53 protein-coding genes and 6 pseudogenes (2 of these 59 cut by a window edge) are annotated in these 57,671 nt (G+C 66.5%); 29 read left to right on the top strand and 30 right to left on the bottom strand.

What is annotated here, in order from left to right:
- Window positions 1–574: the 5' portion of an ABC transporter ATP-binding protein gene (locus tag JWS14_RS39470; protein WP_241031600.1), read on the bottom strand. The gene continues 101 nt to the left of window position 1, outside the view; only the first 574 of its 675 coding nucleotides appear in the window; it begins with the start codon at window positions 572–574; its stop codon lies beyond the left edge, outside the window.
- Window positions 571–1,161 (bottom strand): hypothetical protein, encoded by a 591-nt coding sequence (locus tag JWS14_RS39465; RefSeq protein ID WP_206015638.1) that lies wholly within the window; start codon window positions 1,159–1,161, stop codon window positions 571–573. The genes JWS14_RS39470 and JWS14_RS39465 overlap by 4 nt, the downstream gene beginning before the upstream one ends.
- A gap of 255 nt (window positions 1,162–1,416) precedes the next feature.
- On the opposite strand from JWS14_RS39465, the gene JWS14_RS39460 reads away from it, so the two are divergent.
- Window positions 1,417–2,673 carry a COG4705 family protein gene (locus tag JWS14_RS39460; protein WP_206015637.1) on the top strand — a complete coding sequence of 419 codons (1,257 nt, stop codon included), beginning with the start codon at window positions 1,417–1,419 and terminating at the stop codon, window positions 2,671–2,673.
- Window positions 2,674–2,905: 232 nt separating this feature from the next.
- Here the strand turns inward: JWS14_RS39460 and JWS14_RS39455 are convergent, their stop codons facing one another.
- Entirely contained in the window at window positions 2,906–3,097 is a 192-nt protein-coding gene (locus JWS14_RS39455; protein ID WP_206015635.1) for a hypothetical protein, read from the bottom strand.
- Entirely contained in the window at window positions 3,094–3,276 is a 183-nt protein-coding gene (locus tag JWS14_RS39450) for a hypothetical protein (protein ID WP_206015633.1), read from the bottom strand. Before JWS14_RS39450 ends, JWS14_RS39455 begins: the two co-directional genes overlap by 4 nt.
- Before the next feature lie 1,396 nt (window positions 3,277–4,672).
- Between JWS14_RS39450 and JWS14_RS39445 the strand changes: the two genes are divergently transcribed.
- Complete coding sequence (locus JWS14_RS39445) at window positions 4,673–5,281, top strand: Rv1733c family protein (RefSeq protein ID WP_206016284.1); 609 nt, start codon at window positions 4,673–4,675, stop codon at window positions 5,279–5,281.
- Window positions 5,282–5,711: 430 nt separating this feature from the next.
- Here the strand turns inward: JWS14_RS39445 and JWS14_RS39440 are convergent, their stop codons facing one another.
- Window positions 5,712–6,257, bottom strand: a complete 546-nt coding sequence (locus JWS14_RS39440) for a hypothetical protein (RefSeq protein ID WP_206015632.1) — start codon at window positions 6,255–6,257, stop codon at window positions 5,712–5,714.
- Window positions 6,258–6,266: 9 nt separating this feature from the next.
- The gene (locus JWS14_RS39435; protein WP_206015631.1) at window positions 6,267–6,497 is read right to left on the bottom strand and encodes a hypothetical protein; all 231 of its coding nucleotides are present in this window, start codon (window positions 6,495–6,497) and stop codon (window positions 6,267–6,269) included.
- A 372-nt stretch (window positions 6,498–6,869) separates the two neighbouring features.
- On the opposite strand from JWS14_RS39435, the gene JWS14_RS39430 reads away from it, so the two are divergent.
- The gene (locus JWS14_RS39430) at window positions 6,870–7,463 is read left to right on the top strand and encodes a hypothetical protein (RefSeq protein ID WP_206015629.1); all 594 of its coding nucleotides are present in this window, start codon (window positions 6,870–6,872) and stop codon (window positions 7,461–7,463) included.
- 344 nt (window positions 7,464–7,807) lie between these two features.
- Here the strand turns inward: JWS14_RS39430 and JWS14_RS39425 are convergent, their stop codons facing one another.
- Together JWS14_RS39425 and JWS14_RS39420 are read right to left on the bottom strand one after the other, a co-directional pair.
- The gene (locus JWS14_RS39425) at window positions 7,808–8,164 is read right to left on the bottom strand and encodes a DUF732 domain-containing protein (RefSeq protein ID WP_206015628.1); all 357 of its coding nucleotides are present in this window, start codon (window positions 8,162–8,164) and stop codon (window positions 7,808–7,810) included.
- A gap of 495 nt (window positions 8,165–8,659) precedes the next feature.
- The gene (locus JWS14_RS39420) at window positions 8,660–10,129 is read right to left on the bottom strand and encodes a sensor histidine kinase (protein ID WP_241031599.1); all 1,470 of its coding nucleotides are present in this window, start codon (window positions 10,127–10,129) and stop codon (window positions 8,660–8,662) included.
- On the opposite strand from JWS14_RS39420, the gene JWS14_RS39415 reads away from it, so the two are divergent.
- A complete protein-coding gene (locus JWS14_RS39415; protein ID WP_206016316.1) occupies window positions 10,113–10,298 on the top strand; it encodes a hypothetical protein in 186 nt (61 codons plus the stop codon). The genes JWS14_RS39420 and JWS14_RS39415 overlap by 17 nt on opposite strands.
- Window positions 10,299–10,693: 395 nt before the next feature.
- On the opposite strand, the gene JWS14_RS39410 is transcribed toward JWS14_RS39415, so the two are convergent.
- The 6 genes from JWS14_RS39410 to JWS14_RS39385 form a co-directional block, all read right to left on the bottom strand.
- Window positions 10,694–11,866, bottom strand: a complete 1,173-nt coding sequence (locus JWS14_RS39410; protein WP_206015627.1) for a cation:proton antiporter — start codon at window positions 11,864–11,866, stop codon at window positions 10,694–10,696.
- Window positions 11,867–11,875: 9 nt separating this feature from the next.
- On the bottom strand, window positions 11,876–12,262 hold the full coding sequence (locus JWS14_RS39405; RefSeq protein ID WP_206015626.1) for a hypothetical protein: 387 nt from the start codon (window positions 12,260–12,262) through the stop codon (window positions 11,876–11,878).
- A gap of 811 nt (window positions 12,263–13,073) precedes the next feature.
- Window positions 13,074–14,471 (bottom strand): IS1380 family transposase, encoded by a 1,398-nt coding sequence (locus JWS14_RS39400; protein ID WP_206015625.1) that lies wholly within the window; start codon window positions 14,469–14,471, stop codon window positions 13,074–13,076.
- A 238-nt stretch (window positions 14,472–14,709) separates the two neighbouring features.
- Entirely contained in the window at window positions 14,710–15,087 is a 378-nt protein-coding gene (locus JWS14_RS39395; RefSeq protein WP_206016282.1) for a phage holin family protein, read from the bottom strand.
- Between the two features lie 555 nt (window positions 15,088–15,642).
- Window positions 15,643–16,383, bottom strand: coding sequence for a polysaccharide deacetylase family protein (locus JWS14_RS39390; protein WP_206015624.1), 741 nt, complete (start codon window positions 16,381–16,383; stop codon window positions 15,643–15,645).
- Window positions 16,384–17,669: 1,286 nt separating this feature from the next.
- Complete coding sequence (locus tag JWS14_RS39385) at window positions 17,670–18,356, bottom strand: DUF998 domain-containing protein (protein WP_206015623.1); 687 nt, start codon at window positions 18,354–18,356, stop codon at window positions 17,670–17,672.
- Between the two features lie 227 nt (window positions 18,357–18,583).
- On the opposite strand from JWS14_RS39385, the gene JWS14_RS39380 reads away from it, so the two are divergent.
- A complete protein-coding gene (locus JWS14_RS39380; protein WP_206015622.1) occupies window positions 18,584–19,303 on the top strand; it encodes a rhomboid-like protein in 720 nt (239 codons plus the stop codon).
- A 31-nt stretch (window positions 19,304–19,334) separates the two neighbouring features.
- On the opposite strand, the pseudogene JWS14_RS50450 reads toward JWS14_RS39380, so the two are convergent.
- Window positions 19,335–19,505 (bottom strand): annotated as a pseudogene (locus JWS14_RS50450) (DNA-binding response regulator); the annotation flags it as partial.
- 1,521 nt (window positions 19,506–21,026) lie between these two features.
- Here JWS14_RS50450 and JWS14_RS39375 point away from each other — a divergent pair.
- The 3 genes from JWS14_RS39375 to JWS14_RS39365 all read left to right on the top strand — a co-directional run bounded on the left by JWS14_RS39375 (window position 21,027) and on the right by JWS14_RS39365 (window position 23,974).
- A complete protein-coding gene (locus tag JWS14_RS39375; RefSeq protein ID WP_206015621.1) occupies window positions 21,027–21,245 on the top strand; it encodes an NfeD family protein in 219 nt (72 codons plus the stop codon).
- A 44-nt stretch (window positions 21,246–21,289) separates the two neighbouring features.
- On the top strand, window positions 21,290–22,426 hold the full coding sequence (locus JWS14_RS39370) for an SPFH domain-containing protein (protein WP_206015620.1): 1,137 nt from the start codon (window positions 21,290–21,292) through the stop codon (window positions 22,424–22,426).
- Between the two features lie 624 nt (window positions 22,427–23,050).
- Window positions 23,051–23,974, top strand: coding sequence for a HAMP domain-containing protein (locus tag JWS14_RS39365; protein WP_206015619.1), 924 nt, complete (start codon window positions 23,051–23,053; stop codon window positions 23,972–23,974).
- A 437-nt stretch (window positions 23,975–24,411) separates the two neighbouring features.
- On the opposite strand, the gene JWS14_RS39360 is transcribed toward JWS14_RS39365, so the two are convergent.
- From JWS14_RS39360 to JWS14_RS39350, 3 genes are read right to left on the bottom strand one after another with little or no spacing between them, the layout of a single operon-like run.
- Window positions 24,412–25,728, bottom strand: coding sequence for a sensor histidine kinase (locus JWS14_RS39360; RefSeq protein ID WP_206015618.1), 1,317 nt, complete (start codon window positions 25,726–25,728; stop codon window positions 24,412–24,414).
- Window positions 25,725–26,405: a response regulator transcription factor gene (locus JWS14_RS39355; protein ID WP_275957908.1), complete on the bottom strand. Its 681-nt coding sequence runs from the start codon at window positions 26,403–26,405 to the stop codon at window positions 25,725–25,727. The genes JWS14_RS39360 and JWS14_RS39355 overlap by 4 nt, the downstream gene beginning before the upstream one ends.
- 54 nt (window positions 26,406–26,459) lie before the next feature.
- The gene (locus JWS14_RS39350; RefSeq protein ID WP_206015616.1) at window positions 26,460–26,822 is read right to left on the bottom strand and encodes a hemophore-related protein; all 363 of its coding nucleotides are present in this window, start codon (window positions 26,820–26,822) and stop codon (window positions 26,460–26,462) included.
- 766 nt (window positions 26,823–27,588) lie between these two features.
- On the opposite strand from JWS14_RS39350, the gene JWS14_RS39345 reads away from it, so the two are divergent.
- Window positions 27,589–29,211: an LCP family protein gene (locus tag JWS14_RS39345; protein ID WP_241031597.1), complete on the top strand. Its 1,623-nt coding sequence runs from the start codon at window positions 27,589–27,591 to the stop codon at window positions 29,209–29,211.
- Window positions 29,212–29,645: 434 nt separating this feature from the next.
- On the opposite strand, the gene JWS14_RS39340 is transcribed toward JWS14_RS39345, so the two are convergent.
- A complete protein-coding gene (locus tag JWS14_RS39340; protein WP_206015615.1) occupies window positions 29,646–30,332 on the bottom strand; it encodes a rhomboid-like protein in 687 nt (228 codons plus the stop codon).
- Window positions 30,333–30,616: 284 nt separating this feature from the next.
- The gene (locus JWS14_RS39335) at window positions 30,617–31,531 is read right to left on the bottom strand and encodes an undecaprenyl-diphosphate phosphatase (protein ID WP_206015614.1); all 915 of its coding nucleotides are present in this window, start codon (window positions 31,529–31,531) and stop codon (window positions 30,617–30,619) included.
- A 1,066-nt stretch (window positions 31,532–32,597) separates the two neighbouring features.
- Here JWS14_RS39335 and JWS14_RS39330 point away from each other — a divergent pair.
- A pseudogene (locus JWS14_RS39330) lies at window positions 32,598–33,294 on the top strand (MspA family porin).
- Window positions 33,295–34,336: 1,042 nt separating this feature from the next.
- On the opposite strand, the gene JWS14_RS39325 reads toward JWS14_RS39330, so the two are convergent.
- Entirely contained in the window at window positions 34,337–34,546 is a 210-nt protein-coding gene (locus tag JWS14_RS39325; RefSeq protein ID WP_206015613.1) for a hypothetical protein, read from the bottom strand.
- Window positions 34,547–34,553: 7 nt separating this feature from the next.
- Here JWS14_RS39325 and JWS14_RS39320 point away from each other — a divergent pair, with 7 nt between their 5' ends.
- The 3 genes from JWS14_RS39320 to JWS14_RS39310 all read left to right on the top strand — a co-directional run bounded on the left by JWS14_RS39320 (window position 34,554) and on the right by JWS14_RS39310 (window position 36,544).
- Window positions 34,554–35,012, top strand: coding sequence for a hypothetical protein (locus JWS14_RS39320; protein ID WP_206015612.1), 459 nt, complete (start codon window positions 34,554–34,556; stop codon window positions 35,010–35,012).
- A gap of 188 nt (window positions 35,013–35,200) precedes the next feature.
- A complete protein-coding gene (locus tag JWS14_RS39315; protein WP_206016280.1) occupies window positions 35,201–35,476 on the top strand; it encodes a DUF1259 domain-containing protein in 276 nt (91 codons plus the stop codon).
- Between the two features lie 24 nt (window positions 35,477–35,500).
- Window positions 35,501–36,544 carry a YncE family protein gene (locus tag JWS14_RS39310; RefSeq protein WP_206015611.1) on the top strand — a complete coding sequence of 348 codons (1,044 nt, stop codon included), beginning with the start codon at window positions 35,501–35,503 and terminating at the stop codon, window positions 36,542–36,544.
- A gap of 259 nt (window positions 36,545–36,803) precedes the next feature.
- Here JWS14_RS39310 and JWS14_RS39305 read toward each other — a convergent pair.
- The 4 genes and pseudogenes from JWS14_RS39305 to JWS14_RS39290 all read right to left on the bottom strand — a co-directional run bounded on the left by JWS14_RS39305 (window position 36,804) and on the right by JWS14_RS39290 (window position 39,669).
- Window positions 36,804–37,620: pseudogene (locus tag JWS14_RS39305) on the bottom strand (polysaccharide deacetylase family protein).
- A gap of 763 nt (window positions 37,621–38,383) precedes the next feature.
- A complete protein-coding gene (locus JWS14_RS39300) occupies window positions 38,384–38,653 on the bottom strand; it encodes a hypothetical protein (protein WP_206015610.1) in 270 nt (89 codons plus the stop codon).
- A gap of 326 nt (window positions 38,654–38,979) precedes the next feature.
- A pseudogene (locus JWS14_RS39295) lies at window positions 38,980–39,405 on the bottom strand (tachylectin-related carbohydrate-binding protein); the annotation flags it as partial.
- 15 nt (window positions 39,406–39,420) lie between these two features.
- On the bottom strand, window positions 39,421–39,669 hold the full coding sequence (locus tag JWS14_RS39290) for a tachylectin-related carbohydrate-binding protein (RefSeq protein ID WP_206015608.1): 249 nt from the start codon (window positions 39,667–39,669) through the stop codon (window positions 39,421–39,423).
- 595 nt (window positions 39,670–40,264) lie between these two features.
- Between JWS14_RS39290 and JWS14_RS39285 the strand changes: the two genes are divergently transcribed.
- The 7 genes from JWS14_RS39285 (at window position 40,265) to JWS14_RS39255 (ending at window position 44,387) form a co-directional block, all read left to right on the top strand.
- Window positions 40,265–40,588 carry a hypothetical protein gene (locus tag JWS14_RS39285; protein ID WP_206015607.1) on the top strand — a complete coding sequence of 108 codons (324 nt, stop codon included), beginning with the start codon at window positions 40,265–40,267 and terminating at the stop codon, window positions 40,586–40,588.
- 106 nt (window positions 40,589–40,694) lie between these two features.
- On the top strand, window positions 40,695–40,907 hold the full coding sequence (locus tag JWS14_RS39280) for a glyoxalase (RefSeq protein WP_206015606.1): 213 nt from the start codon (window positions 40,695–40,697) through the stop codon (window positions 40,905–40,907).
- A 62-nt stretch (window positions 40,908–40,969) separates the two neighbouring features.
- Window positions 40,970–41,437 (top strand): hypothetical protein, encoded by a 468-nt coding sequence (locus JWS14_RS39275; RefSeq protein ID WP_206015605.1) that lies wholly within the window; start codon window positions 40,970–40,972, stop codon window positions 41,435–41,437.
- 176 nt (window positions 41,438–41,613) lie between these two features.
- Window positions 41,614–41,937 carry a transposase gene (locus JWS14_RS39270; protein ID WP_072951788.1) on the top strand — a complete coding sequence of 108 codons (324 nt, stop codon included), beginning with the start codon at window positions 41,614–41,616 and terminating at the stop codon, window positions 41,935–41,937.
- Window positions 41,937–42,392, top strand: a complete 456-nt coding sequence (locus JWS14_RS39265) for an IS3 family transposase (RefSeq protein WP_206015570.1) — start codon at window positions 41,937–41,939, stop codon at window positions 42,390–42,392. Before JWS14_RS39270 ends, JWS14_RS39265 begins: the two co-directional genes overlap by 1 nt.
- 284 nt (window positions 42,393–42,676) lie before the next feature.
- Window positions 42,677–43,900: an IS110 family RNA-guided transposase gene (locus JWS14_RS39260; RefSeq protein ID WP_206015571.1), complete on the top strand. Its 1,224-nt coding sequence runs from the start codon at window positions 42,677–42,679 to the stop codon at window positions 43,898–43,900.
- A 46-nt stretch (window positions 43,901–43,946) separates the two neighbouring features.
- A complete protein-coding gene (locus JWS14_RS39255) occupies window positions 43,947–44,387 on the top strand; it encodes a DDE-type integrase/transposase/recombinase (protein ID WP_206015572.1) in 441 nt (146 codons plus the stop codon).
- A gap of 44 nt (window positions 44,388–44,431) precedes the next feature.
- On the opposite strand, the gene JWS14_RS39250 is transcribed toward JWS14_RS39255, so the two are convergent.
- Window positions 44,432–44,857, bottom strand: coding sequence for a hypothetical protein (locus JWS14_RS39250; protein ID WP_241031595.1), 426 nt, complete (start codon window positions 44,855–44,857; stop codon window positions 44,432–44,434).
- Between the two features lie 266 nt (window positions 44,858–45,123).
- Window positions 45,124–45,384 carry a three-helix bundle dimerization domain-containing protein gene (locus JWS14_RS39245; protein WP_206015603.1) on the bottom strand — a complete coding sequence of 87 codons (261 nt, stop codon included), beginning with the start codon at window positions 45,382–45,384 and terminating at the stop codon, window positions 45,124–45,126.
- Between the two features lie 435 nt (window positions 45,385–45,819).
- On the opposite strand from JWS14_RS39245, the gene JWS14_RS39240 reads away from it, so the two are divergent.
- Window positions 45,820–46,470, top strand: a complete 651-nt coding sequence (locus JWS14_RS39240) for a pyridoxamine 5'-phosphate oxidase family protein (protein WP_206015602.1) — start codon at window positions 45,820–45,822, stop codon at window positions 46,468–46,470.
- A 140-nt stretch (window positions 46,471–46,610) separates the two neighbouring features.
- Window positions 46,611–47,477: a cyclopropane mycolic acid synthase family methyltransferase gene (locus tag JWS14_RS39235; RefSeq protein WP_206015601.1), complete on the top strand. Its 867-nt coding sequence runs from the start codon at window positions 46,611–46,613 to the stop codon at window positions 47,475–47,477.
- A 63-nt stretch (window positions 47,478–47,540) separates the two neighbouring features.
- Here JWS14_RS39235 and JWS14_RS39230 read toward each other — a convergent pair whose 3' ends face one another.
- The 3 genes from JWS14_RS39230 to JWS14_RS39220 all read right to left on the bottom strand — a co-directional run bounded on the left by JWS14_RS39230 (window position 47,541) and on the right by JWS14_RS39220 (window position 49,581).
- Window positions 47,541–47,906 carry a PAS domain-containing protein gene (locus JWS14_RS39230; RefSeq protein ID WP_206015600.1) on the bottom strand — a complete coding sequence of 122 codons (366 nt, stop codon included), beginning with the start codon at window positions 47,904–47,906 and terminating at the stop codon, window positions 47,541–47,543.
- Window positions 47,907–48,486: 580 nt separating this feature from the next.
- Window positions 48,487–49,134 (bottom strand): phosphate signaling complex protein PhoU, encoded by a 648-nt coding sequence (gene phoU, locus JWS14_RS39225; RefSeq protein ID WP_206016279.1) that lies wholly within the window; start codon window positions 49,132–49,134, stop codon window positions 48,487–48,489.
- 78 nt (window positions 49,135–49,212) lie between these two features.
- On the bottom strand, window positions 49,213–49,581 hold the full coding sequence (locus tag JWS14_RS39220; protein ID WP_387494004.1) for a WhiB family transcriptional regulator: 369 nt from the start codon (window positions 49,579–49,581) through the stop codon (window positions 49,213–49,215).
- Window positions 49,582–50,424: 843 nt separating this feature from the next.
- Between JWS14_RS39220 and JWS14_RS39215 the strand changes: the two are divergent.
- The 7 genes and pseudogenes from JWS14_RS39215 to JWS14_RS39190 all read left to right on the top strand — a co-directional run.
- Window positions 50,425–52,442, top strand: a pseudogene (locus JWS14_RS39215) (APC family permease).
- Between the two features lie 526 nt (window positions 52,443–52,968).
- Window positions 52,969–53,373 (top strand): DUF5319 family protein, encoded by a 405-nt coding sequence (locus JWS14_RS39210; RefSeq protein ID WP_206015599.1) that lies wholly within the window; start codon window positions 52,969–52,971, stop codon window positions 53,371–53,373.
- An 81-nt stretch (window positions 53,374–53,454) separates the two neighbouring features.
- On the top strand, window positions 53,455–53,664 hold the full coding sequence (locus JWS14_RS39205; RefSeq protein ID WP_206015598.1) for a hypothetical protein: 210 nt from the start codon (window positions 53,455–53,457) through the stop codon (window positions 53,662–53,664).
- Between the two features lie 98 nt (window positions 53,665–53,762).
- Window positions 53,763–54,524: a cysteine--tRNA ligase gene (locus tag JWS14_RS39200; protein WP_206015597.1), complete on the top strand. Its 762-nt coding sequence runs from the start codon at window positions 53,763–53,765 to the stop codon at window positions 54,522–54,524.
- 686 nt (window positions 54,525–55,210) lie between these two features.
- Complete coding sequence (locus tag JWS14_RS39195; protein ID WP_206015596.1) at window positions 55,211–55,819, top strand: hypothetical protein; 609 nt, start codon at window positions 55,211–55,213, stop codon at window positions 55,817–55,819.
- Window positions 55,820–55,921: 102 nt separating this feature from the next.
- Window positions 55,922–56,248: pseudogene (locus JWS14_RS50445) on the top strand (hypothetical protein); the annotation flags it as partial.
- Between the two features lie 1,107 nt (window positions 56,249–57,355).
- Window positions 57,356–57,671 carry the 5' end (the start) of a ScbR family autoregulator-binding transcription factor gene (locus tag JWS14_RS39190; protein WP_206015595.1) on the top strand. 332 nt of this gene lie beyond the right edge of the window, so 316 of the gene's 648 nt are visible here — the first part of the coding sequence; the start codon lies at window positions 57,356–57,358; the stop codon falls past the right edge of the window.

The raw sequence follows: 57,671 nt of genomic DNA, 5'->3' as shown, positions 1-57,671 counted from the left end.
ACGCCCGCAGGAGTTCGAGCACCGCATGTTCGGACGCGGGATCGAGCTCCCCGGTCGGTTCGTCGGCGAGGACCACGGCGGGATCGTTCGCCAGGGCAACCGCCAGCCCGGCACGGGCCGTCTCGCCCCCGGACAGCGAGGACGGATACGAATCGGGCACCGCTGCGAGCCGGAGCCGCGACAGCAGATCAGGCACCGGCACCCGGCGGACCGGAGCAACCAGTCGGCGTACCAGGCGCACGTTCTGGGCTACGGTCAGGTGCTCGAACAGGTTGTCCTGCTGAAACAGCACCCCGATGTGGTCGGCGCGGAGCCGGGCACGGACGGTCTCGGGTCGATGGCTGAGCGCTTCGCCGTGCACGCGCACCATCCCGCCGTCGGGCTCGTCCAGGCCCGCCAGACACGCCAGCAGCGTGGACTTACCAGATCCCGAGGGGCCCGCCACGGCGACCATCTCACCCCCGCGAACCCCCAGCGACACTCCGCGCAGCGCCAGCGTCTCCTCGCCGGCGGCGCGGTAGAACCGGTAGAGCTCCACGGCGGTGATCACCCCAACCCCGGGGTCGGCGGTCACGAGGTCCACCGGAAGGAATCGGTGACCGTGCGCCACGGATCGACGTTGTCCGCCCCGACCGGAGCCGACATCGTCAAGGTCACCAGCTGGCCGTCGCGGAAGAACTCGTACCGCTCCACCTCATCCGTGACGGACTTCCCCGAGACGGGATTGGTCGGCCCGGCGATCCGGTAGGTCGCCTCCACCGCAGTGCCGGCCGGCCGGGTCACCGACGTCACGGTGCCCGCCACATATCCGGCGGCAGAAGCGAACTGCTGATCGACGTCCTGGTGCACCGCGGTCTCGGACGGGGCCGTCGCCGCGAACCGTGAATCGACGGTAATCGCGTTCAATTTGTCGGTGAACGTCACCGCCGGCCCCGCCGCCGTCATCGCCCACCCCTCGGGCACCGTGACCGCGAACCCGGGAAACGGGGTCACCTCGACAAAGGCCTGATCGTCCGGAATATCGCCCGGCGCAGCCACATCCGGTCCGGGAGTGGCAGGGCCGCCCGCACCCGAGCAGCCGGTCACCAGGGTCGCCGTGACAACAAAGAGGGCGGCACCCACCGACAGCGTGGCCACGCAACGATCTCGTGCGCTGATCATCGATGCCTCCCATCTGCGGTGCATCCACCCATCAGGGTGCGCGGACGATGCTGTGGACACGCTGAGAACCATCCACCGACGTCCCACCCAGTGGCAGCAGGCTGAGCAGCTGTGGAACCCGCCAGGCGCGATGTGTCGGGCATGTCAACCTGCGCCGACAGCACGACGGCGTTGCCGTGCTCGTCCCCCTTTCGTCCGGTCGCCGTCACCGACTCTCAGCGTGCCTTCAGCAAGATCCCCCTACGGTCAGGGGTCATGACCGAGTCAACGAAGTCTGCTTCCGCCACGACCCGGCGCGTGATGCTGAGCAAGGTCCCCGAGATCACGGTGTGGTTCTGGATCATCAAGATCCTGTGCACCACCGTGGGTGAGAGCTTCGCCGACTGGATCAACATGACCTTGGGACTGGGTCTGAACACCACCGCGCTCATCTTCACGGTCGTCCTCGTCGCGGTGCTGGGATGGCAGCTGCGCCTGAACCGGTACGTGCCGTTCGTCTACTGGCTGGCGGTCGTCGTGCTCAGCGTGACCGGCACCCTCTACACCGACATCCTCACCGATTCCCTGGGCGTCCCGCTCGCGGTGAGCACCAGCGCCTTCGCGGCGGTCCTGGCCATCGTCTTCGGTGTGTGGTTCGCCCGCGAGCGGACCCTGTCGATCCACAGCATCGTCACCACGCCGCGAGAGGTGTTCTACTGGCTCGCCGTACTGGTCACCTTCGCCCTGGGCACAGCAATCGGTGACTGGGTACTCGAGCTCACCGGCTGGGGACCCGGCATCTCGGTGCTCCTGCCGGCCGGGTTGATCGTCTTGATCGCGATCGGCTGGCGACTCGGCGCGAACGCCGTGCTCTCCTTCTGGCTGGCGTACATCCTGACTCGCCCGCTGGGTGCGAACCTCGGCGACTGGCTCGCGTCCCCGTCCACCGATCACGGACTCGGCTGGGGTACCGCGCTGACCAGCGTGGTCTTCCTTCTCGCGATCCTCGCCACCGTCGTGTACCTCACCCTCACCCGCAGCGACGTCATCGAAGAGAACGAACGGACCTTCACCGCGACCGTGACCACCACACCGGGCCGCGAGCGGCTCATGCTCGGGTACTACGCCGTCATCGGCGTCGCCACCGGCGCCCTGCTCATCTGGGCCGCCGGGCAGCCGCACGAAACCATCGCGAGCGAGGAGGAAACCGGCACCGACCCCGTCACCACGACACTCACCCCCGGGCAGGTGACAGCACATTTTCCGGCGGCAGAGATCACGAAATTCCGCACCATCACCCAGGACACGCTCGCGAAAGTGCAGGCCGGCGACCAGACCGGCGCGACCGCCCGGATCAAGGACCTCGAAACCGCGTGGGACGACGACGAGGCGACCCTACGCCCCCTGGACGCCACCGCCTGGACCGTCCTCGACGGGCGGATCGACAACGTCCTCAAAGTCATGCGGGCGAGCACACCCGACCCCGCGGCCGAGAACCAGACTCTCACCGCACTGTTGACCGAACTTCAGTGAGCAACCGCCCAAAATCGGGCATGTAGGTCGCGGCTGTCATCATGCACGGACCTGGGGAAGCGAGCTCTGGCACGCGAAATTCGCATTCAGACTGTGCAGGGTCTCGATGTCCGTGGTCACTCATGGTTTGTGCGCACCCGGCCGACGCCATCGTCCGCCGCCGCCGCTGGCGGCGTGAATGCCCGTTTTCGCTGACAGCCGTTCGAATTCTGGGGCAGATAGAAGCACGATTTCAGCGTCGGTACGAGGCCCAGGACATCGCAATTACTACATATGCGAGCAGCATCGCCAGCAGTGCCACGACGACCAGGACCACGCGACACAACGTCACTTTCCTTGACCCGCCCCGCCCCCGAACGCGTTGTCTCAATTCCGGGCCGTCCGCGATGCGAAGGAGGTCGTCGCCGCTGTCCTTGATGCTCATCGTTTCCCTACTACGGCGGCGAACCGGGTGGGCGCGGTCCGGTGTTCCATTCTGGCCCAGGCCGCCTCGGCGGAGAACGGCCCGAATGTGCAACACGCCCCATCGTGGCGGTCCACCTCGACCACCCAGTACTCGGTCACTTGGACGGATGCTGCGGCGTCGACGGCGGTGTCAGTCATCGGTGATCCTTTGCAAGAGGGAAGCCTCGCGATTGTGTCAAGGTCCAGTGTCCACCGACCTGAGCGTGCAGGGCGAGGGATCGGTACCGACACCGCCCCACAGAGACGAGGATGCGCACATCCCCCGGTACGGCCGACAAGTCGATCCCGATCCACGCCAGCGCACCCTCCTCGTTTCCGCTCATGGCTCAGGAACCGGGCGAACCGTCCGTCGACTCCGACCGCCGCTTGTCCAACCAAAAGCTCGGCGGAGCCGGCCTTCCCGCAGCCCGCAATGATCGACATACCTTCGGTCCCCCCACTCGCTCGGTGCGGTACGCCCACCGCAGCCTGCGGCGCCGGACACTGGAGACCACCGAGTCCGCCCAAACGTCGATATCGAACAGCCGTGGCGCGGTGACCGCCGCGCACGTGCCGATGCACCCACCTTCTCATCCGGTCAGTGAGCCGGTCGCCGATCTCCCGTACCGCCGCCGGATCGCGCCCGCATCTGCCCCTCGGCCGCGACCGGCTCCCCCGACAGGCACCCGTGTCGAGGCGCGCATGCGCCCACTTCGAGGTTAGGGATCTGGAAGTCATGCCCGCGTTTCCCGGGGCTCGGCGACCGCGACGATGCCGACCCACCGCCCCCAACAGCCCACCTCCGCCGGACCTGGCACATTGGCACACCCTCACCTCGCCCCGGTCATCGTATCGATCGACATCCGCAGTCATACCGCCTGATGATCGGAGCATGTCATCTATGCCCCGGACCGGTCGCCGTCTCGGCCGCGGCACGAGGGGCAGGGGCCCTCACACCGGATTCGGGGCCGCTCAGTCCTCGACAACGCCGCCGCCGCCGCAGCCGAGCGCCGCGGGCCGCCGAGTCCAACAATCGCCGCGGCGACGGCGACCACTGCGACCTTCCTGCGCACTGCGCGGTGACCGCGGCGAGTATCGAGGGTGGCCTCGTAGCGGTCGCTTCGGCCTCCACGGCGCGCGATGACGCGTCCGGAGTAGCAGAGTCGTCGCGTGCGGTAACCCACCAGAAAAGGGCCACGGCAGGGGCAATTCAATCAGTCGCACAACACTTTCCGACAATCTCGATGCGGTATTCGGATGACGACTCTCGTCGCACCTCAACGCCCGATACCCACCGTCGCCGGGGGCTCGAACCTCGCAACAGCCTCCGCTGTCCCCGCCCCGACATGAGCGGGGACAACGGACAGCGATGGCTTCGTGCGGCGAGGACATCGACGGACGATCTCGCGATTGCGTGGCTCGCTCATCGTGCACCGCCCGCAGCCCCGCCTCAGGGTTGGAGGTGCCCACAACCACCAGACACGGGGATGCGCCGCACCCGATTCCGTCGCACAATTAAAAAGGAGAGAAACGCAATCCCGCCGGAGGACGGATGATGCGTCGGGAGGAACCAGCACCGGCACCCACCCCGATCCGTTGGTGGCGACTCGGACCGTGGAGCCGCAACCACCTGATGCGCCGGAGCGACCGCTACGAGGCCACCTTCGTGCTACTCGCCGCCACGCTGATATTGCTGCTGATACCGTTCGCCGCGGCATACGGAACCGCCACCCACACCCGGCTGGAACAACAAACCCAAGCACAGCGCACCAGCCTGCATCAAGTACCCGCAGTCCTGCTCGAGGACACCCACCCCACACCCGACACCCCCGATGACGAACCTCGACCCAGCCACCGCCAAGACAGTGCCCGAGTCCGCTGGTCGACGCCCACCGGGGACCACACCGCCGTCGTACCCACCGAAGCCAACGCGACGGCGGGGCAGACCATCACCATCAGCGTCGACACCGACGGCAACCTCACCGGCCCCATCCGAAGCAACCGAGACGACACAGTGGTGGCCGTGACCGCCGCATGCGGAGCATGGGCCCTCGGCTCCGGCGGCATCGCCGTCGTCCCCGCACTCGGACACGCATTACTGACCCGGACCCGGATGCGGCAATGGGCCCGCGAGTGGACCCGGATCGACACATCACCGCGATAACCCAGCACCGGAACGACCCACCGGCGGCACCAGCGAATCGACAATCAAATCCCGCCATGGTCACCCGTCAGGCCGCGGCCTCGGCACCTGCGGGTTGGCTCGACCCGATACCCGATCAAGACGCCTGACGCACTGTCAGGTGCGCGGAGTGCAATCCGAATGGATCGACCACCTCACGTCCATCGTGCCGGACACCCTGATCCAGCCAGGCCTCCTCCCCCTGCCTGTCCCGGCTCTTCCATTCCGAGTCGTTCGTTCGCCGCGGCCCGACCCCCCGGGCACCGACAGTCCGGCGCCCCCACCGGACTGTCGGTCACTCAACCGGGACGTCGCCGAACAACATTCGCGCAGTCCGCGGGCGGCCGCCGGCCGGCGAAAGGCCGAGCAAGTGGTCGTCGTCTCCGCACGAGCGACGACGACCCGGTTGTTGCTAGCCGCCGAGCCCGCCGAGAAGACCGAGCAGATCATCCAGGCCCAGGTCACCGAGGCTGCCGGTGCCGCCCGGGGCCGGGGTCCCGGTCAGGGTCACCTGCGCGACCGGGCCGAGCTTGACGTACGGGTTGGTGCTCGCGCCCTCCTTGCACTGGGTGATCACCGCGTAGCTGCCCGCCGGCAACTCGATCGAGGTACCCGTCGCCTCACCGCCGGTGAAACCGGGGTACTTGATCTCGTCGACCCGGGTGGTCTTGTCGTAGACCGCAGCGTCGAAGGGGAAAATCTGCGCCTCACAGTGATTGAGCGCCTCGGTGGTCGCGATGTCGTGGAGGACAACGGTGATGGTGGTGGCGCTGTTGGTCACCGTCGACGACCCGGTGACCGTGGCCGAGCCGATGGCGGGGTTCGCGACCAGGGCGAGAGCGGAGAATCCAGCGATCGCGCCGGCACCGACTTGTTCAGCAACCGCACGGTTACCTGCGAAATCTGGCGGGCTTCCTCCGCAGCGTTCATACCCCAAAGCCTGCGCTCCCCCGGTCACCTCAATCCGTCACCCCGGCCTCTCCGGCTGGGTGTCCTGGGCGACGGCATCAACGCTGACCGCGACCGGCGCGTGCGCACGGCTGCCGCCCGCCCACACCTGGGTCGATGCCCACTGGCGCGAAATCACCTCGTGCGGAAAGACTTCGGTAGACCTCTCGAATGAAGGCACGAAAGCGCGTCCATAAAGGTGCCGGTCGCGCGATGATTGACCGGTGAGCGTCGACTCGGCCTCGACCAATTCCGGACGCAAGAAGGGCCGACAGGTACCTACCGTGGGGTTGATTGTCCTCGGCGTCGGTCTCGCAGCAGTCTCCGTCCTCGTGTACAGACCGCATCACCACCGAATACCCAAATAAGAACAGCCACAAAATTTTGCGGATCGATTGGCGTAGCTGGTCCCGGCCAGCCACCGCACCCCAGCACCCAGCCGGCGACGCCCAGGGCCCAAGCGGGCCTGCGCGCTACAGGGGCCGGATAGTGTCACGCTGGTGGTGGGAGCTGCGGTACATAGGGCGACTGCGTCGAGGGGTCCGTGGCGGCCGGTCGCCTGTGAAGGCACCAATGGCGTGAAGTAGCTCGAGTACCATTCCGGTGGGAAGGAGTTAACGCCATGTCATCTCAGCAGCGCCCGCGCCGTTTCGGGTACGCAGTCGGCGCGGCGCTCATCGCGATCGGCGTGCTCGTCGCCATCACCGCGTCCGTCGTCTTTGCGGTTCAGCTGACAGGCAGGGCCCCGACCGACGACCACAGCTTCGGGAACGACCAAGCCACGATGGTGCACGTGGACGCCGGTGGATCTAAAACGATCTACACAGACACGATGTACACCAACACGACGTCCGACAGCAGCATCAGGTGCTCGGTAAGCGCCGCGAAACCCTTCCCCACGCGGGAGGACACGCTGTACCTGAGCCGGTCCCACTTCAACATCCCCGTCACCCAGTGGCGACCGGCGTTCTCCTTCACGGTCAAAGACAGCGGCGACTACACGATCAGCTGTTCCGGGGCTCCCTCCGACGTTCGCTACGGCATCGGTGGGTACGTCACGGCCGGCGAATTCACCTACCTGCTGTTGGCTATCGGCACGGGCGTCGTGCTGGTCATCGCAGGCATCGTCACTGTGATCGTCACCATGGTCCGCCGCGCTCGCGTCAACCAGCCACCGCCAATGCACTATCCGCCGCAATGGCCGCCGCACTCATGACCTGGAGCGGCGTTCGATCTCCCGCCTCCGGTCGGGACGGTCGCCGCGATGACCATTGGTGAGAGATCTGCGGCCAGTGAAGACGAGGTCCGAGGGTCTGCGTTTGAGGATGCGACGTGCTTCCATTTCCACTGTCGCCGCTGGCCTTGCAGCGAGCCAGCAGTGCTCGCATGTCGGGAATATGGGTGCCGAAGTGGATGGTCTTGCTGCCCCGATCATGTCATTCCGCCGCCAGCACGGGCGGTACCGACGTCCCGACAGCGCAACCACTCCACCCCTCACTTACGCGCACGAACCACCGGGGCCCCGCACCGAACCGGGGCGCGGGGGCGCAGCACCGGGTGTCAGACCGGGAGCTCATCGGTGTACCAGGGGCAGTACACCGCCACCGAACCACCGATCAGGTAACCGACGTCGTAAGCGGACAGGGACGAGTTCTCCAAACCTTCGGCGGCAATCTCCTCGAAGCTGGCACCATCACCGAATTCACCGCAGATGTGTTGGGCGAGTTCAACCCCGGCGCCGGGAGTGGTGAAGGTGATCCCCTCGTCGGCCATCCCGTCGAGGAACGTCGCGTCCTGGGCGGAGATCGACGTGGCGGATTGTGCGTTGGCGACCGTGGCAGTACCGAGGGCGCTCACGCCGATCATGGCGGCCAGGGTGAGGGTGCGGGCGACGGTGGTGATGCGGGTGATGGACATCGGATGCGTTCCTTGTCTCGTCGGGGGAAGCTGACAAGGAAAAGCCTCGGCGATCACCCTGATCGAATCCTTGCCGAATTCTTGAACGCCGGGCGAAGGATCCGACAGCCGCCACCACAATCGGGGCAATCCCCAGCACGTGCACTACGCAGTGGGACGTTCGATCGCATATCCAGAGGAGTCCGGAGGGCTAGCCGTTCGGACCGTGAAGGACCACTCCAGGGAGCAGGACCGGAGTCCTCGAACACGTCGAGGCCACCTGCACCGGCCAGGTCGATCGCGAGCACCCACCAACCCGAGCGCGTCAACGACGCGATGCTCCCGGCCTCGAAAGCGAGGAGCGTGCTATTCGATGCGAGGGAAGAACCGATTGTCACCGTCCGGCATGACGACCTGCCCGCCCGGGGCGGCGAAGGTCACCGACCGCACCGCCGGAAAGTACGTTCTCATAGCTGTCCAGTGAACCGGCCGTTCGGGTCGCGGTGGCGGCACACGTCAGCGGGTCGGGGGTCGATCAGTCACTGGTGAGGGCGCATCCGGTGCAGGTATCGCCCACTCGACCGTCGTCCCCTGCTCCGGGTCGCGAAAGTCCGCGTGGCCGCCGAGTCGCTCGGCACAGCTGCGAATGTTCGTCAGTCCTTGCCCGTGCGCAGCTCCCGCCGCGACTCCGGTGCCGTTGTCGCTCACGGTCAACACGAGGCCGTCGTCATCGGCGGCGACCCGGACACTGCACACGCTCGCCTGTGCGTGGCGGGCGACGTTGCTCAGGGCCTCACGCAGGACCGCCTGCAGTTCCGGTCCGGCCTCGCGGCCGAAATACCGGTCGACCGGTCCCTCCACAATGACATCGGGGGTGAAACCGAGGGCTGCGGCGCTGTTGTCGACGATCTCGCTCACCTCGGCACTCAGGCTGCCCTCCTCCCCGGACCGCGCGGCCGCGGCGCCACAGTTCAGATCGAAGATGACGGCCCGTAATCCACGCACGATGCTGTCTGTCTCGTCGATCAGTGGGTCCAGATCCGCCGACAAGCGTGGATGCCGGACGCCCAGCGAGGTCAGCGCCAGGCCCAGACCGAACACCCGTTGGAGGGTCACGTCGTGCAGATCGGCCGCCATCCGGCTCTGTTCGTCATGGCGGGCGCGGGCCCGCTCCGCCGCGATGATCTGTGTGTTCTGGGCCAACAGGCTGGTCCGCATCGTGTCGACCGCACCCGCGATGATCGCCACCTCCCGGGGCCCGTCGGTGTTCATCTCCCGCTCGTAGTCGCCGCCGGCCACCGCGCTGATGTCGGCGAGAAGGCGATCGATCGGGCGTGTCAGCAGCCGCCGCGTCAGATACACCGCGGTCACGACCATGGCCACGGCGAGGATGAACGTGACTCGTTCGACCTGCTCGGTGACCAGGATGTCGGTGCGGGCACTCAATGCCGCGAGTCGTGCTCGCAGATCGTCGAACAACTCCTTGCCCGTCGCGGTCGTCGACCCGATCCGATCTGGTTCGCTCGCGTTGTCGCGGCGCGCGGCGATCTGCGGCTCCGCTGCCCGCGTCCGCCACGCCTGCGCCGCCTCGGCGGTCGTCTGCAGTGTTGCCTGCGCGGCCGCATCGTCGGCGAGCAGGGTGTCCAGGCGGGTGTGCAGTGCGGCCGCGTCACGCCGGCCCGCGTCATAGGGTTCGAGGAATTGCGGGTCACCGGTCAGGGTGTACCCATGTTGTCCCGTTTCCTGGTTCAGATACGATGTGGTCAGCTCGGCCACCGCCCGCTGCGCGGGCAGCAGCTGCTCGGACAAGTCGTCGACGGCGGCCTGGACCGCCAACCTCCCGTACACCGAAAAGGCAGCGGACACCGCGAACAACGTCACCAGGATCCCGATAGCCAGCCACAGCAGCGTCCGCAACGAGACCCGCGCGGCGTCCGCGCTCGAATTCGCAATTACGTGCCTCTCGTACGTGCCTCTCGCACTCACAGAACCGGCCGAGCGGCGCCGGTACACGATCAGTGCGCGTCTGGCGACCGAGCAAGTCCTGATCGACTACACCCGATCCCGCGGCTGGGGCCGGGAAGTCAAACGGCACGAAGCGACATGCCGGCGGCTACAGCACCTGCTCGACGAGCTCGACGACGCGACCCAGTGATGTTCAGAAATGGTTGAGACACAGTAGATCTGAATCCACCGACCAGCCGTGCTGTGTGAGCCAGTCCCGCGCCCGCTCCGGAACTTCGTCGGTGTCGGAATCGGTGCCGGTAACCAGCGGGCCTTCCCCGCACCGGGAGCAGCCGATCACCGGGACGGGCGCGTAGGGCTGGCAATGGGCGCAGGGTTGCCTGGCGCAGATCGCCGCGCTAGGCCAGGTGCAACCAGACGGTCGCGAGGTCGGCGCGGTGCGGGACGAGGTCTCGGCGGGCGGTGGCACCGTGAGGAGACCAGTGGTGAGCCATCGTTGAACCGGCTTGGCCGGATTGCCGTCCTCGGCGAGCTCGGCGAAGTGGCCGCGGCGATTCGAACGGTGGTGTGTCTCGACCGCGGTTGTCACCGGCGCTCGGGTCCTTGGTCCGGTTTCGCAGCGGAGGGCGAAGCGAAACCGTGGCGTGCTGCCATTGCGCCCGCGAATGTGGTGCTGCCGATGGTGAGGAGGGCACCGAGGATCAGCGCCGAGGGTTCACCGGGCTGCAGGATATGCGATTGCTCTCCGATGGTCGCCGCCGCGACCGGGACACCCAGCTGAGCCGAGGCCAATGCGGCAAGGGCCAGTGGCTGCCCGAGAAGGCGTATCGCGCAGTGAACGGCAACCGCTGCGAGTCCGAGCGCGACGCCGAGCAGGATCAGCGAAGGGTGCGCGCGGAGGTCGCGCAGGTTCAGCGAGGCGCCCAGCCACACGAAGAACAGTGGACCGAGGAACCCTTCGGTGATCGAGAACAGCTGCTTGGCCAGGCGCCGCGGTTCGCCCACGCCCGCGACGGCCAGCCCGAGGGCGAAACCGGCGAGCATGATCGATACGTGGGTGTGAACGGCCAGCGCCGCGAGGGCGAACAGCACGCCGAGGTTGATCCGCAGCTCCAGCGCGAAGCGGCGGTCCTTCGATTCCTGGTGCAGACTGTGCAGCCAGCCGCGGCCGTCTGCGTACTTCAGGAACGTGTAGAACAGTGCCGCCGTCGCGGCGACGGCGGCAGCACCTATCGCGGCGCGGGGGGCCTGGGCGGGGTTGATCACGAGTGGGAGAGCGATGATGCACGCGGTGTCTGCGACCGCGACCTGGGCCATGGTCTGCACTACCGGTGTGCCCTCGAGCCGCAACGAGTCGATCAGCGGAAGTACCAGGGCGGCCGACGACGACGCGATGAGGACCGCGTACAGGGCCGCGTGGCCGGTGCCGAATGCCCGGGCGATCCCGAACCCGGCTGCCGCCGCGAGGACCCCGACGATTGCAGCCCGCGCGGTGCCCTGTGTGAGAGCGGGCCGGATGGTCGCATCGCGGACGGGTACATGGGTGCCGGCAACGAACATGATCAGCGCGAATCCGATGTCCGCGAGAAAGGTGAAGGTGGGATCTTCTGGGTGGATCCATCGGAGACCCGTCGTGCCCAGAAGGATCCCTACGAGCAGCTCGCCGAGCATCACCGGCAGGTGCCACTCCCGACGAACCGCGAGTAAGGGACCGGCCAGGGCGGCTGCCGAGATCAGGGCGAGGATCTCGAACGACATCGGTGGACCTCAGCTCGTCGGCGGCACGCTCGTCAGCCGGCACGGAATCTGTGTGTTCTCATCGGTGTGATAGCTCGCGCACACGCGGTGATAGCCATCTGCCACTTCGAGTGCGGTGCCTGCAGCGAGATCGCCACGCACGAGCAGGATGGGTGAAAGGGGTGTGCCGTCTTCGATCTTCCGTAGGTCGGCGGCCACATGCGCGTTGTCCGGAGGCAGCAACCGCAGCCGCGAGGCGCGCAGGATGTCCTTGGCCTTGTGGAGCGTGACCGGAGCCGTCCTCAAACCCGCGACGATACGTTCGACGGTATCCCGGGAGGTGAGCAGGTCCAGGTACGCGGCAGCCGCCGGGTAATCGTGTTCCTCGGGCGCCTCGCGCCACCGCACTTTCGGCATGCGGAGATTGTCCCTCACCGGGGCGCCGAGCCCAGCGATTCGCGAGCGTGTGGACGACGACACGGCGGATGAATCACATGCGAGTTGTCCGTTGCTGAGCGTGCCGCCTCATCACCCGGCTGATCCGCGGCGGCGCATCCCGCAACCCGGCCATGGTCGACGCCGCCCTCGAACATGCGGTCACCTCGCCGGCCACGACGGATCCGAACGCACCCGCCGCCTCTCCAACATCAGCACCCCGGCGCCGAACATACCGCCGCCGACACACCACCCCGCTAGATCGTCCCAATCAGCCGCGGAGTCAGTACCATCGGCCCTGCGACGGACACTCGCCACAACAGAGGTCGGACGCGGATCAAGATCAAACGGCCATCAGACAAACTCGATAGCGAAGTGTTCCGGGCGATCAAGGAGAAGACGCTGGCGTAGCATCCGTCGGCGGGGCGGATGTGCGGGCCGGGCGGATGAGTAGTTCGAGTGCCGCGAGCGCGAGTAGGCCAATGAGGACGAACCACAGCACGACCAGTCCGGTGGGGCAACTTACCAGTGCTGACCCCTGCCCCACTGGCCGATCGCGAGTCGCAATGTGTACCGGCCCACGGGGTCGAGACCGCCCGAGAATGGGAGCGCGCGGCGCTAACCTCAATTTTTCGTGCCCTCTGATTGGTGGGTGGGTTTCGGCTGGGGTGTGCTGGTGCGGGACAGATTTTGGTGTGTGGGTGTGAGTGTGCGCCCGATGTCGCTCGGGTGGGTGCCCGGTTCCACCGGCCGGGGTTTGGCATTCGTGTGTCGTATGAGTAGGAGGCTGCGGTCAGGTGAAGGCGGCGCGGATGCGATACCACGCTGTGGCAATGGCTTGGGCCCATTGCCAACTCGAGTCGATCCGAACCCGGACGGCTCTGCCTCCGCGGGTAATGCGGGCCGCGACGTGCAGGACCCGGTAGCGGAAGGTGTCGATCTCGCAGCGGGCGAGGTCGGGGTGGTCGGGGAACCCGATCAGCTTCGCCCACGCGACGAGATCGGTGGCGGCTAGGACGGCCTCGAGCCAGGCGGCGTTCGCGTCGAATCGGTGGCACGGCAAGCCCCGCAGCCCGGACGCCTTGGCCTGCCGGATCCGGTCCTCGACCCGGGCGTGCTGTCGATGTCGGAGTTCGAGTCCGGCCAGTCCACCGGGGATGACGCCGGTGCCGGTGTCGGTGATGAACCCGGTGATCCGGTGCCCGTCGGAATCGGTGAACCGCAGCTGCGCGCCCGGGTGCGGGCGTTCCTTGCGCAGGATCAGCCGGGTCCCGTCCGGCCACGAATCGAGGCCGACCAGGTCGGTGGCCTCGGCCACCCAGGCACCCTCGCGGATCTCGCCGTCGGAGTCGATCGCCGGCACCCACGTGGCTTTTGCGTTGAGGGTTTCGGTGGCGTCGCGGACGCGGTCGTCGACGGCGTAGCCGAAGGAGAATCCGACCCCGGCCGCGCGGCAGGCGTCGGCGAAGGCGTGGGTCGCCCCGGCCGAGTCGCTGCGCACCAGAATCTTCTGCCCGGTCGGGCCAGTCGGATCGGGCCGATACGCCGGCGGCAACGACTCGAGTGCCCAGCCGAGGACGGTGACGTGGTCGGCGGCGGTATTACTGCCGGCGTTCCCCGGGCGCAGCAGCCCGGCGAGGGCTTCCCCGCCGGCGATGTCGGGGCGGTCCAGAAAGGCCAGCAGCGGATGGAACCCGTAGGTCTTCTTCCAGGTCGCAGCCGCGTTCTCCTTGCCCTCGGAATGGTCGAGGGTGATGGTCGCGTCGACGTCGATGCGCAACCACTCCACGTCGGCGGGGGCGGCGCCGGCCGCCCACGCCTGCTCCCGGGCCCGGGCGCGCGCCGCACGAATTCCGGGCAGGTGGGCGGCATCGATGCGTTCGTCGACCAGCCGCCACATCGTGGTCGTCGACGCCGTTGGGCCGAACACGTGCTCGCGGCCACCACAGCTTCGTGCTGCGGCGTCGACACAGTCGGCGCCGTCGGCGACCGCGGCGGCCAGGTCGGCGAACACCGCACCCGGGGCGTGGGCCCATTGCCCGCGGTAGGTATCGGCCAGCACCGCCGTGACCTGTGCGGACAGCCCCGTCAGGTCCGCCATCTCCCGCAGCATCCCCACCCCGGCATGCGACACCACGCCCCGTCCGTCGGCGGAGACTTTCACCCGTGAACCCGCTGCGATACTCTTCACCTGCGAAGTGCCTTCCCGTCAGCATTATGGAACCCTAGAGAAGTCCCATTATGCCGTGCAGGACAGGCACTTTCGCTTATCTGCACACCCCGGTCCGCGCTCCCGCACGAAAAATCCAGGCTAACCACACTACGGTGGCGGGCCGTCACCACCACAGGCCCGCACCGACGGCCGCAAGGCGCCCGCGGCACGAAGTCCACGACACCCGAAATCGCCTCTTACGCGCCCCGCCGTCCCTTCACGCACCCGACTTCTTGTTACGCAACACCACCAACGGCAGCACCAGAGTGGCCACCGCGGTCACCAGCCACACCACCAGAGTCGCCAGAATCCACGTGCGCCACCCATCGATACTCAAACCACCGACCAGCGATGCGATCACCAACGCCACCAACGTCGACACGAGCCCGACACCACCGAGAAACGCCGACGCGTTCTGCGCCACCACCTTCCCGATGAACGGAGACAGCACACTTTGCGCCACCGCAAACACCACCACCGCGGTGACAAATCCCGACGCAGCAATCGAAACCCCCGGCAGGAGCCACTGCGCCACCAGCAAACCGATCGCCGCCGACCCCAAAAAGACCACGACCCGAAGAAGGAAACGAATCATCCGAAACGCCCTCTCTACCATAACAATCAGCGCGAATTGGAGATTGCGACAACGTGCACGCGGATCCACCACATGCCCATCTCCCCCTCCCCCGGGATGGCCCCGTCCACACCCTCGACTTCACCGCAGCCTCCAGTTCCGACGTTACGCCAACTGCACCACAATCACGGTGCTCGCACCGCCCGGTGACCGCCGCCTGACGGCGCACAATCGTCCGCGCGAATACCCCGCCACACCGGCACCGATCCGCACCGCGGCACCCCACACGGCGAGATGACCTCCGTAACCGTTGAACGTCGGCATGTCCGCCTCAGTGACCCCTCCGGCGACTTTCCGATCATGACGAAGAACACCTTCAGTCGTACGCGGTGGCCGGCACCGTGCTCGGCAGGGATCGGGCCGCGACCGTGCCCAGGTAGTCGTCGAGCATCCGACGCCCGAACCATGGGAACGCCGCCATCGTCGAGCAATCGCTCGGAACTCTCGCCCCCGGTGAGCAGTCCGCCGCCGTTCCCCGACCATGCACCGAAGCCCAGAGCTCGGCCGACAGTCGGATCAGGCCAGGCTTCCGGCACCGCTGAGGGTGACGAACTCGACGCCCGCCGAACGCAGTTGCGGCACAGCAGCAGCGAGACCCTCCGCGGTCCCGCCCGCCGGGCGGTTGACGTGCATGATCACCACTGAACCGGGCGCCGTCGAGGTGACCGCGGCCTGCACCTTCGCGGCGGGCAGGGTGGCCCCCGCATCGCCGTTCACCGTGAATCCCATCACCTGCTCGCCGAGATCCCGGACGATGGCCGCCGCCACCTCATCACAATGCGCCGCGCCGGGGCGGAACCACCGCGGCGGCCGGCCCATGATCTCGAGCAGCCGGTTGTGGTTCACCCACACCTCGTCGATCACCTCCGCCGGCGACCTGGTGCCCGCGATGCCGTACGCGGATTTCCCGGTCACCGATAGCGGCAGGTGCCGGGTGCCGTGGTTCGCCAGCTCGACAAGTGGGTTTCCCGCCAGCTGCGCGGTGAGCCCGGGGTTCGCATCGATCCAGCGGCCGTTCACGAACACGGTGGCCGGCAATCTCTCGCGTTCGAGCAGTCCCAGCAGATCCGCATCGACGCCATCGCCCTGAGGTCCACCGCAGGCGTCGAAGGTCAGCGCGATCCGATGCTCCGCCGCCGCGAGCCTGGTGGCGGTGCCGGTGACAGCGACACCCCATTCGTGCGGTACGGCACCCGCATACTTCGCCGCGATCGCCGCCGTATCCGGCGGCAGGGGCGGGGCGGGGCAGGGAGCCAACCGTCGGGGATCACCCCGTCCGGGACCCCGGGAATCGGCGACGCCTCAGCGACCGCGGGACCGGCGAGGTCGACGTAGCTCTGCATCGCAACAGCCACACCCCCGCCGAGCAGCCCCAGCAACACCGCCCGACGATTCGCTCGCGCATACATGCGCCGAGACTAAACCGCCCGCCAGAGCGGGCCCTCACCGATCCCGGAACAACTCCATGAACACAACCCGAACAGCGTGCCCGCACAACGACAGCGCCACCGCCGGGCTCACTTGCCGGGTCTGACGCATTCGTGCCTCCGACGCCGGCGAAACCCTTGTGGAGCCACCGCGGGCCGCGGGCGGCCCGTGCCGACCCCTCACTCAAACCGGGCCGGCTCGACTCGCAGTGCGGCGGACCCGGTGGCGATTCGACAACCACGGGTGGCGCGCGCTTGACCAGTAGTTGGTGTCGGTACTCGTATCGGCGGCGGGGTTCCCGATGAGGGAAAAGATGACAGGAGAGGACAGAACAATGGCCCGGAATCCGAGCGCCCCATCCGGGCAATCGCGCTGCCCGGATGGGGCGCGGCATCCGAGCAGACCGACGGGGAGGGCGGCCCAAGCCAGGACTTCTGTAGATCCCGGGAAAGCGTCACCCCCATCGGGTACCACACCCCGCACAGACAATGTCGAGCAGATCACCGTTGCGAACACGATAACAGTGAACGATGCGACGAAACATATTCGTGTCGCAGACTTTTCGAGTTTCTCGGTACGAATTGTCCGAGACGTCCGGTAACGTAGCCGCTCTCAGTGAATTGTCAACGATCATCGCGTACCGTTCAGCCGCCATCTCTGTGGCCAAAGCGAAACCCACTGCCCCGCAGCGTTGGAACCGCACCGCGTCTCGGTGATTTCCCCGGGGTTGTCGATGGCCATTTTCTGGGCGATCTGGCAAGGAAACTTCCGACATTCCTAGATCGTGACGCCTCGTGCACGGAGTCCATCCGCGAATCACTCAATCCAATGGCACACGGGATGGCCTGGTCACGCTCCGCGTGACGAACCGCCACGGCCGGTGGAAGCCATCACAACTGGTCGGGTGTTCGACATTTTTGGTCGCCGGTTCAAAGCGATACCTTCAACGGGACCGACCCGAAGTAGATCGCCGAGTCGGGCGACGATTCATCACGCAGAGTCGGTCCTCAATAGTCGTCCCGACTCGTCGGATGTCGGAGCCGCCTGCGACGCTGAGACGCCGACCCGGCTGAGCCCGCCACGGCGTATTCCCGCGCTCGTCCCCCAATTGACTCCTACTGGGGCGCTGAGCTGTATAACACCCGAGGTTTAACACATGGGGTGGGACCGACCGAGGTGCGACCGGAGAATGCCGCCGCCCTGACCACCGACAGCAACACCATCGCCCCGGTCACCACCATCCAGATCGGCAACGGATACAGAATGATCCGCTCGGTCACGCCGAAATGCACACTCGGAACGGCAAGAAGTACGCCACCGGCAAGTCCGGCGAGAGCGCACACCGTCGACCAGATCGCCGTCCACCGCCTCCGGTCCCACAATCCCCACGCGACGAGGCCGAGCACGACGTGCCGGGCCACGAACGCGGGCAACACCGCAGCGAGATGGATCATGGGGCCGTAGTTCGTGGGAAACAGTCCCGTCGCAGCGGTGCTCAATCCGGTGACCACTGCCAGCGTCATCGTCCATCCGTGTAGGCGCCCGGAAGGTAGGTGCCCGCGCAGCAGAATCGCGCCGACCGTCATCAACAGTCCCATGGCGACGAACGAAAGGTTCATGAAGGAATGGAGCGGTGAACACACCTGGCTGCAGTTGGTGACACCGAGATCGCTGATCGAGTTGTAGACGAAGCTGTACGGCGTCCTCCACGCCTCTGCGGTCAGGGTTTCCGACAACAGGTACCCGATGGCAAGGGTCCACACGATGCCGCCCGCAACCCGTCGATAGTCGTACGTCGTCATACTCTGCTTCCTGCGAATGCGCGGGGAGGGAGCCGCCGGGTGCACACACGATTCCTGGAGCCCGGCAGCTTCGATCCCAATCGAGGGTACCCGATTCGTGACAGTTCTGTTATATAACTGTTACATAATGGGTGCTGTTCGCTTACCGCCGATTCGCAGGTTGTTCACAGCGACCTCACAGCGTCGACGCTTAATCTGGACCGGCCCCCCACCGTACGGAGTTCGACATGACCGCGCCCGCCACCATGCCCGGCACGGCCAGGCCTGGAATCGCTCTTGTCTCGCCGGAGCACTGCCGCGCTTTTGCCATACGTGCACGCCGTTACTTCACCGGCGCACCCGCGACGCTGGTGTACCTGTTCACGCTGCTGGTCACGTGGTGGACCATGCAAGGCACCGATCCCAGCCTGACGCATCATCTCATCGTCAGCGCATCGACGAACCTGCACAACATGCGTGCCGACCCGTTGCAGGTCCTCGTCGCCTCCGCGTTCTGGACCGACTCCACGGGGTTTCCCTGGCTGATGATTGCCGGATTTCTGCTCGTGATGGTCGCCGCCGAACGTCGGCTCGGCACCCGCCGCTGGATCGCCACCTTCGCTGCCGGTCACGTCGGGGCAACCTTGGTCACCGTCACCGGCATCGCCTGGGCGCTCGATCACAACTTGCTGGCGGTGAATATCGCGCGCACCGCGGACGTCGGCACCAGCTACGGCTTCTACGCCGTGGCGGCCGCGTTCACCATGCAATTCACCGGCCGCAGCCGGCTGATCTGGGCGACCGCGCTGATCGGCTATCTGACCCTGGCTGCGTCGTACGGGCAGTCCTTCACCGATTATGGGCACCTCGCCGCGATCGCCATCGGCTTCGCCACCCACCCTGTCGCCACGCTCGTCTCTCGCCGGTGGGCGCGCTCACGCCTCTCGGAACGGGCTCCCGCCATCTAATCCTCCCGGGGGATCGCCACCGGACTCGCACGGCTTCTGTCGCCCGGGACATCGAGCGCACGGTGATCACATGCCGTGGGTGCTCCGGACTATGCTCGAGTTCGCGCAGCAGCTGTGCCGGATACATCCGCAGATAATGGGTTTCGGTGGCGTAGGCGGGTCCCCGCACCTCTCGCAGCAGCCTTCGTCCGACGAGTTTGCCTCAGCTGCACGCCCGAATTTTCGAGCATGCCCATGCGGTCGATGCCACGGGAATTTCGGGGCCGACGCACCGAGACACGGCACTTCCCACGGCCTTCGGCACCCGGCTCACTATACGGACCAGTCGACAGCCGCCTATCGCAGGACACGTGTCATCGGGTATGCGGGCAGCTCCCACCGGCCCAATGGGGTTGGCACCGGTAGGAGCCGCTTTCACCGACCGGTCATCTCTCGCCAAGGAACGGCGGCCGGTGGGCTGCCTGGTATCGGTTGCATCGATGGACAGCATCTGAATGCTATTCCAGCGCAATCTCATACGGAACCCGACAACTCGTGATTCTTAGCGGAGTCTCAGTAACGCCGGATCCGCAGGGGCGACCGAGTCGGTAGCCGGCACCACACAGTACGCAAAGCGGACATAGCGCGTCACTCTCAGCGAATTCTCAACGTGCGCAGCGTAGGGTGGTGCGCACCGAACGCGAGAATATGCACGGTGAATACATTTGCATTCCAGCAGCTTTGGAGAGAGACCACTCTCGCCGGGCGATCCGAGACACGAATGCGGCATGACAGTGTCATGGCCCTTCTCGGTCATGATCCTTCTCGTCGTCGACGATGAGGATCGAGGCCGCCAGGCAGGCCTCGAAAAGACCCGCTGGCCCACCGGGAGGACATCGTCCACGAGAGGCACCGATCGCGAGCCCCCTGGGGGTGTGGCGTCGATTCACCTCTCGGTGTCGACCGATACCCGCTGCGCGGGCGCGGGTGAGGCCGACGTGCGCCCAGTCCGCCAATGCGGTAGTCGTCCACCCGTCCCGGTGGTCTCGCGTCGTGTGGTGCAAGAGTGGGCGCGTCCCTCTGCGACGGAGGGCGAAGCCCCGACCTCGTGCCGGCCAACGAGCGGCGTGGCACGCAGGTGACCGGTTGCCGACGTCGGCCTCGACGCCGAGCCGTCGTCCAGCACCTGCCCGCAAACCTGACGCCCTTCCCGGCCGCCTCACCGGCCACCGAGACTGTGACGCGCGTCCTCGCCGGGGATGGCGGCTGCATGTCGGCGCAGACCGGCCGCACGGACCCCGGCGGCCTCATCGTTGAGCAGGTGCGCGGCAGGGCCACGCTGGCAGCGATAGGAACCGGCACGAGCGATAGGACCGGTTCAAATATCGGGCTCTGCCTTCCACTTGGGTGGATCTAAAGGGGTTCCGATGGCCCCTTCTTTCCACCCTGTTTCACGTACAGGACGTAGGCGACGACCCCGACCAGAATGAGTATCCCGACGATTTCCATTCAGGGCGGATACCCGATCCCCCGGGTTCCACGCGATACGTGACGGATACGGACCTGACCGCCGTCGGCCGACAGCGAAGTCGACGTCCGCGTCGGTATTGGCGGTCGTCTCGCCGCCTCCAACTGCCGGAACACGGTGGTTTCTCCCCGCCACCGCGACGCCACTCGCGCACTATGCACCTGCCCCGGTGGAGCGAGGATGCGCGGCAGGGTCTGCTGGAGGAGCATTCGAAGGGTGGATGAGGTTTCGCTGATCGGCTCCATCGGGTCGTTGACCGTGGCGACCCGCGGTATCGCGGGGGCCGGTGAGGTCCTGCTGCAGGTGCGGGGGTCGAAGGAGGCCTACCTGGCATGGTCGGACCAGCCCCTGCCGAAGGGCACCGAGGTACTGGTGATAGATGTTCGCGGCTCCCGGACGGTTCAGGTGGAACCCTGGCCCGGTGTGGATTTCTGACAAGCCTCATCGACACACACAGCGGATCGGCAAAGGAGTCCAACATGTTCGGCTACAAAGTTCCCGCACCGGACGAGGCGATGCTGGTCTCCGGGGGCCGACCCGAAGGCGACGCGCCGTTCCGCGTGGTGACCGGTCACGGCGCCTTCATCATGCCGTTGTTCCGCAAGGTCCGGTTCCTCACGTTGGCAATGTGCGAGGCCGAGGTCGAGGAACGATGCGTCACCCAGCAGGGAATCACCCTGAACGTGCGTGCCGTCATCGCCTTCAAGGTCGGCAACGACAGCGAAAGCATCGTCAGCGCCGGGCAACGATTCCTGTCGGACCAAAGTCAGATGTCGGTCCTGACCGGGCGAATCTTCGCCGGTCACCTGCGGTCGATCATCGGGTCGATGACCGTCGAGCAGATCATCAAAGAACGACAGAAGCTGGCTTCGGAGGTACTCGACGGGTCCAAGGAGGAAATGATCAAGATCGGACTGACCGTCGATGCCCTGCAGATCCAGTCCATCGACGACGGTGCACTCGGCTACATCCTCGCGATGTCCGCACCGCACAACGCGGCCATTCAACAGCAGGCTCAGATCGCCCAGGCCAAAGCCAATCAGGCGGCCGCCGAGGCCGAGCAGGAATCACAACGAAACCAGGCCGAATTCGCTCGGCAGACCGCGATCGTGCGGGCTCAGTACAAGGCCGAGGTCGACAAGGCACAAGCTGTGGCCGCACAGGCGGGACCACTCGCCGAGGCGCAAGCCCAACGAGAGGTGCTCGCCATGCGGACCGAGCTTGCCCAGCGTGCCGCCGAGTTACGTCAGCAGGAGCTGATCTCGGAGGTCGTCAAGCCCGCCGAGGCCGAAGCCGAACGCGTCCGGATCCTGGCGGTCGCCGACGCCGAGAAGATGAAGATCCAAGCCGAAGCGGCCGCCTCACACAACCGGGTGGCCCTGGACCGGATTCTGATCGACCAGTTACCCGAAATCGTCAAACAGGCCGCCCAGGGCCTGTCTGGGGCGAATCTGACAGTACTCAACGGAGCCGACGGCCTCGGTGAAATAGCAACCGGCCTGGTCGGGCAGGGGCTGGCCATCTATGACTCGCTGCGCGATGGATTCAGCCAATCCCCGTCCCAGGACGAGCCCGACACAATCGGACTCAACACGCCACCCACACGCCAGCCGTGAAGACGATGTGCCCGACAACGGGCACCGACGACACTCGCAACGCCGCCCGAGGTGCCGCGCGAAGTAGAGGAGCACCTGAACAAAGCGACCACGAAGGAACCTCGACTGGCGAACGCCAGCACAGCTTTTCGTAAAGGGTCTGGCACCACGAACCGCGAGTGTTGCAACAACTACTCGAATTCGCGTTTGACCCCCGCCTGCCGGAATGGGGTCGAACGCAGATGCCGTTGATGCGGATCGGCGAAAGACCACCGACCTCCTCACCGGCGTCTTACCCGGCGAGAATGGCCCTGGCTCGCTCGATGCTGTTGTTCGGCTACTTGTCCGGAGGGAACGCCACCGCCGCAGGTCGCAGTCGTCCCCTGCAGCAGGGTGTCGGCTGATGGTGATCGTCACGACGGAGATGAATCATTCGGCACGACGTTGCTGCTACCTCGGCCCCGATCAGCCGGTCAATTCGGATAATGCCCTACCGCGAACAACAGCGCCGTTGACCGACCCTGCCGGCATCGGCCTTCTCAGCGGCATCTCAGGCCGCTGCGGCATACTCGGCCGATGTTGGACCGCCAGTCGCATACGGTCGAACCCGCTCGCATTCGGGGGCCTTTCCCGATGATCATGGGAATGAGGAAGCGCGGTATGTCGCTGCGGGCCCGGGTGAATCTGCTGACCGCGTCGCTGGCCGCGGCCGCGGTCTTCGTGTCCGTCGTGGCGATCTACTTCGTGACCGAGCAGTCCCTGCGTGCTCAGGTCAACGACCGGCTCAGCGCCAACGTCGATGCACTCGCCGCCAGCGCGGCCTCGGGTGCCCCGCTGGCGTTCTTCGGGCTCGGGGGATCACAAACGCTCAAGGTCGCGTTGATCACCGAGGCCGGAGATGTGATCACCGCGGGCACCCACGACGCTCCCTTCGACGACAGGGACGCGTTGCGAACCGGCCCGGAGATGGCGGTGGCGCAGGGCCACGGATCCGGCACCAGCCGGGAACTCGCGGGCTATCAGGTGCTTGCCCGGAAACTGCCCAACGGGCAGACCCTGGTCGTCGCCGAGTCCCTGCAACCGAGCAAGCAGATGCTGAGCAAGCTCCTGCTCGCGCTGTCCTCGCTGGGCGCCCTGATCATCGTCCTGTCGGTGTTTGCGGCTTCGGCCGCGATCAGCACGGGGTTGCGGCCGGTGCGCCGGCTCGTGCTCGCCACCGAACGAATCGCCCGCACCCAGGAACTCCAGCCGATACCCGTGCACGGTCACGACGAACTCGCCCAGTTCACCCGAAGTTTCAACCTGATGCTCGAGGCGTTGACCCACTCCCGTGACCATCAGCGGGCCTTGATCGTCGACGCCGGCCGCGACCTGTTCGCCCCGCTGACCGCGCTGCGCACCAACCTCGAACTTCTGATCATGGCCAGCGACAACGCAGTGCCGACGCTCAGTGACAGCGAACGCCAGGCACTGTCGTCGGACGTCATAGAGCAGATCGGGCAACTCTCCCGAATTGTCGGCGAGTTGGTGGACCGGGCCCGCGAGCGCGATCTCGCTCCTGCCCGCTGACCGAGCCGCCTGATCGGTTATCAGCCCACCGCCGACTCACCGCCCCCGAGGCCCACCCACCGGAACGATGACCACCACTTCCGCAACCCCGCCCCGCTGTCGGCAATGCGAGCGGATACTCGCTGTGCCGCAGCCTCTTCCGAGGAAATAGCCAAAGTTCAGGCAGGAACCGCCCGTCGCTCGTCCCCGCGCGTGTTCGAGGCTCACAAACCGTTCGACTACCCGTTTCCCGATCCCTTTCGGCGATGCCGGGGCCGTCATCGGTCACGGCGAATCGGTGCGCGATTGCCCTTCCTGGACACGTCGGCGTGGACGGTGGCGGCCGCATACCGGACGGCATCGTCGAAGCGACTGCGCACGGTCCGAGAACACTGGACCAGCGCATCGTCGGTCGGGCACCACGCCGCGAGCTCAATGGGATGTGCAGTGGGTTGTCGTTACGGAGTGATGGTCAAAAGGGCGCGGAGACCGCCGAGGGCGCTGCCGGAGAGGGTGATGGTGCCGCCGTGGAGGGAGGCCTGTTGTGCGACGAGGGCGAGTCCGAGCCCGGAACCGCCGACTTGCGGATGGGGTCCTCGTTCGAACCGGCGCAGGACTCGTTGACGCTCGCTGACGGGAAGGCCCACACCGTTGTCGTCGACGCGCAGCTCGAGCAGATGCCCGTGCTCGACCGATCCGGAAGGGGCGGCAGATAACTCGATTTCCGTGGCCCGCCCGTGCGTAATCGCATTGCGTATCAGATTGTCGACTGCGAGCCGGATTCCGTCGGGCCATCCGGTGACGTAAATGGGCTCGTCGCCGCGGATCGTGACACGTACGTTCGGGTCGGTGCGTGCGCACTCCCGTGCCACTCGATCGAGCAATTCGGTGACGTCGAAGGAGATGCGATCTTCCGGCCGCATCAGCTCGCCGGCGGCGAGCTGGCCGAGCGCGGTGACGGTCGATTCGACGCGGCGTTGGGTGCGGATCAGGTCGCCCACGATCTCGTCGAGGTCGCGTTGCGGAAGCTGGTGGGTGCGCAGCATGTCCAGATCGGTGCGCATCGCGGTGAGCGGGGTGCGGAGTTCGTGGGCGGCGGCGGCAGCGAATCCGCGGGCCGAGTCCAAGGCGATCCGGGTGCGGTCCTGCGCTGCTGTCATGCGCGCCCACATATCGGTGATCGCGTCGGAGAGTTCCTCGGCCTCGGCGGCGCCGCGCACCCGGGGAGGCGTGGGGTAGGTGTTCGACGTCAGAGTGCGTGTCTGAGCGATCAGTTGGCGCAGCGGGCGCACCGCCCGACCCGCGAACACCCAGCCCAGCACCGCAGCCAACGCCACGGCCGCAGCTCCGGCGAGCGCAAACCGGCGGGCCGGCGGGCCGACCAGAGCGCTGGTGGGGTTGTCGCGAACTCCCACCGACAGCAGCGCGCCGTCAGTACGGTCCGCCGGAACGGTGCGCACCCGGTAGGTGACCCCGCGAACCACTTCGGTGGTCAACCCGGCCGGGGCCGGTGGCAGGGTCACCGGTGTCGACTCGAGGACAGTGTCGCCGGATCGCAGGGTCGCGACGTACCCCTGCCCGCGGCTGATCGGATTACCGGCACTCGCCAACGCCTGTGCCACCGCGTCGACCCGGCGGTCGCGTTGCTGATACTCGTTGTTCACCCAGGTCACCGCGGACGCCCCGGCTCCGACCAGCACGACGAGCGCGGCCGCGAGCCCGGCGGCCCACGCGACCCGGGCCCTCACCGATAACGAACGCTGCGGCCTCGTCACCGCGTCGGCTCCTCGCGGACGACGAACCCGACACCGCGCACGGTCTGGACCACCCGGGCGGCGCCTCCGGCCTCGAGTTTCTTGCGGAGGTAGCTGATGAACACGTCGACGACGTTGGTGTCGGCGGTGAAGTCGTATCCCCAAACCTGCTCCATCAACCGCTCCCGCGTGATGACGACGCCGATGTTCTCACTGAGCACGGCGAGCAATTCGAACTCCCGCTTGGTCAGATCGACCCGGACGCCGTCGACGAAGACGAGCCGACTGGCCGGGTCGAGATGCACGGAACCGATCGTGCGCGCGCTGCCGCGATGCTGGAGCATTGTGCCCCTGCGCAGCAGCGCACGCAGCCGGGCCACCAGTTCGGCGATGTCGAACGGTTTGATCAGGTAGTCGTCGGCGCCCGCCTCGAGGCCGGCGACCCGATCGTTGACGGTGTCCAAGGCGCTGAGCACACAGATGGGCACCTCGTTGCCCATCGCCCGCAACGCGGTGACCACTGCGACGCCGTCGAGGCCGGGCATCTGGATGTCGAGCACCACCGCGTCCGGGGGATCCGCGGCGACCTGACGCAGCGCATCCCGACCATCCACAGCGGTGTCGACTGTGAACCCCGACATCCGCAGGCCGCGGCCCACCGAATGCCGGACATCGGGGTCATCGTCCACCATCAAGATCCTCGGATCAGCGCTCATACCCGACAATCTTGCCGCCGATCATCCACGTCGGGGCTATCGCATCCGGCACTGCTGGCGCAGAGCGTGTTCGGCCGACCGGGCGTCCTTCAACGCGGCAGCGACATCGGGGTGTGCACCGAAGTACGCCTTGGCATCCTCTTTGCGGTGGTCCTTCGGTTCCCCGCGCAGAGCGGTCAGTTCCTGGTCGACATCGGGGTGCGCCTGCAGATACGCCGACACCTTCGGGGCACTGTCGGCGCGGGCGGCGGCGATCTGGCCCACCGTGCACACGGTGGCCGGTTTCGTCCTGTCGTCGAGGTGGGAGGTCGGTGCCGCCTGAGCTGCGGAGATCGTCACCGCCCCTACAGCGCATACTCCCACTGCGATGACCGCTGCCCGCCGAGCAATCCTGTTCATCCGTGCCATCTCCGCACTCCCGTCTTGGTGGAACATCCGGCCCTCGGCCGCACACTGGAAGGCTAGGAGGCATACCTTCAGATCACGGTAATCGCGTCTGAAGAAACTCTGAGAACTCGGTCCCACAGACCTGCACCAGCTTCTCGGCGAACGCGGCCGTAGGGGGTTGGGCAACCTCACCCCCGAGTATCTTGCCGTTCGACCAGCCGCTCGCCGAATCCGAATGTATGGCTGACCCATGATTTTTAAGGTTCCCGGTGGGCCGTCGGTGCTACTTCTGATCCTGCCGCCGAAAGGCCCCCTTCTTCGGCCCGTAATCCGCCCGATATCTACAACGTCCTGACCCGCTACGACTTCCATAGATTCCACGACCCGACGGATGTCGGGGATGGAGCGGATGGTGAAGGCTTTGCCCTCTCCCCTTACTCAACCTCTGGTTGCGTACTGACGGTCCACGGCACGGCCGGGCTTGTCCGTAAAGACCTGGGGGCTGGCGAGGGTACGTCAGCGCGCTCGCGACCGGCGACCCCGTTTCGGCACACCTGTACCGGGCTCGGGACAAATGCGGGGCCGGTGGAGGATGCGCGAGGTCGATGCACCGGCGCTTACCGAATGGCTTTACTATTCGGCGGATCACCGTTGGGCTGCCGATTGCCTGGGCGAGGCGGCGCGGACCGCGGGCACCGCGGATGGTTCGATGTAACCCCTGGGTTCGGTGGCCACGATTCCCATGCAGGTCGGATGACACATTCGGAGGTTCGGGACGGTGGCAGGTCAGACACGACGGAATCCGGCGCCGCGTCACGCCCTGCGGCAACCGCATCTGAGCCGACGCAGCCGTAGTGCGGTGACCGGCCTGCGGGTCCTGTCCGCGGTCCTGTCGGGCGCGGTCCTGGTTGTCACCGGCCTTGGATGGCATGTCTATCACGGCGTCGCCGCCGGGCTGACCCAGTCCGGGGCGCTTGTCGGGGAGCCCACCTCCAGCGGTAGCGATCAGAACATTCTGGTGATGGGCCTCGACAGCAGGCTGGATGAAAAGGGGCAGCCACTTCCGGCCGACATCTACGATGCACTGCACGCCGGTGACGACAGCGTCGGCGGCTACAACGCCAACGTGTTGATCTTGCTGCATATCCCGGGCGACGGTTCGAAGGCAACCGCAATTTCGATTCCCCGCGACGACTACGTCGATTTGGCCGGGTGCACAGCCAATCCATGCACCGGCAAGATCAAACAGGCGTACGGGGAGGCGGCCGACACCGCCCGCAAAGCGATGTCGGCACGCGGCGTGACGGATGCGACGCAACTCGAACAGCAATCCCGCGACGCGGGGCGGAGGGCCGAGATCGCCACCGTCAGAAAGTTCCTCGGTGGCGTGCCGATCGACCACTTCGTCGAAGTGACGTTGGTCGCCTTCTTCCAGATCGCACAGGTGGTGCAACCGATCGAGGTGTGCCTGAACGAAGATACTTCCGACAGCTATTCCGGGGCGAAATTCCATCAAGGTGTACAGGAAATCGATGCCGCGCAGGCGGTGGCATTCGTGCGGCAACGACGCGACCCGAACACCGATCTGAACTTCACCGACCTGGATCGGGACCGCCGACAGCAGGCATTCATCGTCTCGCTGTCGAGGAAATTGCAGCAGAACGGGACACTGACCAGCATGAGCAAGCTGCAGGGAATCCTCGATGTCGCGAAGCAGAACATCGCCGTCGACAGTGACCCCGATGTGGCCTCGTTCGCGACGACGGCCAGCAAACTCACCGGCGGCAACATCGCGTTCTACACCCTTCCCATCGATCATTTCGGGCAGAACGACAACGGTGAGGACGTCAACATCGTCGATCTCTCCGCAATCCACACCACCGTCGCGCAACTGCTCGGACATGGATCCACTTCCGGATCGACACATATCGAATCCACCCCCACGCCCACCAGAACGGGCCCTGTCGACGGCGCCGAGGGGACAGTGCTCGACATCGTCAATTCCAGCGGCCGGACCGGGTTGGCTGCGCAGTTCGAAGCAGACCTCTCCGCGCGCGGATTCACCCAAGGCTCAGCGACCACGGGCGCGGTGCACCCCGCCTCCACCCTCGAATACGGCTCCGGCGCTGAACAACCCGCGCAGCAGCTCGGCGAGATCACCGGACTTGCAGCGGTCGCGCGCACCGACCTCCCAGCTCACACGGTGCGACTGACCGTCGGAACCGACTTCACAGTGCCAGCCGCTCTGTCCGTCCCCACCTCGACATCATCTGCGCCCACCGGCACCACGACGCCACCCGCCCCGATGACCCCGGTACCAGCCACCGGCACGGGCGAGAATGCTCCCGCTCCCACCGATCTGACCAGCCTCTCCGGCGCCGACGTACCGTGCGTGAAATGAGGCAGCTGCACGCCAGGCGCGGTGCAGGGTCCATGCATGCGCGACGCCGGAGGGAGGACACATACACCGGCCCAGCGCTGGCATTGTGATGATGCGAATGATCGGCTCGCCGACCACCGGCCGGTTTTGCATGGTGGCGCGGGCGCACTGGGCGGCGATGTCCGCACTGGTGTCCGCGGCCGCGATCCCGCCGCCGAGATACGCGGCGTACGTGGTCGCCGCCCGGCACGCAAGGCGCGAAGCATCATGCCACGGCTTGAACGACGCAGCGCCAACTGAGTCGCGCACAGTCGGCCCGCCAGGGAATTGACGCACTGGTCGCGGTCCCGAGTGTCGGTCGGTGCCGTGATGTCCTCGACGACCTCACCTGTGACGTCCGCGTCGGCCACGGGCGAAGAGGTCCGGCGGTCCCCGTGAGATGCGCGGCACACTGTCTACGCATCGCCCCGCATCCTGCGCACGCTTCGGATCGCATCGACCGGGGACCAGGTGCCCTTGCGTGATCGGACCAGCGGGTAGCACCCCAGACCGAGAAGGACCGAGGTGAAGTGCCCGACCGCCGTGAAGTTCAGATCCACGAACAGCGGCAGCGCGTAGAACACCAGCACCCCCGCGACATAGACGTACCGCCACGGCGCCGCAATCCGGTACGTCAGCACCGCGATCACCCCGGCCAATCCGTAGCTGACACCGTAATCGAGGGTGTCGACCGCTGACGTGGGGGCGTAGCCGTGGCGGATCGCCCAGTACAGTGCCCCCTCACTAATGTACGTCGCGCCGACGTGCGCGATCACCACCACACACAACCACCGAAGAGTCCCCAGCCAACGCTCCGCCGGGACATGGAAGACGTTGAACGAAATGAAATAGGTGAACCATCCGCCGCCGGCGAGCCAGAAGGCACTCGAGATCAATACCCGAACCGGGTCCTCGGCAAGATGATGCAAGTTGGTCGATCGATTACCCAGCACCACGTCCAAGGCGTCCGAGGGCAGGTACCTCATCACCACCGAGGTCACCAGCAGTATCGCCAACCAGATGTAGGTCCCCGGCGCCCGCCGAACATACATCCACGCGGCCCGCAGAAAGGACCGAAGTCCTGACGAGAGGGGGACGTCCATCAGAATAAGTGTGCACCGCTCCCGCCTTCTTCGCAGCACAGGGGCAGGTGCAATGCCACCAAGGATTCTCCAGGTGGTACGCCGGGACGACAGCATGCGGAACGGGCACGGTGCAGAACACATTCCACTCACTGATCGGCTTTCCGGTCGGGTGCCCCTGGTGGCCGCGCAGGCCGCAATCGCCACCGACTTGACCACCGCTCACCACTGAACCACTGCGCATCCGACACCCTCCGATACGCCGAACAGGCCTGGGTTCAGTGGCGACGCCCGGACTGGTTGAGTCAGGCGAATCGGATGATCGACAGGACCCCGGCGACCAGGCAGTAGACGGCGAACGGGGTCAACGTCCTGGTCGTGAAGTAGCGGGTGAGGAACTTCACCGACAGGTACGCGGCGACACCGGCGACGAGCGCCCCGACCAGGATCTGCCCGTGCATGCCGTCGCCCTGCGGGCCGGCGAGGGTGGGCAGTTTGAGAACACCGGCCGCCAGGATGACCGGGGTGGCCAGTAGGAAGGCGAACTTGGCGGCGTCCTCGTGGCTCAGTCCGCGGAGCAGGCCGCCGACGATGGTCACGCCCGAGCGGCTGATCCCGGCGAGGAGGGCCAGACTCTGGATCACCCCGATGCCCGCCGCTTCCCGATAGTTCAGGGCGGCCAGGGCCCTCTCCCGCGGTTCGTCCGACACCGCGTGCGGGGGTGCCCCGACCACGACCGGCTCGACCGCCGCGGCGGCCCGCCGTCGCAGCACCTCGCCGACCGCGAGGACGACACCGTTAACCGTCAGAAAGATGGCGGCGGCCAGCGGGGTGGCGAACAGGGTGCGCAGCGGGTGTTCGAGGAGCAGACCCAGGATTCCGACCGGGATGGTGGCCACGACGATCAGCCAGGCCAGCCGCTCGGTGGAGGTCTCGATGCTGCGGGTGCGGACGGTGGTGACGAACGCGCCGATGATTGCCGCCCAGTCGCGGGCGTAGTAGATCAGCAGTGCGACGGCGGTCGCGACGTGCAGGGCGACGATGAAGGCGAGGAACGGGGTACCGGAGTCGGAGTCGCCCTCGGTGACCAGGGTTTCCCATGAGCCGCCGAGCCACGCGGGCAGCAGGACCGAGTGGCCCAGGCTCGAGATCGGGAACAGTTCGGTCACGCCCTGGAGGGCGCCGAGGACGATCGACTGGGGGTAGGTCAGTGCAGACACCCGGACAGCATGGACGCCGCGGTGACCATCGGCAACCCGGACGGCACCCGCCCGAGAATTCGGTGCGGCTCGGTTCCAGCGCTGTGGGGCAGGGGTTTTCGCCATATCCACAGATGGCTGCATGACGGTACGCGATGATGGTTGAGAATTCGCTGAGAGCGGGCCACGGTCACCGGACATTCCGGACCACATGGGCGCGACGAAGCAGGACGTGATGCAGCAACAATTTTCAGAGTCAGGTCCGGGCTGTAGCATTCCGGATCGTCGGCGGTCGACGCCACCCGTCCGTCGCGTGTTACCCGATGAGGTCAATGTGTCGAGGGATCGGAACACCGCTGCTGGTCTCGGGGCCCCACCCTCCTCGACGATTCCGCTCGGAGACGCCCCGGCACGGCGAGGCGACCGTCCACCAACGGGCCATTTCGCCCGTACTTCCCGGGGTACCGATCCGGGCAAAGCGCACTGCGAGTGATCTCGAAGCCGGTGCCGCGACGCTCAACAGCAGGCCTCGGAAGGCATTCGGATGGAGGACTCCTGCCGAAGCCCTCAACGATCATCAACTCTCGATCCGACAGGGCGGCGGTGCGACGACCCCGTGACCCTGGGCTGTGAACCGACGTTCCCGTGCTGCCCCTCCCCGCCGGCCGAGCGCGGGTCGCAATGCGTACCGGCCGACGGGGTCGAGACCGCCCGAGAATGGGAGCGAGCGGCGTTGACCACACTACGGCGGAAGGCCTTCACCGTCCCTGGCTTTGGACATCGACATGTCAGCGGTGCGTAGGTAATCGTCACGTTCACGGTTCTCAGCATTCAAGAAGATCGGGTTCTGTGTGCCCGTGGATTACGGATCGCCCGAGATGGAGGATCTCCGACACGATGAACCGGAGGAGGATCGAGTAGTTCGGCGACATCACGCCAGCTCAGTACCTCACGTCCAGGCGCCATCGGGCACACCACGAAATGTCGATGTGAACTTCCGGTCAATATACCGGCACCCTTTCGCCGCGGTGGCTACGCTCAGGATGATTTGTCGTATCTGTTGCGGTGCAATCTGAATGGGGTAGTCATGACGGTCATCAGCACTTCTCGATCTGGGAACAAGAGGTTTACGCGGGCCTTGGCGGTCGCGGGGATCGCCGTGCTCGCCATGGTCATGGGCAACGGCACCGCCTCGGCCGGCGTGGACAATTCCAGCTCCGTCGTCGACGCGCGAGGCAATCGGATCGAGGTTCTACAGGGTGATACCCAGTATCAGGTGGCCGCTGGACGGTGTTCCCACCAGTGTCGAGTTCTTCCACAACGGTTACGCCGGGGTCAACATCACCGGCCCGAACGCGGCAGAGTTCACGGGCACCAAGCTCACCGTCGGCTACCAAATCGGCTACCCGATCGCATTGTCCGGCGCGACCATCGTCCTCAATTCACCCGGGCTGGGGTTCGTGATCGGTTCGAGCAACGGGATCAACCTGGGGATCCTCCCCGATCCATCACTGAGCCTGAACGCGGGCACCAACGTCGGACTCGTCGGTGACATCATCCCGTCGCAGGAACTCGACATCGACCTGGCACCGGGCGGCATCACCACCGTCCCGCTGCTGGAAAACCAGTCGTTCGACGGACCGTCGGCGTCGGTGCGCATGCAGGGTGTCCATGGCTCCATTTCCGGTGCGCTCGGTGCGGTCACCATCCGGCCGTACGCCACCGCCGTGACTTCCAGCGGTGACACCGTCACCACGTACGGTGTGCCGCAGAAACTCAACTAGTCGCGAGACAGTCGCAGGCGGCCGCGGAGAGCCGCCTGCGACGGCGAGCCTGACGATGAACGTCCGCCGGAGCCCGTCGGCCACCGAGGGCAACCGTCGCCTCGATGTCTCCTCGATCAGCTCGGCCGCGCACCCCACGACGACCCCGAGCAGGAATCCTCCGCCACGGCCGTAACTGCGTCGATAGCGTCCCGGGGTGTTCCGCCAGGTCCACTCGGCGGGCAGGGAACACCCCCAGCGGCAGACCGACGAGGATGATAATGATTCTGCCGGCGATCGCACCGAATAGGCGAGATCGAGAGCATGCACGAGCCGTCTGAAATTGGTCAGCACCACTGAAATCGGGTGTGTTGCGCGGTGTATGACCGTCCGCTGCTGAGAAAATGCTGATACGTTGGACTTATCTGAGAATACGTCGCGCTGATCGTGCACACCGTTGCCCGTGAGTAGGATTCACCTCGTGCCGCAGCTCGTCGCAACCGATACGTGGCATCTCGGCCCCGCCGGACACCTCCCCGGACGTGGCAGCGGGGGTCGTTCACGTAGACCGCTTCTACACCCCTGAACGACGACGCGATTCACCCTACGCTCCGCGCAGGCCGCCGGAACTGCTCCTACGGGCCCGGGTCTGACCGCACCTCGAATGACGCCGCGTCGCCCGCACCGTCTCGGTGCCAACCGGTTCCGCCACCATCACCGCCCCGTAACAGAGGGCCAGCGCGGGCCGGCCTTCGTTTCCGCCACCTCGCATCCACGCGCGAGGGGTCCATGGTGGTACGCGTCAGGTGCTCGGGACCTACCCGGGAAGACGGGCCCTATGCACCATCAGCGGGTGGGAGGCTGGGAAAAAAACCCGTCGGCCTCCGGCAGACAGGTGAACACCAGGCGCAGGGAGCGGTCCGTCCCCACCGCACACCCCACGAGCCGCTTCCAGTCGGCCACGACGTTCGAAACCCGGACAAGGCGATCACACCGATCGAGCATCCGACCCGAGCCGGACGAGCCGCAGAACCCCTCCTCGCTGCGACGAGCAGCTCATCGGTCACCGCCTCCGCATGAGCGCGTACGCACCCCACAGCAGCACCACGATCGCCACTCCGGCGACGATGATCGGCCAGAACGGCATGACCCGAAAGGCGACGGAGTCCGCCGTGCGCTCGGCGGCGGTGAAAATCCAGATCACGGCGAACCGACGGATCGCCCTCGATCCACCGTGTCCACCACCCCAACGCGGGCCCTGCGACATTCGCATACCCACATTGTCGCTCTCGATTATCGCCCTCAGCGATCGGGTGCCGCATCGCCCACCGACCGGCGCCGGTCGCGCCACCCCGCACGCGACGATCCACCCGTTTTCCCAGGTCGCCCTGTCATTGCACAAATTGACCCTCGCCATTCCCTCGCGGGACTCAGCGACCACCGAATCCAGGGAACGGCTCCAGAAACATCTCGATCGGTCGGCTACCGCACACACCCACACCGAGCAGGGCGATACGATGATCTACTGCTCGGCCACCCTCCTCCTGGTCGCTCTGGCCATCGCAGCGGTCCATCTTCGCGAACACAAGACGGACCCGTCGCGTCCGCTCACGCTGCTCGTCGCCGTCCTGGCGCTCGTCGTGGCAGCCGGGAGCATCGATCAGGTCTACCGCATCGGCGAATCGGGTTCGCGCGCCGCCTGGAGCGACGCCGTCTCCCCCACCGGCTCAGCCCCGTAACGCCGACCGAGCGACTGCCGTGCATCCGAGACGCTCGCCGCATCGTCGGTCTCACTCGTCTACCCACAGTGATCGTGTGGGTCCGGCGCGTTCCGCGAGTACACGTGGGCGCAACGTGCGAGTACGGTGAGTAAACGTGGGCGTACGGTGCGTCGAGAATCGACGATCAGCAGCTGTAGGTTCCGGCGATCCGTGCCGGTCCCGCCGCCGTCCAACCCGCCGTCGGCGGTCAGGCCCCGATCAACGGCGACATCGTCATGACCGGAAACCTCATGACCGGCAACGAGATCCCAGACGTGATCGACACACTGCGCAGCGGCGGCCTCGACGTCGTCGAGGCCCACAACCACATCCTCGACGACCAGCCCCGCCCGTTCTCCCCGCACTTCTCATCCGTCGGCGACAGCCTCACCCTGGCTACCACGATGTGCGAGGCGATCTCCGACGTCACGCCCGGAACCTGACCATCCAGAGCAGACAGGAGCCGGATGGACACCCGCACCGGTGACCGGCACGGCCCGAGACCAGCCCGGCTGCTGCCCGCACTCATGATGGCATCGACCCTGATCTGCGCCTGTTCCTCCGAGCCATCGTCGCCGGACAGTCGCCCGCTGCCGCTGCATTCGGTCGCGGAAATTGCCCTCCCCGGAGACAATTCACGCTTCGACTACGCCAGTCTCGACCCCGAGCGGGGACTGCTGTTCATTGCACACCTCGGTGCCAGCGAGGTCATCGAAGTCGATATTCATAGCCGGCAGGTCGTCCGGACGATCCCGAACCTGTCCCAGGCGCACGGCGTCCTCGTCGTGCCCGAGCTGCGCCGGGTGTACGTCACCGCCACCGGCGACAACCGCCTGGTCATCCTCGACGAAGACACCGCCGCCGTGCTCGGGCAGGCCCCCACCGGTGACTACCCGGACGGGATCGCGTACGACCCGGAACGCGGTGCAGTGTGGACCACCAACGAATCCGGCGGCACCGAAACGGTCATCGACGCCGCCACCGCGCAGGTGCGCGGCACCGTGGACCTCGGCGACGACGTCGGGAACGTCGTCTACGATCCGGTCGCCGACCAGATGCTGGTCGCCGTGCAGGGCCGAGACGATCTGGCCGCCATCGACCCCGAAACACTCACCGTTACCCGCCGGATCCCGTTGCCCGGCTGCCGCCACGACCACGGGCTCGCCCTCGACCCGCAAGCGCGGCTCGCGTTCGTCGCCTGCGACGACAACGCCACCCTACTCACCGTCGACCTCACGAACTGGCAAGTCACCGGTACCGCCGGGGTCGGCACACGACCCGATGTCCTCGCCTACGACCAAGGCGCGCACCGCCTCTACGTCGCCGCCGAGAGCGGCACCGTCAGTGTGTTCGACCAGCAGGGCGGACACCTCACCGCGATCGGGTCCGGGCACCTCGCCGACGGCGCACACGTCGTCGCGGTCGACGAGAGCACCCACCACACCTACTATCCGGTGCCCACCGGAACCGGAAGCCATCCCGCCCTCCTCGAACGCGCACCCACGCCCTGACCTCGGGACCGAGGTCGGCTGTAGTCGGCAACGACGGAATACCGGACCGACGCTGCGAGTCTCCTGAGTCCGGAGAAGTGGTCGTTGATGGACGGTATTCGCATCCCGCTGGCGACGTCCCGACAATCACCTCATCAACACCAATCCACGCTACGAACCAACCACGCAGGTCCTGCTGCGTGGCACGACACAACGCCGGCGTGGGGTTGGCGCTGGCGGCCGCGCACACCGAATAGGTTCGGGCTCGCGACCGTGGGCGTTATGGCTTTTTGAACACGTCATTGAGGGTGACGGTGCGCAGGTTCCGGTTCCGGATGATCTCGACGAGTTTCGGGTAGACGTGGGTGACCGGCAGATAGTTGAGATGCCCGATGACGATTGCCTGCGGCGTGAAGTACTGGGTGGCCATCTTCACGATGTAGTCCTCGGTGATCAGCGAGGAATCCGACAACGAGCCGTACCACAGCGTCGGCACCGTGTAGCCGAGGTCGGCGGCCACGGAATCAACGGCGGCATTGTGTTTTCCGTACGGCGGCCGGAAGTACGGTGCGGCGTCGACGCCGTAGGTGTTCGTCAGGAACGTGTGGTTCTTGGTCAGTTCGTCGGCGATCCGACTCTTCGATACGGTCGTCAGGTCCGGGTGGGACCAGGTGTGGTTGCCCAGCTGGATCTGACCACTCTCGACGAGAGGCCGCAGGAGTACGGCGTTGTCGGTCCACGAGTCGTATTGGCCGTTGACGAAGTAGGTGAGTCGGACCCCGGTGTCCTTCGCGAACTGGGTGTAGAGCCGGACGACGTCGCTGTTGACGCCGTCGTCGACGGTGAGCGCGAGGAGGTCGCCGTTGCCGGGCAACGCGGTCAAGGCGCCGCCGCCGGGCGACGGGATACGGGATGCGGGATGCGGGTGGCGGTGGTGGAAGTACCGCCGGCGCAGGGGACGCCGCCGGCGTCGAAGGAATGCCCGGATCGGTGGGGTCGGGCACGGCGGTACCCGGGGTTTCTGCGCTGCTGATGCTGCACCCGGCGGCGCCGACGACGGTTGCCGCGGCGAGAGTCAAGAATTGGCGTCGATCCACGGCCGAATTGTAGGGTCGCCATCAACCTCGACGTGTGTGCAACGCCCTTCGTCACACGATCGGCACTCGAGACCCCCGCGCCACCACGCTGAGGAGTGGCAGGGCGGGGACCGACGTGCCACCGCACGGTTACAGCGAACCGCCGCGCACGGTGAATTCCACTCGTGGGCAACGGCATGCATGATAGGGGCGGAGGTGTTCTCCGCCAAATCTCAGTTCTCAGCGCTCTCTCAGCGTGGAACGCTCATACTCCGTGCAACACCAGATGTACGTAATGCACCGATTCGAGAACCTCGTCTATTCCCGCGACAACGCGCAACGCGCCGATGTTTGCTCCGCGTCCGTCTTGTTGAGCGCCAATCCAACAGCCGCCACCCGACCGTGCGAGCCCGAATTGCATGGTGGACTTACTCGCTCCCCCTGGCCGCTGTTCAGGAGTTCGAGTCGGCCGAGACCGGCGAATGCGCGTTGCACGGGGTCCTTCGCCTCTGCTGCGGCGGCTTTCTACCGACGCAAACACCCGGACGACCCGCTACCTTTTGCGTCGTGTGTGGCCGTGGGCGGTAGACGGTAGGACCACCGAGTCATGCGCAACCAGCGGTGGCTGGGTGTGGCCCCCGCCGGGCCGCATCGAAAAGGTAGGTGCGCCACCGTGAACAGATACGAGTTGCGGCCCGCACTCTTGAACCAGCTGACCGCCAGATCCGCAGCCCGCGCAGGCCGGGTCGGTCCAGCGCCCGCCCTGCCCTCCATGCGCCGTTGATCAGTCGATGGATTGCATCAGCCGCCACCCGCGGCGTGCGGTAACGAAACCGGAGATCGCGCCGAGGACCGCGCTGATGATCAAGCCGGCCGCGAGAAACGGGATAGGGTTCACCGATTCCATCCTCCCGGTGGTCTCGTCGGCGCCGAGCGGTTCGTATCTGCCGATGTAGAAGTGCGCCGGGTATGACAGCCACCAAGCGAACAGGCTCGTACACACCAGGCCCGCACCGAGTCCGAGGGCTGCTCCGATCAGCATCAGTGTTCGCACAAGATCAACTTCGCATCATCGGCTGTGCTGTTACCGAGCTTCCCGGCGCGGGCTCGTCACGGACTTTCCCGGCCTCAATTGCACGAAATTCGTGGTCGAGGCGCTGCGCGGTTCTCTGTAGTAAAAAGTGTACTCACCTGGCTTTTTCAATCGAGACGCTGCGGAAGGTTTCCTACAGCAGTCACCCCGCATGAACCATGAGTGACACGGAGCGACACCCGAGTCGCCGCTTTTCGAGCATGTCGATTGTTGGTTCACGGCGATTCCGACGATTCCCTGCACCGCCTCGTCGGCTGGGCCGAGGTGATCAGCCCCCGCCTGTGACGTCAGCTGAACACCTTCGTGTAGGAATTCCAGCCGGTACCGACGGTCTTGCCGCCCCCACCCGCAGTCCACAGGGGACTGCCGTCCCTGAAACCGTCGTGGCGATACCACTGCATGTCGCCGTTCGGCCTAATTCCATACAGCACGCCGAAATATCCGCCGAAGGATTGTGGGTAGGTCCAAACGGTAGCAACATTCTTCCCACCGCCGCCCGCGGTCCACTCCTGACCTCCGTTCTGCCACCCGTCGTGGCGATACCACTGCAGGTCGCCGTTCGGCTTGACGGCGTAGAGCATTCGCGGGAGGTCGGGCTCCTCGTAACCACCGACGTGCATGCTGGAGCCGAAAAAGACAGCGGAATACGAGTTCCAACCCGTTCCGACGCGGATACCTCCACCGCCGGCCGTCCAATCCTGGCTACCGGTCTCATACCCGTCGTGGCGCTACCACCGCATGTCGCCGTTCGGTGTGATCGCGTAGATCACACCAGGGCCGTGCAGAACGGTCGCGTACGACTGCCATCCGGTGCCGACCTTGATCCCGGCAGGGCCTCCGGCCCAGTCGTTGGTGCCTTCTCGCCACCCCTCGTGTCGAAACCAGTGCATGTCGCCGTTCGGCTTGATTCCGTACATGACGCCGTCAAAGGCGCAGAGCACCTTCGAGTAGATGTCCCAGCCGGAATTCACCGTCACGCCGCCGCCACCCGCAGTCTAGGCTCCGCTACCGTCCTGCCACCCGTCGTGGCGGTACCACTGCAGATCACCGTTCGGCTTGATCGCATAGATGACCATGAGTATGTCGGTGTCGGACATGGCTAAGTCCCTTCGAAGGCTCCGAACGTGACCCGGCGGACCACCCTTCCACTCTCGTTCCTGCACGGGTGAACTGATAACCACCACAGGGGTGGAGGAGGCGCACCCTATGGTCACACCGCGTAGCAGGCCTTCCGCCCGACCCGCGCGCTGGATGACGGTTCCGGGCCGCTGGGGTCAAGGTCGCGGTCCTGTCGCGACGACAGTCGCCGTGGGTGGATCCGCCGCGGTTGGTTTGCGGTCGGCCGGTGTGCCGCAAAGGGTGACCTGACTGCTCAATGCCCACACCCTGCTGCGGTACATCGACCCCGACCCGCCTCAATAGCTCCGACGGTGGCACGCGGCCGCTGCGTCAGTGACGGGCGTCACATTAGATCTGGGGGTGGTCGGCGTAACGTTCCCGGCCCTTCCGGACACCGTTCGAGTAGCCGCAGACGCTGGGCCCGCGGCATCCGAACTAGGACCACCGATCAGCATGAGCACCACACAGCTTCACCCGATCACCCGTTCCGCCACCAGCACTTCCTCCTGGAAGCGCCTGGCTACCGTCGCCGCCGCGACCGTCGCAGTCGGCCTCGTCCCGGTCGCCGCCGCGAACGCCACCACCACCGCACCGGCCCCCGCGCAGCCCGTCGCCGCCGCCGTCACCCACGACAACCCTCTCGACCGCGACAACGACATGCAGCAGCAACGTCAGCACGACCGCCAGCGGGACCAGCGGCAGGACCGGCGCGCCGACACCACCATCCTCGACCAGATCCTCCTCGACGGCGCGGCCAGCAGCAGCACCCAGCTGTAGCGCGGCCGCCTGACCAGGGGCCTGCGGCGATCAACCGCTTTCCCACAAGGCCTGACTGGCTCGCATCCGACGTCACCCGTTTTTCGAACCCGGCGAGAAGACCATCATGAGCACGACCGACACCCGCACGACCGAGACGGCCGGCACCACCGCCGCCACCACATTCAGTAGTACCGCCGACCTGACCAGTGCGCTGATTCGCGCGGCGATCGCGCACGGCGAACACGAGAAGCGCACCGGGGCAGAGGATCCGAACTGGCCCGACTGGTACGCCGCCTACATGGTCGCCGAACAGGCCGGAGCAGAGCTGCCCGCCTAACTGTCCTCGAAATCAACCACCGATTTGCCCCTCACCCTGCCCTGCTCTCCAAGGAGAACGCCATGTCCACGATCCACCTGCACCAGACCACCACCGCCACCCCGGAACAATTCCTCGACGCGCTCACCGACTTCGGGCCCGGCCGCGAGACGCTGTTCGGTAACAGCGCCGACGACTACCTGCAGGTGCACGAACTCGGCACCACCCAGGCCGATGTCACCGAAGGCTCCGGCGGGGCCTGGGAACGCCTGCACTACGATTGGACCGACCCCCACCGCATCGTCATGACGACCACCGATTCCAACCTGTGGGGCGGAAAGTCCGGCCACACCTACACCCTCACCCCGATGCCCGATGGGACCACCGACGTCGACGCCGTCGTGGTCCGCGACGGCAAGAACCTCAAAGGACGAGCGCTCGGGGCCCTGCTCGGCGTCTTCGGCACCCGCGTCCTGGGAAAGCCGTTCGACAACACCGTCAAGGCCATCGAAGCCCGCAACCACAGCCCCAAGACGGCGAACAACACCTGAACCCGGCAGTCGCGCCGTCGGGCACCGCAACTGAGGTGCTCGACGGCGCCACCGTGTCCGGCAGATCCGCCGAGCGAAGGCGAGCCGGTGATGTCCGTGTCGGGCGGACCTGAGGTTCCCCCCGGAAAGTGGACACCGACTTGGCGGGACACCGGTCCCGCTGGAAGGATGTCCGTATGCCCCCTCGCAAGCGTCGGTCGTTCACGACCGAGTACAAGGTCGAGGCTGCCCACCGGGTGATCGACTCCGGTCGCACCATCGCAGAGGTCGCCCGAGAACTCGGCCTCAACGAGAGTCTGTTGGGTGAATGGGTCAAACTCGAGCGGCGCAGAATCGCCGCCGCAGAGTCCCACGGAGAGAAGCCTTTGGACGCGGCCGAACACGCCGAGCTACTCCGATTGCGAAGGCAGGTAAGCGAACTCGAGAAGGACAACGCTTTCCTGGTAAAAGCTTCGGCGTACTTTGCCGCGATGCAGAAGAACCGACCCGGTTCGATCTGATGGCCAAGTACGCCGGCCCCGACAACATCGAAGAGACCGCCGGCACCGCCGCGCCGGAAGGTGAACGGTTCTCGATCCTGCGGATGGCGAGACTGCTGGAGGTGTCCACATCGGGCTACTACCAGTACGTCAAGCGCAGAGTCGCCACGGTGTTGACGCCGAGGCAACAGCGTCGCGCCGACCTCGAAGTCAAGATCGTCGAGATCCACCGGGAATCGAAGGGTACCTACGGGTCGCCGCGGGTCACGGCCGAGTTGCGGGCGCGTGGTGAGGTGGTGAACGCCAAGACCGTGGCCAAGATCATGGCCTCGCTCGGTGTGGAGGGCATCAGCCCGCGCACGTTCAAGGTCAAGACCACGGTGGTCGATCCGCAGGCGTCGTTCCCGCCGGATCTGATCGAGCGGCACTTCGATCGGGGCCGGCTCGATGCGGTCTGGTTTACCGACATCACCTAATGGGTGAGTCGGACCAAACGATCCGACACGCACAAGGCGACTGGCGGGAGGTCCCTGAGATATTACCGATCCGGGCGCAGTCTGAGCAGTGAGCCGCTGGGAGGTGATCACTGCTGTGAGGGCATCCGACTGTGTGAGAGGTCTCAAGGTAGACGGTGACCCTGCCAGTCGCTGGGGGCACGTGATCGGCTTGTGAGATGCCGCGCCAAAGAGCGCTTTCCATTAGGTCGCCGCACAACCCCCGGAGCTCACAACAGAATACGCCGCTGGACAGGAGGTCGCACATGAGCATCAACTGCGGGATCGATTGGGCCGAAGTGCATCACGATGTCGCCCTGGTCGACGAGAACGGCACCGTCATCGCCCGGAAACGCATCGACACCGGCACAGCGGGATTGACCGCACTGCTGGAGGTAATCGCCGAGAGCGGAGGCGCACCGGGCACCACCCCTATCGCGATCGAGACCGACAAGAATCTGCTCGTCGTGGCGCTGATGGAAGCAGGATTCACCGTCTACCCGATCAACCCCCGTGCGGTGGCCCGCTACCGCGAACGCCACGGACAGGCCGGCGGCAAGTCCGATCCGGGTGACGCCGCGATCCTGGCGAACATTCTGCGCACCGACCGAGCGATGCACCGTCCGATGCCGGCGATCAGCGAACACGGCCGGGCGATCAAGGCCCTCGCACGTCAGCACCAGGAGGCGATCTGGGCGCTGCATCAGACCATCAGCCGACTACGCTCTGTGTTGCTGGAGTTTTATCCTGCTGCACTGCAAGCATTTCCGAATTTGAAGCACCGCGCCGCGGTCGCGACGCTCTCCGCGGCGCCCACCCCGGCATCGGGTCGCGCCCTGACCCGCCGCAAAGTTGTGACGGTGCTGCAACGCTGTGGCCGGCGCAACGACCCGAACCTGGTCGAGCGGATCCTGCAGGAGCTGAAGACGCCCGCGCTCGGGCAGCCGCCGCAGGTCGAGGAGGCACTCGGTCACGCGGTCACCGGTCTGCTCGCCGTCATCGCCTCGATGCAGCAGTCCGTGGACAGCCTCGAGGACGCGCTGGGTCGCGAATTCGACAGCCACCCCCTCGCGCCGATCCTGCGGTCGGCTCCGGGACTTGGTCCGATTCTCGCCGCCCGGGTCCTGGCCGAGATCGGCGACGATCCTGAACGGTTCGCGACGGCAAACGGGTTGCGCGCGTTCGCCGGTACCGCGCCGATCACCCGAGCCTCGGGCCGATCGCACTACGTCAAGGCGCGCAAGGTCCGCAACAAGCGACTCGGGGACGCCTGCCACTGGTGGGCGTTCGTCACCCTCACCAAATCAGCGGGTGCACGTGCCCACTACGACAAGCGACGAGCCGCCGGCGACCATCACAACGCCGCGCTGCGCAACCTCGCCAACAAGCTCCTCGGGCGCATGTGGTGGTGCCTGCAACACAACGAACCCTGGGACGACCACGCCGCCTGGCCCGACCTCAATTCTGGGCCGAAGCCGGCGGCTGCTTGACACCTGACCCGCGTGGGATGTCTACCTCACGTGCGGTGAGGGGGACATGTTCTTGTGTGCGATCCGGGACGGTCATTCACGGAAGGTGTTGGGATACAGCATTGCTAATCACATCAGCGCCGAGATGGTCACCACCGCCATCGATCGAGCCGTGGCCACGCGCGGTGGGCGGTGTCGCGAGACGATCCTGCATTCGGACCGGGGTGGGGAATACACTGCCCACCTGACCGCGGCGTCGTGTGTGCAGCACGGGTTGCGTCGGTCGATGGGTGCGACCGGGATTTGTTGGGACAACAGTCCATCCGAATCGTTTTGGTCGATCTTCAAGCATGAAGAATACTATCGGCACGTCTATGCAACGAAGGCTGATCTCGTTGCTGGCGTTGACAACTGGATTGTCTTCTACAACACTGTTCGACGGAACTCTACGGTGGGGATGCACAGTCCCGACAGCTACGAGAAGTTGCTTCAGGTGGGAGTCGCCTGAGGCACGCAACCCCCTTGTCCACCGTTCGGGGGGAACCTCAACCGTCACGGTGTTGACGAGGGCGGTGTCTTCGCCGGCGTACGTCGCCGCGTCGACGACTTTCTCGCCGGAGCAGGCGTTTTCGCCACGGTCAGGGTTCCGGTCGGCGGCGCCGACAGTGCTGCGGGCTTCGCCCCTGCATCAGGTGTGGCCGGGGTACCGGCTCCCGGCGTGTCAGGTTTCGTACGGGGTTTGAGTTGATCGAGGACCAGCGCCGTCCCACCCACCGCGGCCACAATCGGCCACTGCACCACACCGGTCACCGCGACCGCACCCAAGGTCACCACGGCTGCCGGTGTCGAATGACTTCCGCGCCGCGCTCCCTCCGCAGCCCCGACGACCGCACCCTTCATGCTGCCGACCAGACCGCCGACCGCCGCTCCGCTGACCGCGCCGAGGGTGGCCGTCGCGGCCTCACCCGCCCCGGTCACTATCCGTGCCGTACCACCCACCACATTCATAGTCTCTCGCCCCGCCTCAACCGTTGCCCGAGATCGACGACCGGCGCCGATCCTGTCCGACCGGGAGTACCCCACCGCCCGTCCGCCTGAACAGGGGCGCCGGAACCGGTAGTGGAACCACAGCCATGGGTGGCCTGGCGACGTCTGACGCCGATCACTCCTCCGGGGATCTGACCTGCCGGGAGCGAGGTCCGGGCGACTCCAGCCGGCCGCTCGTGACCGTCGACCGGATCCGTCTAGAGCAGGTGGTGGTGCTCAGCCGGGACCGCCACGGGCACGGTGGCGGGTGTTGCCGCCCCAGCCGCGAGGGCGGCGTCGAGAGACCTGATGGCGGCCCGTTCGACCAGCAGGGGGACGAAGTCCCGGATCCGGCATCCGTCAAACCGGTGATGAGCGGTGTCGACCATCTCGCCGACCAGGTGCGGATCGAGGAACGGGTACCGGCGGACCAGCTGTGCGCGCACCGCGTCGAGATGCTGCTTCTCGGTGACGTCCATGGCAAGAATTGTCCTCCTCCGCACTCCACGTGGTGGGGCCTTTCTCACCGCCCTCCGGGTGGAACACGGGCTCCGACACCGGCGAGTGTCCGGGTCGTCGGGTTGACGTGTCGGTCGGCGGGCCGCACGATGTGTCGCTGGCGTCAGCATCGGAGTGGCCTCGCACGGCAGCGCACCCGCCCGCGGCGCCGCCGACGTCGTCGTCGACCCGGAGAGCACCGGCACCGACCGGTTCTCCGTTGACGGAGAGCGTCCCGGTACCGCCGCGCCGAGCGTGCCGCCCATCGGCGGTCGAGGACATCGCCGGGGGCGAACTTTTCACACCTTGGTGAGGCGTTTCCACCCCTGGGGTGGCTGTTCGCGCCGGGCGCCCGGCGCGATGCTGATACGGCTGTTACACAGCAACACGTTTCTCGACAGATCGGGGAGACGCAGATGTCCGGCGCCGATCACACCGTGCTCGAGGGCGCCGAGGTCGACACCCCGGCGCGAGGGACCCGTGGCGAACAGGTCATGCAGGAGGAGCTGGGAACCGAGTGCCGCGCGCAGCGGTTCTACGCCCACCAAATGTGCCGGGTTCTGCATCCGGCGATGATCGAGTTCATCGACAGGATGGAACTGCTCTTCATCGGGACTGCGGCAGCAGACGGTTCGTGTGATGTCTCGCTGCGGGCGGGACCGCCCGGCTTCATTCATCTCTTCTCCCCCGACCTGCTCGGATACCCCGAATACCGGGGCAACGGGGTGATGGCCAGCCTGGGCAATATCGTCGAGAACCCGCACAGCGGATTGTTCATGGCCGACTTCGCCGACGACCTGATCGGCCTGCACGTCAACGGAACGGCACGCATCGTCGCCGACGACGAACTGCGCCGCACCCAGCCGGACCTACCGATCGAGCGGGTGCGCGATCGCGCCGCCGAGCGGTGGGTCCTGGTGCAGGTCGACGAGGCATATATCCATTGCCGCAAGCACATACCGCAGATGGTGCCCGTCCCCCGGGACCGCGATTGGGGCACCGACGACCAACGACGCAAGGGCGGTGACTATTTCGGGGTCGCCGCCGACCGCAAGGGTCATCCATAGTCAGGGTCGACGACCCCGTCGCTGTCACTCGCCTTGCCGGTCGTGGGGCATAAGGTGAGCTTCATGCAGGCGCGGGTGCGCGGCGTTCGACGGTGAGTCGGCCGACGAGTTTCCCCGACGGGTTGAGGTCAGGAGCTGGAATGTCGCAATTCAAGCCCTTCTTCACGCAGGTGCAGTCCCACTACGACCTGTCCGACGACTTTTTTCGGCTGTTCCTCGATCCGAGCATGACCTACAGCTGCGCCTACTTCCCGCGCGAGGACATGACGCTCGAACAAGCGCAACGGGCCAAGATCGACCTCTCGCTCGGCAAATGCGACCTGCAGCCGGGCATGACGCTGCTCGACATCGGCTGCGGCTGGGGTTCGACCATGCTCCGCGCCCACCAAAAATACGATGTCAACGTCATCGGCCTCACCCTCAGCGACAACCAATACCGGCACGTCACCGAACTCCTGTCAGGTCTGCCGGGGCCGCGGACCGCCCAGGTCCGCCGGCAGGGCTGGGAGGATTTCGACGAGCCGGTGGACCGCATCGTAAGCATCGGTGCCTTCGAGCACTTCCGCCGCCACCGCTATGAAGCGTTCTTCGACAGGTGCCGGGACCTGTTGCCCGCGGATGGACGGATGTTGCTGCACTCGATCATCGCCTACCAGCGCGGCACCCTGGAGAAGATGGGCATCCCCATCACCGAGGCCTACGTGCGCTTCGCCGTCTTTATCGTTCGAGAGATCTTCCGGGGTGCTCAACTGCCCGAACCGGATTGGGTGACCGCCCCGGCGGAGCGGGCGGGGTTCGGTGTCGACCAGATTCAGCCGCTGCAGTTGCACTACGCGCGCACGTTGGACCGGTGGGCAGCCGCGCTCGCCGCCCGTCATGACGCCGCCGTGACGATCGCCTCGGAAGAGATCTACCAGCGGTACATGAAATACCTGACCGGCTGCGCCGACCAGTTCCGCAGCGGACGCGTCGACGTCATGCAGTTCACCCTGGTCAAACATGGTTGAGCTGGTTCTCACCCAATTTGTCGGATCCTGTGCGAGCCGACCTGTGGATATTCACCGATCCCGTCAGCGGACGATACTCACCAACATCGTCGGAATCCGCACCGACCGACTCAACGCGGCCCACACCACGAAACCCTCCCGATGGCGCAACTCGACAACCGTGCCGGCGAACTCATGCAGACGAGTTACCGCGTCCAGGCCACTCACCACCGACTCCGGGGCGAACAACTCCGCGATCGACCGACCCTCGAGCCCGCTGGCGGAGCAGCCCGACATGCGCTCGAGCGCCGAATTCGCCTGCACGACGAGCCCGCCGTCGTGGCGGCGAGCACCGGAACCGGCAGCCACTCCAGCAACACCCGACGCAGACAACTGCTCCAGATAGCGCAGCGGAGTTCCGTATTCGGTGCTCGCCTCTCCATGCAACACATATATGGCGTCCTCACCTGGGTGTTAGGGGTGGAACCGCACACGCCGGAAAGGGGCCGCGGGGTGAGAATTGGGCTGAGCATTGAGTCGCTCTCTCTTCTCGGTGCTCAGGGCGGGTCGGTGCATAATCGACGGCCATGCAGGCGGTCACCACATCCCACCTCATGGGTCAGACATGACCAGCCCTAGGGGTACTTGGCTTTCGGCAGAAATACCATCGCAATCATCTTTGTACGTTGCGTTGCGTGCCGCGGCGACCGAGGCGGACGGGTGGCGAACGTCCCCGAGTACTGAACACCGGGAAGTCACGGGACATGCCCCAGACAGGGGTTCGGCCGGGAAGGCTTTCGCATTCTCGGCCGGATCTCTGCTTCTCGAGTTTTTCACCGTTACCGATGACTCTCTCGATCCGCGAATCTCAATCTACGCGCGCCCCGCGGCCCACCGCAATGCCGCGGATCGACTCGTCACCGGTGCTGCCGACGAGGTTGCGGCGGGCGGGCGGGTCGGACATCTCGGGTGTCCGCCGCGGGGCGCCCCGCCCGCGGACTCCACCACCGCGCCTCCCGAGTGTGCCCGTCTATGAGCTCAGCTGTTCGCCGGTGACGAGGAAGATCACCCGGCGCCCGACCACGACGGTGTGGTCGCCGAACCGTTCATAGAAGCGCCCGAGCAGGGTGACATCGACCGCGGCGGTGATGCTGCCGGTCCAGGCCAGGTCCTGGATCAGGGTGAGCAGTCGCCGGTGCAGGTCGTCGAGCTCGTCGTCGCGCCTGCCGAGCTCCGCGGCCAGCTCGGGATCATGCGTGCGGAGGACCTGTTCGGCGCCTCGGGCCAACTCGCCCGCCACCCGCCCCATCCGGGCGAGCAATTCCTCCGCCTCCCCGGAGGCGACGTGGTCGGGGTGCCGGCGGCGCACGCTCTCGGCGACGTGTTGCGCCAGCCCGCCCATCCGGCTCAGATCCGACACCAGATGCACCCCGGTGACGACCTGGCGCAGGTCCCGGGCCACCGGGGCCTGCAACGCCAGCAGCGCCAGCGCCTGCTCCTCGCACGGACCGTGTAACTGCTCGATCTGCTCGGTGAGGTCGAACACCCGCTCCGCCTGCGGAAGGTCGGCCCGCACGAGGGAGTCGGTGGCCACCTCGATGGCCTCCCCGGCCAGATGGCACATCGACGCCAACCGGTCGGTCAGGCCGTCGAGCTGCTCGTGAAACTTCATCCGCATACGCATCATCATCGTGCACTCCGCCGGCCGCCGGGGCTTCCGCGCTCATCCCGAGTAGCTACCAGAAGGCCGCTAGTGCTAGTTACCAGGAGCCGCGTCCCCGGTTCCGCCGGACTCCGGTCGCGCGTGCCGCGGCGTGAGAGGCCGGTACTCGCCGCGGCGTAGCCGGCGGGCGTGCCGTCTGCGGTCGGTCTCGGTCATGCCGCCCCAGATTCCGTAGGGTTCGCCCGTGGCCAGGGCGTGGTCGCGGCACCGGCTGAGCACGGGGCAGTCCTCGCAGATCCGCCGGGCCCGTTCTTCGCGTCGGGCCCGGGCCTGACCGCGTTCCCCGTCCGGAGAGAAGAACACCGACGATTCGATGCCGCGGCACGCGGCGTCCTCCCGCCAGACCCCGGCACCGGGGGCGGTCCCCTCGGTGGGCGGCAGCGATGAGGGTCCTACGGACAGCACTGTGGTTCCTTCCGTTCCCACGCAGCGGAGCCGTCGAGACGGATCCGCCACCTCGGGAATGTTTCTTCTATCGGCGTCGGGTATCGGTTACGACTCGTTTCAGATAACAAAACCGAATACCCTGTTTGTGAGGTATACCGGAGAAGCCGATGTCGGCGCCACCCGGTTGCATATCCAACGTCCGTCCACACGCTGCGACGCAACCCCATCGTGCGATCGGAGGCGGGGCCGAGGTCGATTGCCGACGCGGTGCGGGCGCACAACGCGTTGTCGGTCGTTGCGCGGCAAGATTTCGTTGCGTGGCAGCACCCGGTGCACGAATCCAAATTTTGCTGGTGGAGATCCATTGTTCGAATGCTGCTTATTCGTTTCAGTGAGGTCGGGCCTTCACGAAGCCGGCGACGCAAGATGTTCTTCCAATCTGCGGGGCAGAGCAGGGTCGGAGTGGTGGACCCATTTGCGGCATTGGGCCACCGTTGAACCGGCTCGGGTAAGCACCTCCGGCTGCGGGAGTTCAGCGAGTGCATCGGTGCGAATGAGACCGTCGCCACATGGTGCAGGCGATGTCGAATGCCTGTTGGTCGGGTTCGCAATGGCGGCACTGGCTTTGACTGATCAGGTGACCGGAACGGTGCGGGTCCGGATGGAGCCAGATGACGGCGAGGTCGGCGCGTTGATGGACGGCCTCGGCCCGATTGGTCGGCTCGTGTCCGTTGTGCAGATCTCCGGCATGCCATCGTTCCGTCGTAGCAGAGCGCCTCCGCAGCCGGCTGGTTTCTTAGCGAAATCCTTACGCCCCGAGAGCCGAGTGCAGTGCCGAACCGCGTCTAGGCTTCGGCGGTGTCCAAAGCCGTCCATGCGGCGCGGCGTCTGATTCTGGGGCGTGCGCTGCGCAGTGAGCATCTCGGTGACCAGTTGCTGTCCAAGCGGCTGGCGCTGCCGATCTTCGCCTCCGACCCCTCTCGTCGGTGGCCTACGCCACCCAGGAAATTCTGCTGGTCCTCTCGTTGGGCGGGCTGGCGTACCTGTATCTGACCCCGTACCTGGGTGCGGCGGTGGTGGTGCTGCTGGCGGTGGTGGTGGTGCTCTCCTACCGGCAGGTGGTGTTCGCCTACCCGAGCGGCGGCGGATCCTACGAGGTTGCGAACCGCAACCTGGGGCCATCCGCCGGGTTGACGGTCGCCGCCGCCCTGCTCGTCGACTACGTGATGACCGTCGCGGTGTCGGTGGCCGCCGGGGTGGACAACCTCATCTCCGCCTTTCCGTCCCTCAACGCGTACCGGGTGGCGATCGCGGTCGGCTTCGTGGTCCTGTTGACCGCGATGAACCTGCGCGGGGTCCGCGAATCCGGCAAAACCTTCGCGGTCCCCACCTACGGGTTCATTGCCGGTGTCCTGGTCCTGATCGTCACCGGCCTGATCCGGGTGCTCCTCGGGGATGCGCCGGTCGCCGAGAGCGCCGCCTACTCGATCACCCCGGAACACTCCGGGATCACCGGGCTGGCCTTGGTGTTCTTCGCGCTGCGCGCGTTCTCCTCCGGCTGTACCGCGCTGACCGGCGTGGAGGCCATCTCCAACGGGGTCCCCGCCTTCCGCAAACCCAAGAGCGTCAATGCCGCCAAGACCCTGGTGGCGATGGGGGCCACCGCGATCGTGATGTTCGCCGGCATCACCGCACTGGCCATCATCAGCAAGGTTCGCATCGCGGAACACACCTGCGACCTGGTGGGGTTCACCGGCAACTGCCAGACGGATCCGCAGCGCACCGTGATCGCGCAGATCGCGGCCGCGGTGTTCGGGGGGACCACCAATGTCGGGTTCTTCTACATCCAGGCCGCCACCGTGCTGATCCTGATCCTCGCGGCGAACACCGCCTACAACGGGTTCCCGCTGCTCGCCTCGATCCTGGCCCGCGACCGCTACCTGCCGCGTCAGCTCAACACCCGCGGCGACCGGCTGGCGTTCAGCAACGGCATCGTGCTGTTGGCCCTGGCCGCCGGCCTCCTGATCGTCATCTTCGACGCCTCGGTCACCCACCTGATCCAGCTCTACATCCTCGGGGTGTTCACCTCCTTCACCCTCAGCCAGGCCGGGATGGTGCGGCACTGGAACCGTCTCCTGCGCGCCGAACCCGACCGGGCCGAACGGCACCGCATCCGGTTGCGGCGCACCGTCAACGGGATCGGCTGCGCCCTCACCGGGCTGGTGCTGATCATCGTGACCGCCACCAAGTTCACCCAGGGCGCCTACCTGGTGGTCATCGCGATGCCGATCCTGTTCGTGATGATGAAGGCCATCCGCCGGCACTACGACCGGGTCGCCGCCGCCCTGGTCCTCGACGAGGACAGCTTCGACCTACCCTCCCGGGTGCACGCCATCGTGCTGATCTCCCAGCTGCACAAACCAGCCGCCCGCGCCCTCGCCTATGCCCGCGCCACCCAGCCCTCGATCCTCGAGGCCGTCACCGTGCAGAGCGACGACACCCCCCGCCTACAGAGGGAGTGGGACAAGCAGAGTATGCCGGTGCCGCTGAAGGTGCTCGCGTCCCCGTACCGGGAGGTGACCCGGCCGATCATCAACTATGTCAAGAACATCCGCCGGGACAACCCCCGCGAGGTGATCACCATCTACATCCCCGAATACGTCGTCGGGCACTGGTGGGAACACCTGCTGCACAACCAGAGCGCCCTGCGGCTCAAGGGCCGGTTGCTGTATACCCCGGGAGTGATGGTCACCAGCGTGCCCTGGCTGCTGGACTCGGCCGAACACATCACGTATCCGACGGCCCGGCCCGCCCCCGGCGACATCCGCCGCGGAACCATCCCGGCGAAAACACCGGCCGCGAACAACCGGCCGTGACCATGCTGCGCACCGCAGGGCCAATTGACTCCGCCGTATCCACCGGCCGCGCGCGAGGCCGACAACCGCGCTCGACAACTCGGCGAGAGTTGCCTCCATCGCCCACGGCCGAACGCAGCGAATCCCTGCCGAATAGATTCGCGGGGCGTTCTCCCGGCAACAGTGCGCTGAACTAGCAGTTCAGAAGCGCGGACCCGAGCAGGTGGCGTCACCGAGGCTAAGTGCGCCTGTCAGGTGGCCCCGGTGCTCACGGCGGTCACCGTCGATAACTCGCGCCGTGTGAGGTCCCGGTGCGTTGGGTCGATGCGGAACGCGATCTGGCACACCCTCGCATCGCTGTGCTTGCGCAGTGCGTTCGCGATCTCATTCTCGCGCTGGGTGGGCAGGAGCCCGGTGCCAGGCGGCGAGTTCGATGGTGGCCAGCATCGAGTACGTCGGACACCGAGCACACGACCTGATCGGCGGGCCAGATCACCGATCCATCTCCGGTCAATCTTCGCCGCATCTCAACACGTACTGTGGTGCCGTGCACGATCGACTGCCTCCCGGCCTCCCGCTGGACCCGTTCGCCGGTGACCCCGCCGACCCGGCAGCAGCCCTCGACGCCATTGAGCCGGGCCAGCCACTCGATTCCCAGGGGCGGCTCGCGGCGGAGGAAGATCTGGCCGACCTCGCCGTATACGAGGCGCTGCTGGCACATCGGGGGATCCGCGGTCTCGTCGAATACTGCGAGGACTGCCAGCACGATCACTACCAGGATTGGGACATGCTCCGCGCCGACCTCCTCCAGCTTCTGGCCGGCGGCCCCGTCCGCCCGCACGAGCCGGCCTATGCCCCGACCCCCGAGGCGTACGCCACCTGGGACTACTGCGGCGGGTACGCGGATGCCCAGGTGAACGACGCCGCGCACGGCGCCAGCTTCGATGCCTGAGGGCCCAGCCGCCACAACGGCCGGACATGTCGCATCCGCGGCGGAAATCCCGCAGCGCACACGAGCCCGACCAGATGGCCGGTGCACCGAGCTCCGCACGACCGGCGCGGCGGAATCGGCACTTCCCTCCGCCCGATCCCGCGCCTCCCGCACTTCCGTCGCATCGAGCGTCCCATTCTCCGGGTGGGCGCCCTGGACGCGATCTCCCGCGATGCCGTCCCGCTCGCACCGGCCGGTCCGGCGCTCACCGTCGGCGAGCGCAACACGGGCCGTGGGGGTCTCACGGGCTGAGCGACGACGATTGGCCACGGGACGGTCTGGCACCGGCGCCCGTCCCGAATGCGGGCGGGGCTGTCCCGGGCGAGTCGGCCAGGGACGAGACTGAGAAGATGCTGATCCTCTCGGGAGCCAACGCCCCACCCACCGCCACACTCGGTAGGCCGGGCAGCGTCGTGCACCTGTGTGTACGCGTGCCCGTCTCGGACCGCTCCTCGACAGCCGGGGCGGTCCGCACACTCCTGGTGGCCGACCTGACCCGACGGGTGCTCGAGGATGTGCACCGCTCACAGGTCGCACTCACCCTGCTCGCCCCCGGCCCCGGTTCACCCGTGGCGCCAGGCGATTTCGACGCGTGGATGATCCGCCCACCGGCGGGCGTCTTCGAGTCAGTCGACGCCGCCGCAGCCGGAGTCGGTGCCCCGGTCGGGCTCATGGTGACCGTCGCCGAGGACGACACTGCCGAGTCGGCGCTGACTGTCGGTGCCGCGACCGGGCCCGAGCCGCTCGACGATCTGATCCACGCCGGTCATGACCCGTTAACGCTGCGTTGTGTGCTGCTCTCGACGCCGTACCGGCAGCAAGCGCCGCTGACCATGGAACGGATCGCCGACGGCGCGCGACTGTTGCATCGATGGCGGCAGCGCGTCGTCGACTGGAGCACGCACATCTCCGTCCCGATGCCCGCAGACATCCTCGAGGCCGCGTATCGTGCCTTCGACCGAAACCTCGACGTGCCGGCGGTCCTCGACCTGATGCGACACGTCGAGTCCGACGCCGCGATCGCCCCGGGCGCCAAATTCGAGATTTTTGTCCACCTCGACCGGGTGCTCGCCTTCGATCTGCCCCGCCACCTCGGCGGCCCACACTCGTGAGATTCACCGTCCCGAGCCGCCGTGCGCCGGCGGGCAACACGGTCCCGTGTCCCGCTCTGCGGAGCTGGCACCCGTAGACGGGCACACCTGCATGCGGGTGAGTTTCGTCAAGTGGTCTGGCCCCGTTGATCGGCATGAAATTCGGCCCCACTGGTGGGGTCAGGCGCGTTTTCGGTGGTGGGTCTTACTGGTGCGCAGTTGATAGGATTCGGTGCCGGTTTCGAGGATGTGCGCGTTGACGGTGATGCGATCGACGATCGAGGCATCCGAGTAACCAGGCGGTGCCGGTTTCGAGGATGTGCGCGTTGACGGTGATGCGATCGACGATCGAGGCATCCGAGTAACCAGGCGGTGCCGGTGCGCGATCACCCGAAACCTGAACACCGACCGCACGTCGGAGACGTCGATCAGAAGGCCGCACGGCGGACGAATGACCCGCCGTCCGATCACCACTCGCTCTGCACGCGCCCGTTCCCGCCGCGGAAGGTGTACGGCCCGTTCGACCTCCACCGGGTCGGGCGAGCTGCCGGTGCGTGCCCTTGTCCCACGCGGTGCGGCGGAGAAAAATTGGGTACGCAGTGGCTGCGGCCGCGGGCCGTCGACGCCCGCCGGCGGTGGACCGCGACGGGTCGGCCACCGTTGCACTCACCGAGGGGACCTATTGTCCCCGCGGGAGGAGGTTACTGATGTTCATCCAAGTCATCCAGGGAAAGGTTGCCGATCAGCCGCGGCTGCGCGAATGCATGGATCGGTGGAACGAGGAACTGCAACCGGGGGCCACCGGCTACCTCGGCTCCACCTCCGGCACCCGCGATGACGGCACGTACATCGCCCTGGTTCGGTTCGACTCCGAGGAGGCGGCCCGCCGCAACAGCGAACGTCCCGAGCAGGGCACCTGGTGGGCCGAGACCGAGCGGTGCTTCGACGGCCCGGTCACCTTCATGGACTGCCCGGACGCGATGGAGTGGCTCGGCGGCGGCTCCGACGATGCCGGGTTCGTGCAGATCATGGAGGGCCGCACCACCGACGCGCACCGGCTGTCTGAGCTGATGGCCCAGGCCGGCGACAAGCTACCCGGGGTGCGGCCGGAAATCCTCGGCGGCACGTTCGCCGCCGCCGGCGACGGCGGATACGTCGAGGCGGTGTACTTCACCACCGAGCCCGAGGCCCGCGCACACGAGAAGGTCACCGTCCCCGACGATCTGCGTTCGCTGTTCGAGGAGGAAGGCCGGCTGATGGGCGAGGTCGACTACTTCGACCTGCGCGAGCCCATGCTGGTCTCCGCGTCGCGGTAGCGACAACCACCCGCCGCGCGCCGCACCGGCCCCCGGTGGTGAGGGGCCGGTGTGTGCCACGGCCTCTTCGAGCACCCGCGTCCGGCCCGGCCACCGCGTGTGATGGCGCCGGGCCCTGCGGCTCTCCCGCAGGAGTGCCGGCGTCGAACGGGAGAGCGATGTGCCTACGCACCACACGCCGCTCTCTCCCAGGATGGGTCCGGCCGCCTCGGCCAGGACGCACCCGAGCTGCGGTCCCTGCGTGCCGGCGACGTCCTCGACAATGCCTCCCGCGCCGCGGTGCGCGCACACGCGACATTGCCGACTGCACTCGCGCACTACGTGGACGCCGGTCTCCTGGTGCTGTCGTCGCCGAACCTGCATGCCCACGTGATCGCCACCAGTCAGCGGGCGCTCATCGTCACCACGAACCCCTCCCACAGACCGACGTGTTGCCGGTCCCTGCCCCGTCGGCCAATCGCGAGTCGCACTGTGTACCGGCCGGCGGGGTCGAGACCGCCCGAGTCTGGGAGCGAGCGGCGCTGACCACACTACGGCGACAGACGTTCACCGTCCCCGGATCGCACCGACACTCGCGCCGAGCGGACAGACAGGAACTACTCCCGGCAGCGAGGTGCGGCGCGTTCCCACCAGTCGATCCCCTCGCCGTCGGCGACACGCCTCTCCAACGAACGCGCGGTGAACTCGACCTGGGCCGGAACCGGACCAGCAGACCGTCCACAGCTCCCTCGCCGCGAGGTGATAGTGGTGCAAGACCTCATCGACGGTGGACGCGTCCACCTCGCCGGCCCGGAAACGGTCCACCTCCGCCGCGAAACACTCGAACTCGGCAACCCACCCGCCCCTTCCATGCGAGTGGTCCGTCGATGCGCCACGGAGATCAACCGGCCGTCCTCTCGCCAGAAATCAGACCCCGGCACCGCAATCCGGTACTACAGGAGCCATCGTTCGCGGAGAGTCGAATCCGATCCGGACCCACGGCCTCCATCGGCATGAGAATCAGCGCCAGATGTGAACCCTCCGACCGAAGGGGTCCGGCGGCCGGAGGGTCTGGCCGTCGCGGGGTTTGACGTTCCGAGGTCACGCGGCAGCACGCCCATCGGATACCCGCAACTGACTGGTTTACTCCTCAGTCGAGAACGCACCGGTCCAGCTGACCGAGGGCGCCTGCCCCCGCCCGCTGAGCGGATTCCTACGGCCTGATGAGCCGGACCGAGTCGGGCCCAACGGACCCCGACATGAAACCGGAAAGTGTGTTCGAGTATCGGGGTGCGGCCGCTGGTCACCGCCCTGATCGTCGTCGCCCGTCCGGACTTACCCCTGGGGACGACCCCGTGAGGCCAGTGTCGACGAAGACCGGAATCGGGCGGCACGGCATCTTCTGCGAGACCCGCAAAGCCTCACACGGGCCGCACCGAACATCATGCGACGAACCTTCACATCGGGTATGCATTGTTCAGGGCGTCGTTCAACCCATTCAAGACGGTTCACGACAGCCGTCCGGCCAGATGATCTCGTTACTCGAAGGGCAGGTGAATGGCCACCCAGAAGCGGGCGGAGGTCACTCGTCGCGCGTTGCTGGATGCCGCGGCCGAGGTGTTCACCCGCCGCGGCTATGCAGAGACGAAGCTGAGCGAGGTCCTCACCCAGGCCCGGGTCACCAAGGGGGCCCTGTACTTTCACTACGCCTCCAAGGAAGAACTCGCCCGCGCCGTCGTCGAGGAGGGCACGAGGCGGTTCACTGCCGTGTGCACCCCGTATCTCGCCTCCCCCACGCCGGCATTCGAGGCCATGATCGGCATCTCCTTCGTCACGGTCGACGCCGCCCTCCACGACGCGGTGATGGGCGCAA

Source organism: Rhodococcus koreensis, from assembly GCF_017068375.1.
In the GTDB taxonomy this organism is placed as follows: Bacteria; Actinomycetota; Actinomycetes; order Mycobacteriales; family Mycobacteriaceae; genus Rhodococcus_F; species Rhodococcus_F koreensis.
The sequence above is the reverse complement of the archived record's forward strand: the minus strand, read 5'-3'. Positions and strand labels throughout refer to the sequence as shown.

What these genes read in the sequence shown, in the direction of transcription:
- JWS14_RS39465 (WP_206015638.1), bottom strand. Translation starts at nt 1,161, where the DNA reads ATGATCAGCGCACGAGATCGTTGCGTGGCCACGCTGTCGGTGGGTGCC.
- JWS14_RS39460 (WP_206015637.1), top strand. Translation starts at nt 1,417, where the DNA reads ATGACCGAGTCAACGAAGTCTGCTTCCGCCACGACCCGGCGCGTGATG.
- JWS14_RS39455 (WP_206015635.1), bottom strand. Translation starts at nt 3,097, where the DNA reads ATGAGCATCAAGGACAGCGGCGACGACCTCCTTCGCATCGCGGACGGC.
- JWS14_RS39450 (WP_206015633.1), bottom strand. Translation starts at nt 3,276, where the DNA reads ATGACTGACACCGCCGTCGACGCCGCAGCATCCGTCCAAGTGACCGAG.
- JWS14_RS39445 (WP_206016284.1), top strand. Translation starts at nt 4,673, where the DNA reads ATGCGTCGGGAGGAACCAGCACCGGCACCCACCCCGATCCGTTGGTGG.
- JWS14_RS39430 (WP_206015629.1), top strand. Translation starts at nt 6,870, where the DNA reads ATGTCATCTCAGCAGCGCCCGCGCCGTTTCGGGTACGCAGTCGGCGCG.
- JWS14_RS39425 (WP_206015628.1), bottom strand. Translation starts at nt 8,164, where the DNA reads ATGTCCATCACCCGCATCACCACCGTCGCCCGCACCCTCACCCTGGCC.
- JWS14_RS39410 (WP_206015627.1), bottom strand. Translation starts at nt 11,866, where the DNA reads ATGTCGTTCGAGATCCTCGCCCTGATCTCGGCAGCCGCCCTGGCCGGT.
- JWS14_RS39405 (WP_206015626.1), bottom strand. Translation starts at nt 12,262, where the DNA reads ATGCCGAAAGTGCGGTGGCGCGAGGCGCCCGAGGAACACGATTACCCG.
- JWS14_RS39395 (WP_206016282.1), bottom strand. Translation starts at nt 15,087, where the DNA reads ATGATTCGTTTCCTTCTTCGGGTCGTGGTCTTTTTGGGGTCGGCGGCG.
- JWS14_RS39385 (WP_206015623.1), bottom strand. Translation starts at nt 18,356, where the DNA reads ATGACGACGTACGACTATCGACGGGTTGCGGGCGGCATCGTGTGGACC.
- JWS14_RS39380 (WP_206015622.1), top strand. Translation starts at nt 18,584, where the DNA reads ATGACCGCGCCCGCCACCATGCCCGGCACGGCCAGGCCTGGAATCGCT.
- JWS14_RS39370 (WP_206015620.1), top strand. Translation starts at nt 21,290, where the DNA reads ATGTTCGGCTACAAAGTTCCCGCACCGGACGAGGCGATGCTGGTCTCC.
- JWS14_RS39365 (WP_206015619.1), top strand. Translation starts at nt 23,051, where the DNA reads ATGAGGAAGCGCGGTATGTCGCTGCGGGCCCGGGTGAATCTGCTGACC.
- JWS14_RS39350 (WP_206015616.1), bottom strand. Translation starts at nt 26,822, where the DNA reads ATGAACAGGATTGCTCGGCGGGCAGCGGTCATCGCAGTGGGAGTATGC.
- JWS14_RS39340 (WP_206015615.1), bottom strand. Translation starts at nt 30,332, where the DNA reads ATGGACGTCCCCCTCTCGTCAGGACTTCGGTCCTTTCTGCGGGCCGCG.
- JWS14_RS39325 (WP_206015613.1), bottom strand. Translation starts at nt 34,546, where the DNA reads ATGCGAATGTCGCAGGGCCCGCGTTGGGGTGGTGGACACGGTGGATCG.
- JWS14_RS39310 (WP_206015611.1), top strand. Translation starts at nt 35,501, where the DNA reads ATGGACACCCGCACCGGTGACCGGCACGGCCCGAGACCAGCCCGGCTG.
- JWS14_RS39285 (WP_206015607.1), top strand. Translation starts at nt 40,265, where the DNA reads ATGAGCACCACACAGCTTCACCCGATCACCCGTTCCGCCACCAGCACT.
- JWS14_RS39280 (WP_206015606.1), top strand. Translation starts at nt 40,695, where the DNA reads ATGAGCACGACCGACACCCGCACGACCGAGACGGCCGGCACCACCGCC.
- JWS14_RS39275 (WP_206015605.1), top strand. Translation starts at nt 40,970, where the DNA reads ATGTCCACGATCCACCTGCACCAGACCACCACCGCCACCCCGGAACAA.
- JWS14_RS39270 (WP_072951788.1), top strand. Translation starts at nt 41,614, where the DNA reads ATGCCCCCTCGCAAGCGTCGGTCGTTCACGACCGAGTACAAGGTCGAG.
- JWS14_RS39265 (WP_206015570.1), top strand. Translation starts at nt 41,937, where the DNA reads ATGGCCAAGTACGCCGGCCCCGACAACATCGAAGAGACCGCCGGCACC.
- JWS14_RS39260 (WP_206015571.1), top strand. Translation starts at nt 42,677, where the DNA reads ATGAGCATCAACTGCGGGATCGATTGGGCCGAAGTGCATCACGATGTC.
- JWS14_RS39255 (WP_206015572.1), top strand. Translation starts at nt 43,947, where the DNA reads ATGTTCTTGTGTGCGATCCGGGACGGTCATTCACGGAAGGTGTTGGGA.
- JWS14_RS39245 (WP_206015603.1), bottom strand. Translation starts at nt 45,384, where the DNA reads ATGGACGTCACCGAGAAGCAGCATCTCGACGCGGTGCGCGCACAGCTG.
- JWS14_RS39240 (WP_206015602.1), top strand. Translation starts at nt 45,820, where the DNA reads ATGTCCGGCGCCGATCACACCGTGCTCGAGGGCGCCGAGGTCGACACC.
- JWS14_RS39235 (WP_206015601.1), top strand. Translation starts at nt 46,611, where the DNA reads ATGTCGCAATTCAAGCCCTTCTTCACGCAGGTGCAGTCCCACTACGAC.
- phoU (WP_206016279.1), bottom strand. Translation starts at nt 49,134, where the DNA reads ATGCGGATGAAGTTTCACGAGCAGCTCGACGGCCTGACCGACCGGTTG.
- JWS14_RS39200 (WP_206015597.1), top strand. Translation starts at nt 53,763, where the DNA reads ATGCTGATCCTCTCGGGAGCCAACGCCCCACCCACCGCCACACTCGGT.
- JWS14_RS39195 (WP_206015596.1), top strand. Translation starts at nt 55,211, where the DNA reads ATGTTCATCCAAGTCATCCAGGGAAAGGTTGCCGATCAGCCGCGGCTG.